61 protein-coding genes (1 of these 61 running past the window's edge) are annotated in these 53,853 nt (G+C 70.5%); 37 read left to right on the top strand and 24 right to left on the bottom strand.

Annotated features, from left to right (window positions below; all coding sequences use genetic code 11):
* Together ASD66_RS16785 and ASD66_RS16780 are read right to left on the bottom strand one after the other, a co-directional pair.
* Window positions 1-456 carry the start of a WD40/YVTN/BNR-like repeat-containing protein gene (locus tag ASD66_RS16785; RefSeq protein WP_056891746.1) on the bottom strand. 627 nt of this gene lie to the left of the window's left edge, so 456 of the gene's 1,083 nt are visible here — the first part of the coding sequence; it begins with the start codon at window positions 454-456; its stop codon lies off the left edge, out of view.
* Window positions 457-604: 148 nt separating this feature from the next.
* Window positions 605-2,353: a pyruvate dehydrogenase gene (locus ASD66_RS16780; protein WP_056891660.1), complete on the bottom strand. Its 1,749-nt coding sequence runs from the start codon at window positions 2,351-2,353 to the stop codon at window positions 605-607.
* Window positions 2,354-2,466: 113 nt separating this feature from the next.
* Between ASD66_RS16780 and ASD66_RS16775 the strand changes: the two genes are divergently transcribed.
* From ASD66_RS16775 to ASD66_RS16745, 7 genes are all read left to right on the top strand, one after another.
* Complete coding sequence (locus ASD66_RS16775) at window positions 2,467-3,918, top strand: flavin-containing monooxygenase (RefSeq protein ID WP_056891659.1); 1,452 nt, start codon at window positions 2,467-2,469, stop codon at window positions 3,916-3,918.
* A gap of 82 nt (window positions 3,919-4,000) precedes the next feature.
* Window positions 4,001-4,594, top strand: a complete 594-nt coding sequence (locus tag ASD66_RS16770; RefSeq protein ID WP_056891658.1) for a carboxymuconolactone decarboxylase family protein — start codon at window positions 4,001-4,003, stop codon at window positions 4,592-4,594.
* Window positions 4,591-5,466: an RNA polymerase sigma-70 factor gene (locus ASD66_RS16765; RefSeq protein ID WP_056683811.1), complete on the top strand. Its 876-nt coding sequence runs from the start codon at window positions 4,591-4,593 to the stop codon at window positions 5,464-5,466. The genes ASD66_RS16770 and ASD66_RS16765 overlap by 4 nt, the downstream gene beginning before the upstream one ends.
* 100 nt (window positions 5,467-5,566) lie before the next feature.
* The gene (locus ASD66_RS16760) at window positions 5,567-7,222 is read left to right on the top strand and encodes an FAD-dependent oxidoreductase (RefSeq protein ID WP_056891657.1); all 1,656 of its coding nucleotides are present in this window, start codon (window positions 5,567-5,569) and stop codon (window positions 7,220-7,222) included.
* Window positions 7,219-8,616, top strand: a complete 1,398-nt coding sequence (locus tag ASD66_RS16755; protein ID WP_056683805.1) for a sensor histidine kinase — start codon at window positions 7,219-7,221, stop codon at window positions 8,614-8,616. The genes ASD66_RS16760 and ASD66_RS16755 overlap by 4 nt, the downstream gene beginning before the upstream one ends.
* A 74-nt stretch (window positions 8,617-8,690) precedes the next feature.
* Window positions 8,691-10,343, top strand: a complete 1,653-nt coding sequence (locus tag ASD66_RS16750; RefSeq protein ID WP_056891656.1) for a long-chain fatty acid--CoA ligase — start codon at window positions 8,691-8,693, stop codon at window positions 10,341-10,343.
* 48 nt (window positions 10,344-10,391) lie between these two features.
* Window positions 10,392-11,246 (top strand): alpha/beta fold hydrolase, encoded by an 855-nt coding sequence (locus ASD66_RS16745; protein WP_056891655.1) that lies wholly within the window; start codon window positions 10,392-10,394, stop codon window positions 11,244-11,246.
* 65 nt (window positions 11,247-11,311) lie between these two features.
* Here ASD66_RS16745 and ASD66_RS16740 read toward each other — a convergent pair whose 3' ends face one another.
* Together ASD66_RS16740 and ASD66_RS16735 are read right to left on the bottom strand one after the other, a co-directional pair.
* The gene (locus tag ASD66_RS16740; RefSeq protein ID WP_056891654.1) at window positions 11,312-11,962 is read right to left on the bottom strand and encodes a glyoxalase; all 651 of its coding nucleotides are present in this window, start codon (window positions 11,960-11,962) and stop codon (window positions 11,312-11,314) included.
* Window positions 11,963-12,025: 63 nt separating this feature from the next.
* Complete coding sequence (locus ASD66_RS16735; protein WP_056891653.1) at window positions 12,026-12,733, bottom strand: GntR family transcriptional regulator; 708 nt, start codon at window positions 12,731-12,733, stop codon at window positions 12,026-12,028.
* A gap of 135 nt (window positions 12,734-12,868) precedes the next feature.
* Here ASD66_RS16735 and ASD66_RS16730 point away from each other — a divergent pair, with 135 nt between their 5' ends.
* From ASD66_RS16730 to ASD66_RS16710, 5 genes are read left to right on the top strand one after another with little or no spacing between them, the layout of a single operon-like run.
* Window positions 12,869-14,098: an NRAMP family divalent metal transporter gene (locus ASD66_RS16730; protein WP_056891652.1), complete on the top strand. Its 1,230-nt coding sequence runs from the start codon at window positions 12,869-12,871 to the stop codon at window positions 14,096-14,098.
* Between the two features lie 5 nt (window positions 14,099-14,103).
* The gene (locus ASD66_RS16725; RefSeq protein ID WP_056891745.1) at window positions 14,104-14,883 is read left to right on the top strand and encodes a LamB/YcsF family protein; all 780 of its coding nucleotides are present in this window, start codon (window positions 14,104-14,106) and stop codon (window positions 14,881-14,883) included.
* Window positions 14,880-15,488, top strand: coding sequence for a 5-oxoprolinase subunit PxpB (gene pxpB / locus ASD66_RS16720; RefSeq protein ID WP_056891651.1), 609 nt, complete (start codon window positions 14,880-14,882; stop codon window positions 15,486-15,488). The genes ASD66_RS16725 and pxpB overlap by 4 nt, the downstream gene beginning before the upstream one ends.
* A gap of 4 nt (window positions 15,489-15,492) precedes the next feature.
* Window positions 15,493-16,383 (top strand): biotin-dependent carboxyltransferase family protein, encoded by an 891-nt coding sequence (locus ASD66_RS16715; protein ID WP_057295518.1) that lies wholly within the window; start codon window positions 15,493-15,495, stop codon window positions 16,381-16,383.
* The gene (locus ASD66_RS16710; RefSeq protein ID WP_056891649.1) at window positions 16,373-17,185 is read left to right on the top strand and encodes a putative hydro-lyase; all 813 of its coding nucleotides are present in this window, start codon (window positions 16,373-16,375) and stop codon (window positions 17,183-17,185) included. Before ASD66_RS16715 ends, ASD66_RS16710 begins: the two co-directional genes overlap by 11 nt.
* Here the strand turns inward: ASD66_RS16710 and ASD66_RS16705 are convergent.
* Window positions 17,170-17,775 (bottom strand): TetR/AcrR family transcriptional regulator, encoded by a 606-nt coding sequence (locus tag ASD66_RS16705; protein ID WP_056683782.1) that lies wholly within the window; start codon window positions 17,773-17,775, stop codon window positions 17,170-17,172. The two genes, ASD66_RS16710 and ASD66_RS16705, sit on opposite strands and share 16 nt — an antisense overlap.
* Before the next feature lie 81 nt (window positions 17,776-17,856).
* Between ASD66_RS16705 and ASD66_RS24520 the strand changes: the two genes are divergently transcribed.
* From ASD66_RS24520 to ASD66_RS16690, 4 genes are all read left to right on the top strand, one after another.
* On the top strand, window positions 17,857-18,009 hold the full coding sequence (locus ASD66_RS24520) for a hypothetical protein (RefSeq protein WP_156388754.1): 153 nt from the start codon (window positions 17,857-17,859) through the stop codon (window positions 18,007-18,009).
* A 14-nt stretch (window positions 18,010-18,023) separates the two neighbouring features.
* Window positions 18,024-18,749 carry a ParB N-terminal domain-containing protein gene (locus tag ASD66_RS16700; protein WP_056891648.1) on the top strand — a complete coding sequence of 242 codons (726 nt, stop codon included), beginning with the start codon at window positions 18,024-18,026 and terminating at the stop codon, window positions 18,747-18,749.
* A gap of 61 nt (window positions 18,750-18,810) precedes the next feature.
* Entirely contained in the window at window positions 18,811-19,368 is a 558-nt protein-coding gene (locus tag ASD66_RS16695) for a SigE family RNA polymerase sigma factor (protein ID WP_056891647.1), read from the top strand.
* Window positions 19,355-20,257 carry an anti-sigma factor gene (locus ASD66_RS16690; RefSeq protein WP_056891646.1) on the top strand — a complete coding sequence of 301 codons (903 nt, stop codon included), beginning with the start codon at window positions 19,355-19,357 and terminating at the stop codon, window positions 20,255-20,257. The genes ASD66_RS16695 and ASD66_RS16690 overlap by 14 nt, the downstream gene beginning before the upstream one ends.
* Window positions 20,258-20,263: 6 nt before the next feature.
* Here the strand turns inward: ASD66_RS16690 and ASD66_RS16685 are convergent, their stop codons facing one another.
* The 6 genes from ASD66_RS16685 to ASD66_RS16660 form a co-directional block, all read right to left on the bottom strand.
* A complete protein-coding gene (locus ASD66_RS16685) occupies window positions 20,264-21,154 on the bottom strand; it encodes a universal stress protein (protein WP_056891645.1) in 891 nt (296 codons plus the stop codon).
* Window positions 21,151-22,650: an APC family permease gene (locus ASD66_RS16680; RefSeq protein WP_056891644.1), complete on the bottom strand. Its 1,500-nt coding sequence runs from the start codon at window positions 22,648-22,650 to the stop codon at window positions 21,151-21,153. The genes ASD66_RS16685 and ASD66_RS16680 overlap by 4 nt, the downstream gene beginning before the upstream one ends.
* Window positions 22,651-22,787: 137 nt before the next feature.
* A complete protein-coding gene (locus tag ASD66_RS16675) occupies window positions 22,788-23,399 on the bottom strand; it encodes a dihydrofolate reductase family protein (RefSeq protein WP_056683764.1) in 612 nt (203 codons plus the stop codon).
* Window positions 23,400-23,482: 83 nt separating this feature from the next.
* Window positions 23,483-24,106, bottom strand: coding sequence for a maleylpyruvate isomerase family mycothiol-dependent enzyme (locus ASD66_RS16670; protein ID WP_056891744.1), 624 nt, complete (start codon window positions 24,104-24,106; stop codon window positions 23,483-23,485).
* Between the two features lie 176 nt (window positions 24,107-24,282).
* Window positions 24,283-24,780, bottom strand: a complete 498-nt coding sequence (locus ASD66_RS16665) for an SRPBCC family protein (protein ID WP_200950092.1) — start codon at window positions 24,778-24,780, stop codon at window positions 24,283-24,285.
* Window positions 24,781-24,821: 41 nt separating this feature from the next.
* Window positions 24,822-25,199, bottom strand: a complete 378-nt coding sequence (locus tag ASD66_RS16660) for an ArsR/SmtB family transcription factor (RefSeq protein ID WP_056891643.1) — start codon at window positions 25,197-25,199, stop codon at window positions 24,822-24,824.
* Window positions 25,200-25,341: 142 nt separating this feature from the next.
* Here ASD66_RS16660 and ASD66_RS16655 point away from each other — a divergent pair, with 142 nt between their 5' ends.
* The 3 genes from ASD66_RS16655 to katG are packed head-to-tail and all read left to right on the top strand — an operon-like array spanning window position 25,342 to window position 30,422.
* Complete coding sequence (locus tag ASD66_RS16655; protein ID WP_056891642.1) at window positions 25,342-27,702, top strand: ATP-binding cassette domain-containing protein; 2,361 nt, start codon at window positions 25,342-25,344, stop codon at window positions 27,700-27,702.
* Window positions 27,703-27,757: 55 nt separating this feature from the next.
* Window positions 27,758-28,174 (top strand): Fur family transcriptional regulator, encoded by a 417-nt coding sequence (locus ASD66_RS16650; RefSeq protein ID WP_082599567.1) that lies wholly within the window; start codon window positions 27,758-27,760, stop codon window positions 28,172-28,174.
* Between the two features lie 49 nt (window positions 28,175-28,223).
* Entirely contained in the window at window positions 28,224-30,422 is a 2,199-nt protein-coding gene (katG, locus tag ASD66_RS16645; protein WP_056891641.1) for a catalase/peroxidase HPI, read from the top strand.
* 104 nt (window positions 30,423-30,526) lie between these two features.
* Here katG and ASD66_RS16640 read toward each other — a convergent pair whose 3' ends face one another.
* Both ASD66_RS16640 and ASD66_RS16635 read right to left on the bottom strand, forming a co-directional pair.
* Window positions 30,527-31,765, bottom strand: a complete 1,239-nt coding sequence (locus tag ASD66_RS16640; protein WP_056891640.1) for an SRPBCC domain-containing protein — start codon at window positions 31,763-31,765, stop codon at window positions 30,527-30,529.
* Window positions 31,762-32,061 carry an ArsR/SmtB family transcription factor gene (locus tag ASD66_RS16635; RefSeq protein WP_056683746.1) on the bottom strand — a complete coding sequence of 100 codons (300 nt, stop codon included), beginning with the start codon at window positions 32,059-32,061 and terminating at the stop codon, window positions 31,762-31,764. Before ASD66_RS16635 ends, ASD66_RS16640 begins: the two co-directional genes overlap by 4 nt.
* A 116-nt stretch (window positions 32,062-32,177) precedes the next feature.
* Between ASD66_RS16635 and ASD66_RS16630 the strand changes: the two genes are divergently transcribed.
* The 6 genes from ASD66_RS16630 (at window position 32,178) to ASD66_RS16605 (ending at window position 36,009) form a co-directional block, all read left to right on the top strand.
* A complete protein-coding gene (locus tag ASD66_RS16630; protein WP_056891639.1) occupies window positions 32,178-32,759 on the top strand; it encodes a dihydrofolate reductase family protein in 582 nt (193 codons plus the stop codon).
* 44 nt (window positions 32,760-32,803) lie between these two features.
* Window positions 32,804-33,466 (top strand): hypothetical protein, encoded by a 663-nt coding sequence (locus ASD66_RS16625; protein ID WP_056891638.1) that lies wholly within the window; start codon window positions 32,804-32,806, stop codon window positions 33,464-33,466.
* A gap of 256 nt (window positions 33,467-33,722) precedes the next feature.
* On the top strand, window positions 33,723-34,466 hold the full coding sequence (locus ASD66_RS16620; RefSeq protein ID WP_056891742.1) for a DinB family protein: 744 nt from the start codon (window positions 33,723-33,725) through the stop codon (window positions 34,464-34,466).
* Window positions 34,459-34,911 (top strand): GNAT family N-acetyltransferase, encoded by a 453-nt coding sequence (locus ASD66_RS16615; protein WP_268788531.1) that lies wholly within the window; start codon window positions 34,459-34,461, stop codon window positions 34,909-34,911. Before ASD66_RS16620 ends, ASD66_RS16615 begins: the two co-directional genes overlap by 8 nt.
* 14 nt (window positions 34,912-34,925) lie before the next feature.
* Window positions 34,926-35,414: a GNAT family N-acetyltransferase gene (locus tag ASD66_RS16610; RefSeq protein ID WP_235530141.1), complete on the top strand. Its 489-nt coding sequence runs from the start codon at window positions 34,926-34,928 to the stop codon at window positions 35,412-35,414.
* Window positions 35,415-35,466: 52 nt separating this feature from the next.
* Entirely contained in the window at window positions 35,467-36,009 is a 543-nt protein-coding gene (locus ASD66_RS16605) for a DinB family protein (protein ID WP_200950091.1), read from the top strand.
* A 10-nt stretch (window positions 36,010-36,019) separates the two neighbouring features.
* Here ASD66_RS16605 and ASD66_RS16600 read toward each other — a convergent pair whose 3' ends face one another.
* Together ASD66_RS16600 and ASD66_RS25025 are read right to left on the bottom strand one after the other, a co-directional pair.
* Entirely contained in the window at window positions 36,020-36,433 is a 414-nt protein-coding gene (locus ASD66_RS16600; RefSeq protein WP_056891635.1) for a hypothetical protein, read from the bottom strand.
* A gap of 74 nt (window positions 36,434-36,507) precedes the next feature.
* Entirely contained in the window at window positions 36,508-36,669 is a 162-nt protein-coding gene (locus ASD66_RS25025) for a hypothetical protein (protein WP_200950090.1), read from the bottom strand.
* A gap of 31 nt (window positions 36,670-36,700) precedes the next feature.
* Between ASD66_RS25025 and ASD66_RS16595 the strand changes: the two genes are divergently transcribed.
* From ASD66_RS16595 to ASD66_RS16585, 3 genes are read left to right on the top strand one after another with little or no spacing between them, the layout of a single operon-like run.
* Window positions 36,701-37,366 carry a hypothetical protein gene (locus ASD66_RS16595; RefSeq protein ID WP_056891634.1) on the top strand — a complete coding sequence of 222 codons (666 nt, stop codon included), beginning with the start codon at window positions 36,701-36,703 and terminating at the stop codon, window positions 37,364-37,366.
* Between the two features lie 43 nt (window positions 37,367-37,409).
* A complete protein-coding gene (locus tag ASD66_RS16590) occupies window positions 37,410-37,967 on the top strand; it encodes a DinB family protein (RefSeq protein ID WP_056683727.1) in 558 nt (185 codons plus the stop codon).
* A complete protein-coding gene (locus ASD66_RS16585) occupies window positions 37,964-38,683 on the top strand; it encodes an alpha/beta fold hydrolase (protein WP_056891633.1) in 720 nt (239 codons plus the stop codon). Before ASD66_RS16590 ends, ASD66_RS16585 begins: the two co-directional genes overlap by 4 nt.
* Here the strand turns inward: ASD66_RS16585 and ASD66_RS16580 are convergent.
* A complete protein-coding gene (locus ASD66_RS16580) occupies window positions 38,661-39,278 on the bottom strand; it encodes a class I SAM-dependent methyltransferase (RefSeq protein ID WP_056891632.1) in 618 nt (205 codons plus the stop codon). The genes ASD66_RS16585 and ASD66_RS16580 overlap by 23 nt on opposite strands.
* A 97-nt stretch (window positions 39,279-39,375) precedes the next feature.
* Here ASD66_RS16580 and ASD66_RS16575 point away from each other — a divergent pair, with 97 nt between their 5' ends.
* Complete coding sequence (locus ASD66_RS16575; protein ID WP_056891631.1) at window positions 39,376-40,200, top strand: dienelactone hydrolase family protein; 825 nt, start codon at window positions 39,376-39,378, stop codon at window positions 40,198-40,200.
* A gap of 18 nt (window positions 40,201-40,218) precedes the next feature.
* On the opposite strand, the gene ASD66_RS16570 is transcribed toward ASD66_RS16575, so the two are convergent.
* From ASD66_RS16570 to ASD66_RS16560, 3 genes are all read right to left on the bottom strand, one after another.
* Entirely contained in the window at window positions 40,219-40,500 is a 282-nt protein-coding gene (locus ASD66_RS16570) for a hypothetical protein (protein ID WP_056683716.1), read from the bottom strand.
* A 64-nt stretch (window positions 40,501-40,564) separates the two neighbouring features.
* Window positions 40,565-40,978 (bottom strand): VOC family protein, encoded by a 414-nt coding sequence (locus ASD66_RS16565; protein WP_056683713.1) that lies wholly within the window; start codon window positions 40,976-40,978, stop codon window positions 40,565-40,567.
* A 10-nt stretch (window positions 40,979-40,988) separates the two neighbouring features.
* Window positions 40,989-41,564: a TetR/AcrR family transcriptional regulator gene (locus ASD66_RS16560; protein ID WP_082563885.1), complete on the bottom strand. Its 576-nt coding sequence runs from the start codon at window positions 41,562-41,564 to the stop codon at window positions 40,989-40,991.
* Between the two features lie 64 nt (window positions 41,565-41,628).
* On the opposite strand from ASD66_RS16560, the gene ASD66_RS16555 reads away from it, so the two are divergent.
* Window positions 41,629-42,309 (top strand): lysophospholipid acyltransferase family protein, encoded by a 681-nt coding sequence (locus ASD66_RS16555; protein ID WP_056683710.1) that lies wholly within the window; start codon window positions 41,629-41,631, stop codon window positions 42,307-42,309.
* Here ASD66_RS16555 and ASD66_RS16550 read toward each other — a convergent pair.
* Window positions 42,306-43,256: a helix-turn-helix transcriptional regulator gene (locus ASD66_RS16550; RefSeq protein ID WP_056683707.1), complete on the bottom strand. Its 951-nt coding sequence runs from the start codon at window positions 43,254-43,256 to the stop codon at window positions 42,306-42,308. The two genes, ASD66_RS16555 and ASD66_RS16550, sit on opposite strands and share 4 nt — an antisense overlap.
* A 54-nt stretch (window positions 43,257-43,310) precedes the next feature.
* Between ASD66_RS16550 and ASD66_RS16545 the strand changes: the two genes are divergently transcribed.
* Both ASD66_RS16545 and ASD66_RS16540 read left to right on the top strand, forming a co-directional pair.
* Window positions 43,311-43,880: a GNAT family N-acetyltransferase gene (locus ASD66_RS16545; RefSeq protein ID WP_056683704.1), complete on the top strand. Its 570-nt coding sequence runs from the start codon at window positions 43,311-43,313 to the stop codon at window positions 43,878-43,880.
* On the top strand, window positions 43,877-44,998 hold the full coding sequence (locus tag ASD66_RS16540; RefSeq protein WP_056683701.1) for a DNA glycosylase AlkZ-like family protein: 1,122 nt from the start codon (window positions 43,877-43,879) through the stop codon (window positions 44,996-44,998). The genes ASD66_RS16545 and ASD66_RS16540 overlap by 4 nt, the downstream gene beginning before the upstream one ends.
* Window positions 44,999-45,075: 77 nt before the next feature.
* On the opposite strand, the gene ASD66_RS16535 is transcribed toward ASD66_RS16540, so the two are convergent.
* Window positions 45,076-45,567 carry a GNAT family N-acetyltransferase gene (locus tag ASD66_RS16535; RefSeq protein WP_056683698.1) on the bottom strand — a complete coding sequence of 164 codons (492 nt, stop codon included), beginning with the start codon at window positions 45,565-45,567 and terminating at the stop codon, window positions 45,076-45,078.
* 19 nt (window positions 45,568-45,586) lie between these two features.
* Here ASD66_RS16535 and ASD66_RS16530 point away from each other — a divergent pair, with 19 nt between their 5' ends.
* The 4 genes from ASD66_RS16530 (at window position 45,587) to ASD66_RS16515 (ending at window position 49,540) form a co-directional block, all read left to right on the top strand.
* Window positions 45,587-46,369, top strand: a complete 783-nt coding sequence (locus ASD66_RS16530; protein WP_082563884.1) for a glycoside hydrolase family 25 protein — start codon at window positions 45,587-45,589, stop codon at window positions 46,367-46,369.
* A gap of 40 nt (window positions 46,370-46,409) precedes the next feature.
* Complete coding sequence (locus ASD66_RS16525) at window positions 46,410-47,756, top strand: MFS transporter (protein WP_200950089.1); 1,347 nt, start codon at window positions 46,410-46,412, stop codon at window positions 47,754-47,756.
* A gap of 199 nt (window positions 47,757-47,955) precedes the next feature.
* Entirely contained in the window at window positions 47,956-49,005 is a 1,050-nt protein-coding gene (locus ASD66_RS16520) for an NAD(P)-dependent alcohol dehydrogenase (RefSeq protein ID WP_056891630.1), read from the top strand.
* Window positions 49,006-49,129: 124 nt separating this feature from the next.
* Complete coding sequence (locus tag ASD66_RS16515; protein WP_056891629.1) at window positions 49,130-49,540, top strand: VOC family protein; 411 nt, start codon at window positions 49,130-49,132, stop codon at window positions 49,538-49,540.
* 1 nt (window position 49,541) lies between these two features.
* Here ASD66_RS16515 and ASD66_RS16510 read toward each other — a convergent pair whose 3' ends face one another.
* Together ASD66_RS16510 and ASD66_RS16505 are read right to left on the bottom strand one after the other, a co-directional pair.
* Window positions 49,542-49,958: a hypothetical protein gene (locus ASD66_RS16510; RefSeq protein ID WP_156388752.1), complete on the bottom strand. Its 417-nt coding sequence runs from the start codon at window positions 49,956-49,958 to the stop codon at window positions 49,542-49,544.
* Window positions 49,955-50,527: a GNAT family N-acetyltransferase gene (locus ASD66_RS16505; protein WP_056683684.1), complete on the bottom strand. Its 573-nt coding sequence runs from the start codon at window positions 50,525-50,527 to the stop codon at window positions 49,955-49,957. Before ASD66_RS16505 ends, ASD66_RS16510 begins: the two co-directional genes overlap by 4 nt.
* A gap of 74 nt (window positions 50,528-50,601) precedes the next feature.
* Here ASD66_RS16505 and ASD66_RS16500 point away from each other — a divergent pair, with 74 nt between their 5' ends.
* Entirely contained in the window at window positions 50,602-52,449 is a 1,848-nt protein-coding gene (locus tag ASD66_RS16500; protein ID WP_056891628.1) for a penicillin-binding transpeptidase domain-containing protein, read from the top strand.
* Window positions 52,450-52,886: 437 nt separating this feature from the next.
* Here ASD66_RS16500 and ASD66_RS16495 read toward each other — a convergent pair.
* On the bottom strand, window positions 52,887-53,853 hold a 967-nt coding region (locus tag ASD66_RS16495; RefSeq protein WP_162254286.1), incomplete at its 5' end, for an HNH endonuclease signature motif containing protein.

The following is a 53,853-nucleotide window of genomic DNA, read 5'->3' as shown; positions in this document are numbered from 1 at the left end:
GCCGCCGGGATAGAAGTCCATGCAGTTGTAGAACGCGGTCTCCTCGGTGTTGCGGAAGGTCTCGGTCCAGGTCGTCCCACCGTCGGTGGTGCGGTAGATCCGGGACGCCTCGCCGGGCCCGATCGCCAGCACGGAAGCGGTCCTGGCGCTGCTCGCCTCGACGTCGCGGAAGCCCAGTCCCTCGGTGCCGGGCGGGCTGACGTCCTGCCAGGACTCGCCGGCGTCGGTCGTGCGGAAGACCTTGCCCGGCCCGCCGTCGGTCAGGCTGCCGCCACTGACCCACGCCGTCCGGTCGTCGACCGCGTCGAGGCCACGGAAGCTCTGGTCGGCGTCGACGACTGACTCGCTCCACGTGGGCTCCGAGTGCCCGCGATCGTGCGGGGCGGCGGCCACGGCCGGCGTACCGAACGGAAGCGAGCTGACGACCAGGGCGAGGGTTCCGAGGAGGATGCGCATGCTTGGCACCTTGCCGCGCGTGACCACGTCTGTCCAGAGCCTGTACGGCGGCACTGGCGCGGTGCTGTTGACGGTTCGCCCGTGTCAGAACGCGTGTGGAGCGACCATAACCCCGCGTTACACCGGGCTGGGCGGACGCTGACCAGGATCAGCGGCGGGGCAGGTTGCGCATGTTGCTGCGCGCCATGCTGACCGCCTCGCCGGCACCCTTGTTGAGCACGATCTTCGACATCGCGGTGGCGAAGCCGAAGACCTGCTCGCTGGTGATCTTGGGCGGCAGGGAGAGGGCTTGCGGGTCCGTGATGATCTCCACGAGCGCCGGCCCGTCGTGCGCGAACGCGGCCCGGTAGGCCTCCTCGAGGTCGGTCGGCTGCACGACCCGCTGGGCGTGGAAGCCCATCGCTTGCGCGACCGCCGCGTAGTTGGTGTCGGGGACGTCGACCCCGAAGTCGGGCAGCCCGTCGACCAGCATCTCCAGCTTCACCATGCCGAGCGTCGAGTTGTTGAACAGCACGACCTTGATCGGGATCTTCAACGCCGCCGCGGTGACCAGCTCGCCCAGCAGCATGGACAGTCCGCCGTCCCCGGACACGGAGATGACCTGCCGGTCGGGATGGCTCATCTGGGCGCCGATCGCGTGGGGCAGCGCGTTCGCCATGGATCCGTGGAGGTAGGAGCCGATCAGCCGGCGAGTGCCCAGGGGCCGGATGTAGCGGGCGGTCCACACGTTGCACATGCCGGTGTCGGCGGTGAAGATCGCGTCCTCGTCGGCCACGTCGTCGAGCACGGACGCGGCGTACTCCGGGTGGATCGGCACGAGCTTGTCGACCTTGCGGGTGTACGCGCCGACGGCCTTGTTCATCAGCTTGTCGTGCTTCTTGAGCATCCGGGTGAGGAACCGGTCGCTCTTCTTCGCCTCGACCAGCGGCAGCAGCGCGGCGAGGGTGGGCAGGACGTCGCCGTGGACGGGTACGGCGACCTCGGTACGGCGCCCGATGTGCTCGGCGGCCCGGTCGACCTGGGCGGTGGGGGTGTCCGGGAGGAACTGGTCGTAGGGGAAGTCGGTGCCCAGCAGGAGCAGCAGGTCGGCGTCCTCGATGCCTTCGGCCGCGGCGCCGTAGCCGAGCAGCCCGGTCATCCCGATGTCGAAGGGGTTGTCGAACTGGATGAAGTCCTTGCCGCGCAGCGAGTGGCCGATCGGTGCGTTGATCCTCGCGGCCAGCTCGATCACCTCGTCGTGGGCGCCCTGCACGCCGGCGCCGGCGAAGATCGCCACCTTGTCGGCCTTGTTGATCGCGTCCGCGAGCCGCCGCACGCTCTCCGGCGCGGGGTGCAGCGCTCCCGGCTCGACGGGACGGCAGGACGGCGTCGGGGCCGACGCCTCCAGATCGGCGACGTCTCCGGGGAGCGTCACCACCGCGACGCCGCGCCTGGCGACTGCGTGCTGGATCGCGTCGCGGACGACGCGGGGCGCCTGGTCGGTGGTGCTGACCAGCTCGGAGTAGACCGAGCACTCGGTGAAGATCCGGTCCGGGTGGGTCTCCTGGAAGTAGCCGCTGCCGATCTGGCGGCTCGGGATGTGGGAGGCCAGGGCGAGGACGGGTGCCCCCGATCGGTTGGCGTCGTAGAGGCCGTTGATCAGGTGCAGGTTGCCCGGGCCGCACGATCCGGCGCACACGGCGAGCTTCCCGGTGAGCTGTGCTTCGGCCGACGCCGCGAAGGCCGCGGCCTCCTCGTGCCGCACGTGCACCCAGTCGATGCCGCCCTTGGCCGAGCCACCGGTGCGGCGCACGGCATCGACGATCGGGTTGAGGCTGTCACCGACGATCCCGTAGATGCGCTGGACTCCTGCGGACTGCAGTTGTTCCACGAACTGGCTGGCGAGCTCCTGGGCCACGACGCTTCCTCTCGTTGGGGTCAACTGGTCTTCGAGTATGCGCTGGGCACCCACAACTGGCGACAGGTCAACTGGAACTGGCGACGGGTCGGCGGGCGTGCCACGATCAGCCAATGCCTGCGAACCCGTCCATCGCCATCATCGGGACCGGCTTCGGCGGTCTCGCCGCGGCCATCGAGCTGAAGAAGCGTGGCTTCCACGACCTCGTGCTCCTCGAGAAGGCCGACGACGTCGGCGGCGTCTGGCGCGAGAACACCTATCCCGGCGCGGCCTGTGACGTGCCCTCGCCGTTCTACTCCTACTCGTTCGAGCCGAACCCGCGCTGGCCGCACCGCTTCTCGCGGCAGCCGGCGATCCTCGACTACATCCACCACGTCGTCGACAAGTACGACCTGCGCCGGCACCTCCGGCTCGGCACCGAGGTGCTCGGGTCGTCGTACGACGCCACGACCGGACGGTGGACCGTCGAGATCGACGGCGGCGAGCCGATCGAGGTCGACGTGCTCGTCTCCGCGGTCGGCCAGCTGTCGCGGCCGGCGTACGCCGACATCCCCGGCCGCGAGACCTTCGCCGGCGAGAGCTTCCACTCGGCGGAGTGGAACCACGACGTCGACCTGACCGGCAAGCGTGTGTCGGTGATCGGCACGGGCGCCAGCGCGATCCAGTTCGTGCCGCACATCCGAGAGGACGCCGCGCACGTGACGCTGTTCCAACGCAGTGCGCCGTACATCATCCCGCGGATGGACCGGGAGTTCAGCGCGACCCACCACAAGGTCTTCGAGAAGGTGCCCGCGACCGAGCTGGCCGAACGCGGCACGTGGTACGGCGTCGTCGAGGGACTCAGCGTCGCGTGGGTCTACTCCAAGCCGCTGTCCCGCGTGCTGAAGCGAGTCTCGAAGTTCCACATGCGCCGTCAGACCAAGTCGCGGCCAGGGCTCTTCGAGAAGGTGTGGCCCGACTACCCGATCGGCTGCAAGCGGATCCTCTTCTCCAACGACTACCTGCCGGCGCTGGCCCAGCCGAACGTCGACGTGGTGACCGAGGCGATCACCGCGATCACCCCCACCGGTGTCACGACCGCGGACGGACGCGAGCACGAGACCGACGTCCTGGTCTGGGGGACCGGGTTCAAGGCCACCGAGTTCCTCGCGCCGATGAGGATCGAGGGTCCGGACGGCGTCAGCCTGGCCGACGCCTGGGCGACGGGCGCGCACGCCTACTACGGCATGACGGTGCCCGGTTTCCCCAACCTGTGCGTGATGTACGGCCCGAACACCAACACCGGAGGTGGTTCGATCATCTACTTCCTGGAGGCCCAGGCAGACCACCTCGGTGACTACGTCGAGCACCTCGCCACGACGGGAGCTCCCCTCCAGGTGCGCGCCGACGTCGAGGCGGCGTACGACGACCGCGTGCAGCAGGAGCTGCGCGGAAGCGTCTGGAGCCAGTGCGCCTCGTGGTACCGCCAGGCCGACGGACGGATCACGACCAACTGGCCGTGGCTCGGCGTGCAGTACCGCCGGCAGGCCAGGTTCGACCCGGCCGACTACGAGTCCGTGCACTGATCTGCGGGACCGGTCAGCACGAACTGTCACAGATCGACGATGGCCGGCGTCTTCATGTCGTAACCGACGACAGGAGACCACGATGAACGGCACGACCCGCATCCCCCGCAAGCCCCTCGACGGCATCTACGGCGGGATCCTCAAGTTCGCGATGAAGAAGAAGATGGGCAGCGTGCCCGAGGGTGCCGAGGTGATGTGGCACCACCCCGCGATCTTCAAGGACAGCATGAAGTTCGGCGCCAAGGTGGAGAAGTGGGACAAGCTCGACCGCACCCTGGCCACCCTCGCCGCGATGGCCGCGGCGGCCGAGATCGGGTGCAGCTTCTGCCTCGACTTCCACTACTTCCTGGCCCACGACAAGGGACTGGACGAGTCGAAGGCGCGCGAGGTGCCGCGCTGGCGCGAGTCCGACGCGTTCACGCCGGTGGAGCGCCGGGTGATGGAGTACGCCGTCGCGATGTGCCAGCTCCCGGTGGCCGTCACCGACGAGCTGGCGGCCGCCCTCCTCGAGGATCTCGGTGCCGCCGGGCTGCTCGAGCTGACCTCGCGGGTCGGCATGATGAACATGACCGCACGCGGCAACGTCGCCCTCGGCATCAGGTCCGCCGAGTTCGCCGAGGCCTGCGGGCTGGCGCCCCTCGCCGCACCGTCGCGACCCGTAGTGTCGGCGTCGTGACCACAGACCCGTTCGTCACCCACCGGGGCCTGCTCTTCACGGTCGCCTACGAGATGCTCGGGACGGCGGCCGACGCCGAGGACGTCGTCCAGGAGACGTGGCTGAAGTGGACGCGGGTCGACCAGGCCGAGGTGCGTGACCCGCGTGCGTTCCTGGTCCGCATCGTCACCCGTGCGGCGCTCGACCAGCTGCGTACGGCGTCCCGCCGCCGTGAGGAGTACGTCGGGCAGTGGCTGCCCGAGCCGTTGTTGACCAGCCCCGACATCGCCGAGGACGTCGAGCTGGCCGACAGCCTGTCGATGGCGATGCTGCTGGTGCTCGAGACGCTCACCCCCACCCAGCGCGCGGTGTTCGTGCTGCACGACGTGTTCGACTTCGGCTACGACGAGCTGGCCGAGGCGGTCGGCAAGTCCGAGGCCGCCGTACGCCAGATCGCCAGTCGGGCAAGGGCACACGTCGCCGAGCGCAAGCCGCGCGGCGCGGTCTCGCGGGCCGACACCCAGGGAGCGCTGGAGGCGTTCCAACGGGCGGTGGCCACCGGCGAGATCGAAGACCTGCTCGACATCCTCGCTCCTGACGTGGTCGTGCTCGGCGACGGCGGCGGCATCAAGCAGGCCGTGCCGAACGCGGTGTGCGGGGCCGACAAGGTGGGCCGCCTGCTCAGGGCCGGGCTCGCCGTCCTTGCCGCGAGCGCCACGAGGACCGAGACGGTGACGGTCAACGGATGGCCGGCCCTGGTCGTGTGGATCGACGACGAGCTCGACAGCGTCGTCTCCCTGCGCGTCGAGGAGGGCCTGGTCAGCGGCATCTACGCGTTGCGCAACCCGGAGAAGCTGTCCCGGATCCTCCAGGAGGTCGAGCTCAGCCGCTGACAATGACCCGCATCCCCAGAATCGGGTAGGTCGGGAGCGAAACCCACGCGATCGCCGTCGGCGCCGATACCTTCGATGGTGGTCCTGGAGGGGTGCTGCGATGGCGAAACCCGCAATCCTTGCGGTTGACGACGACCCGGGGGTCTCCCGCGCCATCGCGCGGGACATGCGCACGCGCTACGGCGGCGACTACACGATCATCCGGGCCACGTCCGGCTCCGAGGCGCTGACCACCATGACCGAGCTGGCCCTGCGGGCCCGGCCGGTAGCACTGGTCGCCTCCGACCAGCGGATGCCCGGCATGACCGGTATCGAGCTCCTCGAGCAGGTGCGGCTCCTCACGCCCGACACCAAGCTGCTCCTGCTCACGGCGTACGCCGACACGGACGTGGCGATCAAGGCGATCAACGACATCGGGCTGGACTACTACCTGCTCAAGCCGTGGGACCCGCCAGCGGAGCACCTCTACCCGGTGGTCGACGACCTGCTCGACGACTGGAGCAGCGACCACCCCGACGACGCCGCGACCGTGCGGGTCGTGGGTCACCGGTGGTCCGACCGCAGCCACGAGCTCAAGACCTTCCTGGCCCGCAACCATGTTCCCTACCGGTGGCTGGACATCGAGCGCGAGGACGAGGCCCGCAAGCTCCTCGCCCTCGCTGGTGGTGGAGCCGCCGACCTGCCCCTCGTGCTGGTTCCCGACCACGACACCCTGCGCACGCCGACCACCCTGGACCTGGCCGAAGCGCTCGGCCTGCGCACGAGGGCCGAGCAACCGCTCTACGACCTCTGCATCGTCGGCGGCGGGCCAGCCGGCCTGGCGGCGGCGGTCTACGCGGCCTCGGAGGGCCTGAGCACCGTCGTGGTCGAGCGGGACGCCCCGGGTGGGCAGGCCGGCCAGAGCGCGGCGATCGAGAACTACCTCGGCTTCCCGAAGGGCCTGACCGGTGCCGACCTCACCCACCGGGCGGTGGCCCAGGCGTCGCGGTTCGGTGCGGAGATGGTGCTGGCGCGTGACGTGGTGGGCTTCGAGACACGCGGCCCGGTCCGGGCGGTGCGGTTCGACTCCGGCGAGATCGAGGCGCGGTCGCTGCTGGTCGCCACGGGCGTCTCCTACCGCCGGCTCGAGGCGGAGGGCCTCGACGGGCTCGGCCTGCACGGTGCCCGCTACGGGGCGACCGCGAGCGAGGCTGTCGAGTGCGCCGGCGAGGAGGTGTACGTCGTGGGCGCGGCCAACTCCGCCGGCCAGGCGGTGCTCAACCTGGCCCGCTACGCCAAGCGGGTCGTGCTCGTGGTGCGCGGTGATGCTCTGGAGCACACGATGTCGCAGTATCTCGTCGCCCGGATCCGTGGCGCGGAGAACGTCGAGGTGCAGCTGGGCACCGAGGTGGTGGCGGCCCGTGGCGACGGCCACCTCGAGGCGATCACCCTGGCCGACCGGGCCCGTGGCACGACGACGGAGGTGCCCACGTCGTGGCTCTTCGTCTTCATCGGTGCGGTGCCGCACACCGCGTGGCTCGGCGACTCCGTGGCACGTGACGACAAGGGATTCGTGCTGACCGGGCAGGAGCTGCTCGCCTCTGCCCACGCCGGGCAGTGGCCGTTGCCGCGGTCGCCGTACGCCCTGGAGACGAGCGTGCCCGGAGTGTTCGCCGCCGGTGACGTGCGCCTGGACTCGATGAAGCGGGTCGCCTCCGCCGTGGGTGAGGGCGCCATGTCGGTCTACCTGGTCCACCGCTACCTGGCGACGACATGAGCTTCGACGCCGTGCGGGCCATCGCACTTTTCGACGGGCTGGATGACGACCAGCTCCGTCAGCTGCTGGATGCCGGCGACGAGGTCGCCTTCGGGGTCGGGGAGGAGCTGTTCCGCGAGGCCCGCCCGGCCGCCGACTGGTGGGTGCTCCTCGAAGGCTCCCTCACGCTGACCCGCCATGTCGGCCACGAGGAGACCCTGATGGGCAGGATGGCGACCCCCGGCCAATGGGCCGGCGGGTTCCAGGCCTGGGACCCGCACGGCATCTACACCGCCACGGGTCGCGGGGACACCGCGGGACGGTTGCTCCGGGTGCCGGCGGACCGGCTTCGTGGGCTCGCCGACGCCTGGTTCCCGTTCGGGGTCCACATGATCAGCGGACTGATGAACACCGTGCGCAGCATCGAGTCGCGGACCCGCCAGCGTGAGGCGCTGGTCGCCCTCGGCACGCTCGCGGCCGGGTTGGCGCACGAGATCAACAACCCGGCTTCCGCCGCCACCCGGGCGGTCGACGCCCTCGCGGAGACCTGCGAGGAGCTGTTGTCCTCGCTGACCCGGCTCGCGGAGGGACCGATCACCGCCGGCCAGTTCGTGGAGCTCGACACGTTGCGCCGCGAGATCGAACCGCCGCCGGCCGTCGCCGATCCCCTGGCCGTGGCCGATCGCGAGGACGCGCTCTCCGACTGGCTCGCCGCGCACGGCGTCGAACGGGAGTGGGAGGTCGCCTCCCACCTCGCCGCCGCCGGCGTCGACGTGGCGTGGTGCGACCGGGTGGCTGTCGTGCTCGAGGGTGGCCCGCTGGCCGCGGGACTCGGGTGGGTGGCCAGCTCGCTCTCCACCTCGGCACTCCTCTCGGAGGTGAAGGAGTCGACGCGGCGCATCTCGGAGCTGGTGGCCGCGGTGCGCACCTACTCCCAGCTCGACCGGGCCTCGGTCCAGCGGATGGACCTGACCGAGGGACTGGAGAGCACCCTGGTGATGCTGGGCCACAAGCTGGGTGGCATCACCGTCGTGCGCGACTACGGCTCCGACGTACCCCAGATCGAGGCGACCGCGGCGGAGCTGAACCAGGTGTGGACCAACCTGATCGACAACGCGGTGGACGCGATGGAGGGCGTCGGCACGTTGCGGGTGTCGACGCGCGCACAGGGTGAGGGAGTGGTCGTCGAGATCGTCGACTCCGGCCCGGGGATGCCCGACGACGTGCAGGCGCACGCGTTCGAGCCGTTCTTCACCACCAAGGACGTCGGGCAGGGGACCGGCCTGGGCCTGGACCTCTCGCGCCGGATCGTCGTCGAACGCCACGGCGGCGAGATCACGATCGAGTCGGAACCGGGCCGGACGGTGTTCCGCGTGCGCCTGCCGAAGCGACCCTCGTCGAGCCCTGCGGGCTGACCAGCTCCCCGAAGGCTGCACATTTCCTCCCGGAGGGTGGTGCGCTCGAGCGGGAAGTGTGGCCATGATGGCCCATGTTGAGCACGATGCAGGACGAGCCCCTGTCCCTGGCCACCATCCTCCGCCACGCGATGACGTCGAAGGCGGACGCCGAGGTCGCCACCTGGACCGGGTCCGAGGTGCGCCGGATGACCTTCGGGGAAGTCGGCCGCCAGGCCGGTCGGCTGGCGAACGCGCTGCGCGGACTCGGGGTCGAGCAGACCGACCGGGTCGGCACGTTCATGTGGAACAACAACGAGCACTTCGTTGCCTACAACGCGATTCCGGCGATGGGCTCGGTGCTGCACGCCCTCAACATCCGCCTGTTCCCCGAGCAGCTCACCTTCGTGGCCAACCATGCCGAGGACAAGGTGGTCATCGTCGACGGCTCGCTGCTGCCGCTCTTCGGACCCCTGTTGCCGGGCCTGAGGTCGGTGCAGCACGTGATCGTGGCCAACGGCGACGCGAGTGCCCTCGAGGCTCCCGCCGGCGTCACGGTCCATGCGTACGACGACCTGCTGGCGGCGCACTCCGAGGAGTTCGACTTCCCGGTCGTCGACGAACGCCTGGCCGCGGCCATGTGCTACACCTCGGGCACCACGGGCGAACCCAAGGGCGTGGCCTACTCCCACCGCTCGAGCGTGCTCCACTCGATGCACGTCTGCACCACCGACGGGATGGCCCTCTCGCAGCGCGACAACGTGCTGGCGATCGTGCCGATGTTCCACGCCAACGCCTGGGGCATCCCGTACGCCGCCCTGATGTGCGGCGCCTCGCTGCTGATGCCCGACCGGTTCCTCCAGCCCGAGCCGCTGCTCGAGATGATGGCGGTCGAGAAGCCGACCTTCGCCGCCGCCGTGCCGACCATCTGGACCGGCGTGCTCGGCCAGCTCGCCGTCCACCCGCAGGACATCACCCACCTGCGCGAGGTGATCGTCGGTGGCTCCGCGGTGCCGCCGGCGATGATGAAGGAGTTCGACGAGAAGCACGGGGTCCCGATCCTCCACGCGTGGGGGATGACCGAGACCTCGCCGCTGGGCTCGGTGGCCCACCCGCCCGCGAAGGCGACCGCCGAGGAGGCCTGGCCCTATCGGATCAGTCAGGGCCAGTTTGCCGCGTCGGTGCAGGCGCGGTTGATCGACGACGCCGGCAACATCGTGCCGCACGACGGCGAGAGCCTCGGCGAGCTCGAGGTGAAGGGGCCGTGGATCGCCGGCTCCTACTACTCACCCGACGGCCGGACCGTCGACCCGGAGAAGTTCCACGACGGCTGGTTGCGCACTGGTGACGTCGGCAGGATCACCCCCGACGGCTACCTCACCCTCGTCGACCGCTCGAAGGACGTGATCAAGTCGGGCGGCGAGTGGATCTCGTCGGTCGACCTCGAGAACGCGGTGATGTCACACGAGGACGTGCTCGAGGCCGCGGTCATCGGGGTGCCCGACACCGCCTGGGACGAGCGCCCGTTGGTCGCCGTGGTGCTGAAGGAGGGTGCTGGCGCCGACGCCGAGGCCCTGCGCGCCTCGCTCGCCGACCGATTCGCCAAGTGGCAGCTGCCCGAGCACTGGGCCTTCATCGCCGAGGTGCCCAAGACCAGTGTGGGCAAGTTCGACAAGAAGGTGATCCGCGCGCAGCACGCAGCCGGTGAGCTCGACGTCGTGGAGCTCGAGGGCCCCAAGCCGCGCTGAGGTCCCAGTGACCCGTCCCGTCCCACCCCTGCAGAGAACGGATCAGCCATGACCTTCGAGCGCTCCACCTTCACGTCGCCCGTCGACGGGATCGCGTTGGCGACCTACGCCTGGAACGACGCGGCGCAACCCCGCGGCGTGGTCCAGCTCGCGCACGGTGTCGCCGAGCACCTGGCCCGCTACGACCGGCTCGCCACCGCGCTCAACTCCGCCGGCTACCTGGTGCGCGGCCTCGACCACCGGGGCCATGGCAAGTCGGTCACCGACGTGCCGGGCGACTTCGGTGCGGCCGGCTTCGACGGCCTGATCGCCGACCTGGCGGCGTACGGCGCCCGGCTGCGCGAGGACCACCCGGACCTGCCTCTCTTCCTGGTCGCCCACTCGATGGGGTCGTTCGCCGCCCAGGCCGCGATCCTCGAGCACGGTGCGCAGTACGCCGGCGTGGTTCTGTCGGGCTCGACCGCCCTCGACGTGCTCGCGGCCGGGCTGGCCCAGTCGGAGGGACCGGTCGGCCTGGAGGCGTTCAACGCCGCCTTCGAGAACCGGACCGGCTACGAGTGGCTCTCCCGCGACGAGGCCGAGGTCGACGCCTACGTGGCCGACCCGCTGTCCGGCTTCGACCTGCCCGAGGAGACGATTCCCGCCCTGTTCGGTCCGGCCGCGCGGCTCGCCGACCCGTCAGCCGTGCGCGGCGACCTGCCGATCCTGATCGCCTCCGGCAGCGCGGACCCGTTGGCCGGCGGAGGCGACCTGGTCCAGCTGCTCGGGCAGCGCTACCGCGACGTCGGGCTGGGCGATGTGACCGTCCGCGTGTACGACGACGCGCGCCACGAGATCTTCAACGAGACCAACCGCGACGAGGTCACCGCCGACGTGATCGCGTGGCTCGACCAGCACGCCTGAGCTGCCCACGGTCGTGAGCGCGTGGGCGTCGGCGAGGGCACGCCGCCACGCGGGGTGGCACACGGTCAGCCGTTGACGGGCCGGCGCGGTACGTCGACGGACACCGACTCCCACGTGAAGCCGTCGGGATCGGTGAACGCACCCGCAGCAGTGCCGATCACGACGCGGTGCGAGCCCTCGCCCTCGAGGGGCACACCTGCCACCTTGGCCAGCGCCTTGCGGCCGTTGAGGGCCAGCGTCACGCGACCGGCACCGGCCTCGAACTCGACGTACTTGCGGCCGAAGCTCTTCGCCACCTCCAGGCCCTGCTCCTCGTAGAATCTCTTGCTCGCCAGCACGTCGTCGGCGCCGATCAGCAGCACGACGGAGTCGATCCTGCGGGTCGCAGGGCCGTGGTTCTTCTTCGACGAGGAGGCGATCTGCCAGATCGTCCCGTCGGGGGCGCGGAGCACGCCGCCGTACCCCCAGAACGACTTGGCGACCGGCTTGAGCACCTCGGCGCCGGCCTCGATCGCGGTCTCGGCCAGGGCGTCCACGTCGGCGGGCTGGGAGGTGATGAGGGACAGCGTGAAGCCGCGGAACCCGGAGGTCGCGGCGTCGGTGGCGCGCAGCTGCAGCAGGCTGCCGGGTCCGGAGAGTCCGAACGCGGCGTCGTAGAAGTTGGTGGCGGTGGCGAGGTCGTCGACCTCGAGGGTGAAGGTGTCGATGGAAGTCATGCCCGCAACGCTAGGCGCGCCCCGCGGGCGGTGCTTCTCGATTCCTGACCGATGCGTCGCCGGTCACTCGAAGACGGCGACCAGCTGGGACTCGGCCGCGTCGAGGTAGGCGGCCAGGGCCTGCGCCGCGGCCTCGAACTCGCCGTCGGCGAGGTGGCCCAGGATGCGGCGGTTGTCGGTGAGGTAGGGCTCGTGGAAGGTCTGCGGTGCCGCCATCACGTGGAAGACCAGGCGCAGCTCGGCGAGCACGTGGCGCATCGCCTCGTCGACCCGCGGGCTCTGCGCGAACAGTGCGATCGCCTGGTGGAAGGCCATGTTGGCGGTGCCGACGTCGACCCAGTTCCCTTGTGTGGCTGAGGATTCTCCGTCTTCGACCGCTCGGCGCACGGCCTCGACGGCGGTACGGCGTACGGCCTCCTCGGTGCGGGTCGCGTGACGCAGCGCGCCGCACTCGAGGATCCGCCGGAACGCGTAGAGGTCGCGCACGTCGTCGGCGTCGAGCTTGCGGACGAAGACGCCGCGGTTGAACTCGTGGACCAGCAGGCGCTCGTGGGCGAGCAGCCGGAACGACTCACGCAGGGTGTTGCGCGAGACACCGAGCGCGGCGCCGATGTCCTCCTCGGAGAGACGGGTTCCGGGGGGCAGTCGACCCTCGGTGATCCGGGCCCGCAGCACGTCGGCGACCCGGCGCGCGGTGCTGGCCCGCCCCAGTGAGGCGCGCTCGGCACCGAGCTCCTCGACCCACCCGATTCCCCGCTCGTTCGTCGTCACGCGGACAGTCTAGACAGATGGGGGTATTGACGAATTGTTCAACAATCCATCATTCTGGTGTGACCCCCATCTCCACGAGCACAGCCCGAGGGCAGCGAACAGGTCAGACCGGACCCCGACAGCAAGGCGAGTTCCATGGACAACGGCACGACGACCACCCCACCGAACCCGGTGGCCGCACGGGCGGGACGCGGTGCCCTCCTCGGCGCCATGTTCCTGATGGCCACCAGCGCGATCGGCCCCGGCTTCATCACGCAGACCACGGTCTTCACCGAGCAGCTCGGCGCGGCGTTCGCGTTCGCGATCCTGCTGTCCATCGTCGTCGACATCGCGGTCCAGCTGAACGTGTGGCGCGTCATCGGCATCGCCGGGATGCACGCCCAGGACCTCGCCAACAAGGTCATCCCCGGCGCCGGCTGGTTCCTGGCCGTCCTCGTGTTCCTCGGCGGCCTGATCTTCAACATCGGCAACATCGGCGGCACCGCTCTGGGCATGAACGCGATGTTCGGCCTCGACGTGAAGATCGGCGGCACCATCTCCGCGATCATCGCGATCGGCATCTTCCTCAGCCGCCGCGCCGGCGTCGCCATGGACCGCATCGTCGTGGTGCTCGGCGTGCTGATGATCGGCATGGTGCTCTACGCCGCGATCGCCTCCGACCCGCCCGCGGGTGAGGCACTCAAGCAGACCGTCCTCCCCGACAACGTCGACTTCCTGATCATCACCACCCTCATCGGCGGCACCGTCGGCGGCTACATCACGTACGCCGGCGCGCACCGGCTGGTCGACTCCGGGATCACCGGGACCGACAGCATCCGGATGATCAGCCGCGGGTCGGTCACCGGCATCCTGGTCACCGGCGTCATGCGGGCTCTGCTCTTCCTGGCCATCCTCGGCGTGGTCTCCGGTGGCGTGGCACTGTCCGACGCCAACCCGACGGCGTCCGCGTTCGAGCACGTGATGGGCGACGTCGGCGTCCGTGTCTTCGGCGTGATCCTGTGGGCAGCCAGCATCACCTCGGTGGTCGGCGCCTCCTACACCTCCGTGTCGTTCTTCTCCGGTGCCTTCAAGGGCTCGAGCAAGAACCGGAACTACGCCGTCGTCGCGTTCATCGCGGCCTGCGCGGTCGCGTTCCTGGCCCTCGGCAAGGCGCCGGTCACGCTGCTCGTCCTCGCCGGTGCCCTCAACGGCCTGATCCTGCCGGTCGGCCTTGCCGTCATCCTGTGGGTGGCCTTCCGGCGTTCCGGCGACCTGCTGGGTGGCTACCACTACCCGAAGTGGTTGCTGGCGGCCGGCGTGCTCGTCTGGATGCTGACGATCTACCTCGGCTGGGAGTCGCTGGGCGGGATCAAGGACCTGTGGTGACCGAGATGACTGACCTGACGATCGACCTCAACGCCGACCTCGGTGAGAGCTTCGGCCAGTGGACCCTCGGCGACGACGACGCGCTGCTCGACCTGGTCACCAGCGCCAATGTGGCCTGCGGCTTCCACGCCGGAGACCCGACCGTGCTGCGGCGTACCTGCCGGGCGGCCGCCGACCGCGGCGTCGTGATCGGCGCCCAGGTCGGCTACCGCGACCTGGCTGGCTTCGGCCGCCGCTTCATCGACGTGGCGCCCGACGAGCTGACCAACGACGTGCTCTACCAGATCGGCGCGTTGGAGGCCTTCGCCCATGTTGCCGGCACGAGCGTGCGCTACGTCAAGCCGCACGGCGCGCTCTACAACGCGATCGTGCACCACGAGGAGCAGGCGGCCGCGGTCGTCGACGCCGTACGCCGCTACGACCCGTCCCTGCCGGTGCTCGGCCTGCCCGGGTCGGCGTGGCTGCGCCTGGCCGACGAGGCCGGACTCACCACGGTGCCCGAGGCGTTCGCCGACCGCGCCTACACCCCCGAGGGCACGCTGGTCTCGCGCCGCGAGCCCGGGGCGGTGCTGCACGACCCGACCGAGGTGGCGCAGCGCTGCGAGCGCATGGTCACCCGCCACGAGGTCGAGGCCGTCGACGGCTCCGTCGTCGAGGTGCGACCCGGATCCCTGTGCGTGCACGGAGACAGCCCCGGTGCGGTGGCGATGGCGACCGACGTACGCCGCCGCCTCGACGAGGCCGGTGTGCGCATCGCGCCGTTCGTCGACGGGCAGGGCTCGTGAAGCTGCTGCCCTGTGCCGACCAGGGCATCCTCGTCGAGCTGGCCGACCTCGACGAGGTGCTCGCGTTGTACGCCGAGCTGGTGGACGCACCACCCGAGGGCGTGGTCGACCTGGTGCCCGCGGCCCGCACCCTCCTGCTGCGCATCGACCCGCAGCGCACCGACCTGCGCCGGGTCGCCCGCGCCGTGCTGGCCGCCGACCCGCGCAGCGGCACCCGGCCCGACGCCGGCCACGTCGAGGTGCCGGTCACCTACGACGGCGAGGACCTGGCCGAGGTGGCCCGCCTGACCGGCCTCGGCGAGCGCGGCGTGATCGAGGCCCACACCAGCCAGGAGTGGACCGTCGCGTTCTGCGGCTTCGCTCCCGGCTTCGGCTACCTCGTCGGCACCGACGACAGGCTCGAGGTGCCGCGCCGCAGCACGCCCCGCACGAAGGTGCCGGCCGGCGCCGTGGCCCTGGCCGGCGAGTTCACCGGCGTCTACCCGCGCGAGTCGCCGGGCGGCTGGCAGCTGATCGGGCACACACCGGTCCAGGCGTGGGACCTCGACCGTGACCCGCCGGCGCTGCTCTCGCCCGGCATCCGCGTGCGCTTCGTGGAGAGGTGACGACATGTGCACCCTCGAAGTCATCACGCCGGGTCCGTTGGCCACCCTTCAGGATCTCGGCCGCCCCGGCCTGGCCGCCCTCGGCGTCGGGCAGTCCGGAGCCGCCGACACGCACGCCTTCGGGTTGGCGAACCGGCTTCTCGGCAACCCCGCGGAGGCCGCGGCCATCGAGGTCACGTTCGGCGGGCTCGAAGTGGCGGCCCGCGGCGGCGGCACCTACGTCGCGTTGACCGGGGCACCGTGCCCGATGACGCTCGACGGTCGCCAGGTGGCCGCGAACTCCGTGATCTGGATGCCCGACGGCGCCACGCTGCGCCTCGGCGTACCGACCAGCGGGCTGCGCAGCTACCTCGCGGTGCGCGGCGGCTTCGACGTGCCACCGGTGCTGGGCTCACGCTCGACCGACGCGCTCGCCGGGGTCGGTCCGGACCCGCTGGCCGAGGGTGTCACGTTGCCCGTCGGCACCCCGACCGGCGAGCTGCCGGACGTCGACCTCGCGCCGGTCTGCCCGCCGTCCGACGACGAGGTCGTGCTCCGCGTCGTGCCCGGCCCGCGGGCCGACTGGTTCACCGACGAGGCCCTCGCCGCCCTGGTCGGCGGCTCCTACGAGGTCACCGCCGAGAGCAACCGGATCGGCATGCGCCTGTCCGGGGAACCGCTCGAGCGTGCTGTCGACGGCGAGCTCTCCAGCGAGGGCATGGTGCGCGGCGCCCTCCAGGTGCCGCCGTCGGGCCAGCCCACCCTCTTCCTCGCCGACCACCCGGTCACCGGCGGCTACCCGGTGATCGCCGTGGTGGTCGCCGCCGACCTGCCGCTCGCTGCGCAGGCCCGCCCCGGGCAGCGCGTCAGGTTCACCCGCACGACCGTCCCTGGAGGAGACTTCGATGACCTCTGATCTGCCCGCCCCGGTCCTTCCCGAACAGCCGGCGTCCCTCTCCCCGGAGGCGGCGCGCGCCCTGTTCCGCGGCGGGCTCCGGGTGCCGACCTCCGGCTGGAGCACCGGCTGGACCCAGGCCAACCTGATCGCGTTGCCGCGCGACCTGGCCTACGACTTCCTGCTCTTCGCGCAGCGCAACCCGAAGCCCTGCCCGGTGCTCGACGTGACCGAGGTGGGTGCGTCCAGCAGCCCGCTCTTCGCCGGCGACCTGCGCACCGACCTGCCGGCGTACGTCGTCTACGAGCACGGCGAGCCGGTTGCCGAGGTCGAGGACGCCACCGAGTTCTGGCGCGACGACCTGGTCGCGTTCCTGATCGGCTGCTCGTTCACGTTCGAGGCGGCCCTCGGTGAGGCCGGCGTACCGGTGCGGCACATCGAGCAGGGCCGCAACGTGCCGATGTACCGAACCTCGGTCGACTGCCGCCCGGCCGGCAGCCTGTCGGGGCCGATGGTGGTCTCGATGCGGCCGGTCCCGGCCGCTCAGGTGGCGACCGCGGTGCGGGTGACGTCGCGCTATCCCTCCGTGCACGGGGCGCCGGTCCACGTGGGCGATCCGGCCGCTCTCGGCATCACCGACCTCGACGCGCCCGACTTCGGCGACCCGGTGGAGATCCGCGCCGGGGAGGTGCCGGTCTTCTGGGCCTGCGGCGTCACCCCGCAGGCGGCCGTCATGGCGTCGCGACCGCCCTTCGCGATCGGGCACGCGCCCGGCCACATGGCGATCACCGACGCCCGCGACAGTGCCTACCTCGTGCCCTGACCCACGAGCGCCAGCTCGACCAGGCTCCGGGCCGCGGCGTGCGCGGCTTCCGCGGCGCCGGCGGCACCGGCGATGGAGTAGGCGACGATCGCACCCTCGTGCAGGCTCAGCAGCTGGACGGCGAGTGGTTCGGGTTCCGCGATCCCTGCGTGGGTGAGGGTCGTCCGGAAGTGGTCGAGCAGCCAGGTCTTCTCCTCCACGATCACGTCGCGGCCGGGGTGGTCGGCGTCGTGCAGCTCTCCGAAGGCGTTGATGAAGCTGCACCCGCGAGCGCACTCGTCCAGCCAGAGCGGGAGCACGTCGAACGGCACCAGGACGCGGGAGACGGGGTCAGCGCCGCCCTCGTCGAGGCGGGTGGCGATCATCGAGCGCCAGCGACGGTCCCGTGACTGTAGGTAGGCCGCCACCAGGGCGTCCTTGGAGCCGAACCGGTCGTAGAGAGTCCGCTTCGTGACCCCGGACTCGGCGGCGATGGTGTCCACGCCGACGGCGTGGATGCCCTGCTCGTAGAAGAGGGTCGAGGCGGTGTCGAGGATTCTCCGGGCACCCGGCGTCAGTGAGTCGAGGTCGACCGTGGGGGTGGCGGGCATTCTCCGAATCTCCTTGCATTCACAGGTCTGTGTACTTAGGGTGGAAAGCAACTTCACAGATCAGTGTACCAAGGAGGAGTGATGGGACCGAGGATGCGACTGCTCAACAGGTGGGTGCGCGAGTTCGCGGCCGGCGTGGACGCCGGTCATGCCATCCGGCACGGTCGTCGGGTGCCCGCCGACTCCGCGGCCAGGCACCACCGGCCCGGACGGGGAGCGCGATGGGACAGCTGAGGTGGCGCAGGCGGATGACGACCCTGATCCCGCTGTACGACGCCCTGGACGCCTTGGGCGATGCCGGGACGATGGGGCGACACGAGGGCATCGTCCCGCTCGCCGCGGTGGTCGGCAGTGCGGCACGCGCCCAGGACTTCGACGAGGACTTCGGTCTCACCAACCCGGCGTTGCGCGGCCGGCGGGACGGGCTGGCCGCGATGCTTCGTGCCGGTGAGCCCCTGGGGCCGGTCGACCTGGTCCAGCTGGGCGAGCTCTACTTCGTGCGCGACGGGCACCACCGCGTCTCGGCGGCCAAGACCCTGGGCTGGGACAGCCTGCCGGCGAGGGTCACCCGAGTCTGCACGGTCGCCTACGCGATGTGCTGCCTGCGCAGGTCACACCTGCCCAGCAAGGCGGCCGAACGCAGGTTCCTGGAGCGCGTGCCGCTGCCCGACGACGTACGCCGTGACCTGTGGCTCGACGCCCCCGCCGACTGGGCCCGGCTGGCGGACTCGGCCGAGGCGTGGGCGCATCGCACACGCGGCAGCAGGTGCGGGGCGGTCACGGTCTCCGACCTCGCGGCAGCGTGGTGGCGCGACGAGGTGGTCCCGGTCCTCGACCGGCTGCGCCCTCGAGTCACGCCTGACTTGCGCGACGTGCAGGTCTACGTCACCGCGCTCGCGGCGCGGGATCGACTCGGGACGCTGGACTGGCCCGAAGACCTCGACGAGCTTCTCGCCACGAATCGGTGGTCCTGAAGCAACCCTTTGCCGGGGTCGCGTCTCGAACCATGATGAAGACCGACCCACGAGGAGACCGATGTTCGGGAGCACGAGGAGTGCCGCCCGCGAGGGCTACACCGCCTTTGCGCAGGAGTCGCAACAGCGACTCTTCCGGCAGGCCTACCTGCTCGCCGGTGACCGAGCCGGCGCCGAGGACCTGGTGCAGAGCACGCTCACCGCGTTGTACGTCGCCTGGCCGCGCATCAAGGACCCCGCGCCGTACGCCTATCGCACCCTGTTGCGTGAGTTCCTGCGCACCAAGAAGCGCGGTGACCGCGAGCGGGAGCTGCACCGACTCGGTGACGGCGCGGTTCCCGACAGGGACCCGTCGCGCTCGCTGACCGTGCTCGACGCGCTGGCCGCGCTGCCGGACCGGATGCGGGCGGTGGTGGTGCTGCGCTACTGGGAGGACCTCAGTGTGGAGCGCACCGCCGAGCTGCTGGGCACCAGCACCGGGAACGTGAAGTCGACCGCGAGCCGCGGGCTCGCCCGGCTGCGGGACCTCCTGGGTGAGGGCTTCGAGGAGCACGCCGGGGCAGCCGCGCCGGACGTGCCGACCCGTGTGAGAGAGAGGACCTCCGATGACGTCACCTGAAAACCTGCGCGAGCGGATCGCGCACGAGCTCGACACCCTCGCCCCGACCGACGTCGTGGCCCGGGCCCGGTCGGCGGGCGAACGGCGGCTGCGCCGACGTCGGGTGAGCACCGGCGTGGCCGTGCTGAGTGTGGCGGCCCTCGCGGTCGGTGGCCATGTGGTCGGCACGAACGACCCGGCACCTGGTTCCGATGACCGGGACCAGAGCGTGGCCGTCGATCCGGCCACCGCCCCCGACCTGCGTGACACCGCGACGGCGGTCATCGCCGATGCCCGCGCCGACGGCAAGGTCACCGAGAAGGAGTGGAACGACGTCCTCGATGCCACCTTCGACGCCCTGCTGCCGAAGCGCTTCGACGGCGTCGACCAGGTGCACCGGCGTGACGGGATCACCGTTCTCCGCACGCGCGGCGACAATCCTCGCTTCGACTCGGGCATCGGGATCCAGGGCTACGAAGGCGCGCGCTCCCAGCAACCCGGGTACGGCGGCTGCGACGGCCTCCGTGAAGTCGCCGCCGAGGCCAACTTCACGTGGGAGATCGTCGACTGTGCGGACGGCACGACCGGTGGGGGCAAGCTGGTCTACCTGGCCGACCGCGAATTCTCCGCGCTCGGCAACTACTCGTCGAACGACGAGTCCGACCCGGATGCTCCCGTGGGTCATGGGGCAGCGGTGATCGTGCTCGGCGACAACTTCTTCCTCGAGTGGGGGATGTTCGGTCACCCCGACGAGAACGCACAGATCGCGTTCACCGCCGACGAGATGGCAGCGGTCGTCAAGGACCCGCTGTTCCTCGACGCCGCCGAGGCGGGGACGATCTACTTCGCCCAGCGGCCGCGCGACCCCCGATCGGCGACGGTGGACGTCGACCCGGTCTGGCCCCGCTGACCCGGCCTACTGGTCGGCCCGGCCGCGCAGGCGGGGAAGCACGATCACGGGCACCGGTGAGTGGCGCAGGATGCGCGCGGCGGTGGAGCCCAGGAACACGCTCGCCATCGGCCCGTGCTGGCTGGAGCCGATGACGAGCAGGTCACCCTGCTGCCACTCCGGCACGCGGACCGTGTCGGACCAGCTCTCGGCCTCGGCAATGCGGGTTCCGGCCACTGTCACGTCGCGCGCCCGCAGTCGGTCGGCGATCTCACGGTGCGCCTGGGCGACCTCCTCCCTCCATGCGCGGACCACACCGCTCGACACGAACGCGGCGTTGGCCGAGCGCTGACGCACCAGGAACGTCACGATCTCCACCTCGACGCCCAGGTGTCCGGCGAAGGCGGCGACCTGGTCCGCGAGGGCCACGTCGCCGCGGGTCGGCTCGACCGCGAGCACCACCCGGCGTACGTCGCCGTCGTCCTGGTAGCCGCGGGGCGCCAGCGCGACCGGCACCGCCGAGCTGTGCACGAGGCGGTCGGTCGTGCTGCCCAGCGAGATCCGGCCGACTCCACTGACTGTCGCCGACCCGGCGACCAGGAGCTCGGCGTGGCGGCGGGCGCCCTCGTCACGCAGCACCTGCGGCACCGAGCGACCGGTGCGCACGACGGTCTCGGCGGTGACCTCCGCGGGCAGCACCTCGCGGGCCGCGGCGATCGCCTCCTTCGCCGAGCTCTGCAGGTGCGCGCGCCACTCCGCGTCGACGTGGTGGGCGTCGCGCAGACCGGGTGTGTCGAAGGCGTCGTGCACCACGCAGCACAGCACGAGCGGCAGGCCGGTGGAACGGGCGAGCTGCCCGGCCAGGCGGAGGCCCGCCGTGCTGCGGACATCGGGACCGAAGCCGACGACGATGCTCACGCGGTCGCCTCCTCGGCCTCGGCCTTGGCTCGTTTGCCGACCCGGGAGTGCCGGAAGCCGTAGAACGCGTAGACCACGAAGCCGAGGAGCAGCCAGACCAGGAAGCGCAACCAGGTCTCGACCGCGAGGCTGGCCATCAGCCCGACGCAGCACACCACGGACGCGATCGGCACGAGCGGCACCAGCGGCGTGCGGAAGGGGCGCCTCATCTCCGGCTGGGTGCGGCGCAGTACGGCGACCGCGACCGAGACCACGACGAACGCGAACAGGGTGCCGATGCTGACCATCTCGGCCAGGACCGAGATCGGGATCAGGCCGCCGAGAAGGGCCACCGCGCCCACCGTCAGCGACGTCATCAGCACCGGGGTGCCCCACGTCGGGTGCACCCGGCTGAACACGGGTGGCAGCAGGCCGTCGCGGGCGATCGCGAACCCGATCCGGCCCATCGCGACGAGGTCCACCAGGATCACCGAGCTGAGGCCGGCGACGGCCGCGATGCCGACGAGAATCCCGGCCCAGGCCAGGCCGACCTGGTCGAACACGTCGGCGACGGCGTCACCCTCGGACAGGTTCTTGTAGCTGACCATGCCGGTCAGCACCAGGCACACGCCGACGTACAGCAGGGTGCAGATGCCGAGGGTGCCGAGCAGGCCCATCGGCATGTCGCGCTCGGGCTTCTTGGTCTCCTCGCCGAGGTTGGCCACCGCCTCGAAGCCGCTGTAGGCGAAGAAGACCACGGCCGCGGCGACGAACACGCCGGCGACGCCGTACGTCGAGGGCTCGATGCCGGTGATGAACTGCCACAGCGGGGCGGTCAGGGAGCCGGAGTCGCTGTCGCCGGGCCGGGACTTCGGGATGAACGGGGTCAGGTTGTCGGTCTTGACGTAGAAGAAGCCCGCCGCGATCACGAAGAGGCAGACGATGACCTTGATCGCGACCAGCCCGTTGGTCACCCACTTGGACTCGCGGATGCCGCGGATCGCGACGTACCCGAGCACGAGGGTGATCGCGATCGCGCCGACGTTGATGACCGAGCCCTCCTCGCCGAACCACTTCTGCGGGAGGTCGAAGACCCCGGCGACGTAGCCGGACCAACCGCGGGCCACCACCGCCGCACCGAGGGCGAACTCGAGGATGAGGTCCCACGCGATGATCCAGGCGAAGATCTCGCCGATCGTCGTGTAGGCGTAGGTGTAGGAGCTGCCCGCGGTCGGCACCGCCGCGGCCAGCTCGGCGTAGCAGAGGGCGGCCAGCAGGCTGACGAAGCCGGCGATCAGGAAGCTGATCACCACCGCCGGGCCGGCGTTCTCCTTGGCCTGCAGGCCGGTGAGGGTGAAGATGCCGGTCCCGATCACGATGCCGATGCCGAACCCGATCAGGTCACGGGCCGTGAGGTCCTGCTTGAGGTGGCCTGCGTGCTCGTCCTCGGGGTCTGCCTCGTTCTGGTGGATGACGTCGTCGACGTGCTTGGTGCGAGTGAGGTCCGAGAGTCTCATCACTCGACGGTAGGACATACCAAGCAACTTGCGCCACGTTCGGGCGGCCTCGCCGCGTCGCCCCGGAGCTCGGCCGGAAGTTCGACCGGGAGCTCAGCCGGGAGCTCAGCCGGGGGCGTCTCCAGGGTCCTCCAGGGTCAGAGGCCCGGGCGTCGGTAGGTCAGGTGCGTGACGTGCCGGGTGTGTCGCACCGACGCGATCTCGAGGGCGATCGGTGGCACGCCGGCGAAGACTCGCGAGCCCTCGGCGACGGGGTCGCCGGCGGTGAACGGCACCACGTGCAGTCGCAGCTCGTCGATCAGGCCGAGGGCCAGGCACTGGTTGACCGTCTGGGCGCCGCCGGTGACCGACACGTTGCGGTCGCCCGCCTGTGCCTTGGCCTGCGCCATCGCCGACTCGACGCCGTCGGTGACGAAGTGGAACGTGGTGCCGCCCTCCATGGGGATCGACTCCCGCGCGTGATGGCTGACCACGAAGACCGGCCCGTGGTAGGGCGGGTCCTCGCCCCACCAGCCCTTCCACTCGGGGTCGTGCTCACCCCTGCCGGCGGTGAACATGTTGCGTCCCATGACGAAGGCGCCGGCGTCGACGATCGCGGCGACCTCGGCCGCGTTCTCGTCGCCGTGCTCGAACATCCAGGCGTGCAGCTTGTCGACGGGGAAGTCGCCGAACGGCTGCTCGAGTCGCTGGTTGGGTCCGGACGAGTAGCCGTCGAGGGTGATGCCGAGGTCTGCGTGGACGAGGCCCATGTGTTGCTCCTTGGGTGGGTGGTGGGTAGATCAACGGGGGTGGTGGGGTCGAGCGTTGGGTGGTTGGGTCGAGCGCTGGGTGTTCAGAGTGCCCTGGCGAGTGTGCCGAGGCCGGGGCCGGTGAGATCGTCGAGCGCGCCGGCCCTGCGCGAGGTGGCCATCAGCAACGAGAGGGCGGGACCGGTGACCTCGGGACCGTCGCCGATCGACACGTCGGCGTCGGTTGCCAGGAGGCGTACGCCGGACACCGCTTCCCTGGCTCCACCGAACGCGCCCTTCGTGCCGACCTGGTGCACCAGCGCGCGGGCCACTGCGGCGACCGGGTAGGCGCGGGTGATGCCCAGAGGGCGGCGGATGTCCTCGCCGTGCACGATCTCCTCGACGATCCGGCTGTCGAGCGGCGCGGGCGGGGTCGACGTACGACCGATCACCTCGCGGAGGGCCGACAGGGTCTGCTGCGGAGTGGCGCCCCTGTGCCGTCGTACGCCGTCGGCGTTCTGCCGGTCGAAGTCGAAGCGGGCGCGGGCCATGGTGGCCAGGAACCCCAACCGGGTGGTGCGCGCGACGTCGACGAGGTGGGCGGCGACGTCGTGCACGCTCCAGCCCGTGCACAGCGACGACTGCTCCCACTGGGCATCAGTGAGGCCCTCGAGGTCCGCGACCAGCGCGGCCCGCTCCGTGTGCACGATCGGCCAGACGTCTCCCACGATCACTCCTCCTCCGGAACCTTTGGCGATCAGACCACGGGTGCCGGCAGAAATCATCGGCCGAGCTGCGCAGAACCTCGTGAATGCACGATTCCTGTCGCGTTTCGGAGAGAACCGGACAGGAATCGTGCGCTCAGGAACAGAGCGGGAGCTCGGGTCGATCAGCCCTTGGTGAGTCAGCCCTTGGCGAGCAGGTCGTCGATCTGGTTGATCGCCGAGCTGGCTCCTTCGACGACACCCATGTCGAGCACCTGCTGCAGCGCCTCGGCCGACGCGTAGGTCGCGACGTAGGTGGCCTTGGTGCCGGCCTCGGTCGGCGCGAGGGCGTAGACGTTCGTCGAGACCGGCATGCCCTCGATCACGTTGAAGTCCTCGTCGGCGAAACCGTCGACGAAGCTGAAGCTGTGGGGCTCGTCGACCTCGGTGATCTCCCAGAATCCGGCGTGCTTCTCGCCCTCCGGCGAGGTCAGGAAGTACGTCGTACGGGCGCCGGGGCGCAGCTCGTGGTCGACGAAGGTGGCCGGGTAGGACGGCGGGCCGAAGACCTGCTCGAGCTGGCGCGGGTCGGCGTACACGTTCCACACCCGCTCCACCGGGGCGGCGAACTCGGCGTGGATGGTGAGGGTCAGGTTGTCCAGGTCGTGGCTGACGTCGGTGACGGGCATGGTTCTCATTCCTTCGATTCTTTGGGTGGCGGGGGTGGGGTGGCGGGGGATTACTGGGGTGGGGTGGCGGGTGGAGAACTGGGTGGGGTGGTGGGTGTCTTGAGCAGTTCGTCGATCCGGGCGATGCGGCCGCGCCAGACGCCTTCCAGCTCGGTGAGCATGGAGCCCACCGAACGGATCGCCTCGACCTCGCCGCTCGCCAGCTGCTCGCGACCATTGCGTCGCTTGCTGATCAGGCCGGCTCGTTCGAGGACGGCGACGTGCTTCTGCACGGCCGCGAAGCTCATGTCGTACGACGACGCGAGGGCGGTGACCGAGTGTTCTCCGGCCAGCACCCGCCGCAGGATGTCGCGGCGGGTCCGGTCGGCCAACGCATGGAACATGGCGTCTGCCCTGTCCTCGTCGGCGTCCCGGTCCCGTGTCGTCATGGAAGAAACATACAACCAGGTGGTTGTACGTGGTCAAGGGGTTGTCCGAAGTTCCCGGTGATCACGAATCGAGAAGCGCGGTTCCCGGTGTCCTGCTTGGATTGGGGCTGGTTGGACTGCACCGCCCGAGAGATGGAGAACGATGACCCAGCACGTCGCCGACACCCACGACCTGATCCGGGTCCACGGGGCTCGGGAGAACAACCTCAAGGACGTCAGCATCGAGCTGCCCAAGCGCAGGTTGACCGTCTTCACCGGGGTCTCGGGCTCGGGGAAGAGCTCCCTTGTCTTCGCCACGATCGCGGCCGAGTCGCAGCGCATGATCAACGAGACCTACAGCACCTTCGTGCAGGGGTTCATGCCCAACCTGGCCCGCCCCGAGGTCGACAACATCGAGGGCGTGACCACCGCGATCCTGGTCGACCAGGAGCGCATGGGTGCCAACGCCCGCTCGACGGTCGGTACGGCGACCGACGCCAACGCCATGCTGCGCGTGCTGTTCAGCCGCATCGGTGACCCGTTCATCGGGCCGCCGACCGCCTTCGCGTTCAACGTGCCGACCCGCAGGGCCGGCGGCGTGATGAGCACCGAGAAGGCCGGCGGCAAGGTCGAGAAGAAGGTCGTCAAGAACGCCGTCTACCTCGGCGGCATGTGTGCCGAGTGCGAGGGCCGCGGCACCGTCTCCGACCTCGACCTCGCCGAGATCTACGACGGGTCGAAGTCGCTGGTCGACGGCGCGATCCTGGTGCCGGGCTACACCGCCGACGGCTGGATGGTCGCCGCGTTCAAGGTCGCGGTGCCGGCCGACGTGCCGATCTCGAAGTTCACCGACGAGCAGCTCCAGGACTTCCTGTACGCCGAGCCGCGCAAGGTCAAGGTCGACAAGATCAACGTCACCTACGAGGGCCTGATCCCCAAGATCCGCAAGTCGATGTTCAGCAAGGACGTCGACTCGCTGCAGCCCCACATCAAGGCGTTCGTCGAGAGGGCCGCGGTCTTCGCACCGTGCTCCGCCTGCGACGGCACCCGGCTCAACGAGGCCGCCCGCTCGTCGAAGGTGAACGGCAAGGGCATTGCCGAGGTCTGCTCCATGCAGATCACCGACGCTGCCGAATGGGCCCGCGGCATCAATGACAAGTCCGTTGCCCCGCTCCTGGCCAACCTGCTCCACCTCTTCGACTCGTTCGTCGAGATCGGCCTCGGCTACCTCTCGCTCGACCGTCCCGCTGGCACCCTGTCGGGCGGAGAGGCCCAGCGCACCAAGATGATCCGGCACCTCGGCTCGGCGCTCACCGACGTCACCTACGTCTTCGACGAGCCCAGCATCGGCCTCCACCCGCACGACATCGCGAGGATGAACAAGCTGCTCCTCGAGCTGCGCGACAAGGGCAACACCGTGCTCGTGGTCGAGCACAAGCCGGAGACCATCGAGATCGCCGACCACGTCGTCGACCTCGGGCCCGGCGCCGGCACGGGCGGCGGCACGATCTGCTTCGAGGGCGACCTCGACGGGCTGCGCACGTCGGACACGCTCACCGGCCGGCACCTCAGCTATCGCGCGGCCCTGAAGGACGAGGTGCGCCAGCCGACCGGTGCGCTCGAGATCCGGGGCGCCTCGACCCACAACCTCCGCGACGTCGACGTCGACGTACCCACCGGAGTGCTGACCGTCGTCACGGGTGTCGCCGGCTCCGGAAAGAGCTCGCTGATCCACGGGTCGATCGCCGGGCGTGACGGCGTGGTGGTGATCGACCAGGGTGCGATCAAGGGGTCGCGGCGCAGCAACCCCGCGACGTACACCGGGCTGCTCGAGCCGATCCGCAAGGCGTTCGCCAAGGCCAACGGCGTGAAGCCGGCGCTGTTCAGCGCCAACTCCGAGGGTGCCTGCGAGAGCTGCAACGGCAACGGCATGATCTACACCGAGCTCAGCTTCATGGAGACCGTCGCGACCCTGTGCGAGGAGTGCCAGGGCAAGCGCTTCCAGGCGTCCGTGCTCGAGCTGACCTTCGGCGGCCTCAACATCGCCGAGGTGCTCGACCTCCCGGTCACCGAGGCCCACGCGTTCTTCGCCGACGGTGATGCGAAGACTCCGGCCGCGGCCGCGATCCTGGGCCGACTGGAGGACGTCGGGCTCGGCTACCTCAAGCTCGGCCAGCCGCTGAACACCCTCTCCGGGGGCGAGCGCCAGCGGATCAAGCTGGCCATGCGCATGGGCGAGAAGGGCGGCGTCTACATCCTCGACGAGCCCACGACCGGCCTGCACCTGGCCGACGTCGAGAACCTGCTGCGGCTGCTCGACAGGCTCGTCGACTCCGGCAAGTCGGTGATCGTGATCGAGCACCATCAGGCCGTGATGGCGCACGCGGACTGGATCATCGACCTGGGTCCGGGGGCGGGTCACGACGGCGGCTCCGTGGTCTTCGAAGGTACGCCGGCCGAGCTCGTCGCCGATGCGAGGACCCTGACCGGCGAGCACCTGGCGGCGTACGTCGACAAGTCGTGAAATCGATGCCCGTCCTTACTTGACTCATTCAAGAAAACGCGGAAGTGTTGGCCCTGTGACGCACACCCACGACCAGGCGCTGCGGAGCTCCGGGCTCCGTGTCACCAAGCCGCGCCTGGCCGTGCTCGACGCCATCGGCTCGCGCCCGCACGCAGACACCAACGGGGTGCTCGCCGCGGTGCGCGTCGAGCTGCCTGCGGTCAGCCACCAGGCGGTCTACGACTGCCTGAACGCGCTGACCGATGCCGGCATGCTGCGCCGCATCCAGCCCGCCGGCTCGGTGGCGCGCTACGAGCTGCGCGTCGGCGACAACCACCACCACGTGGTGTGCCGAACCTGCGGTGCGGTGGCAGACGTCGACTGCAGCGTCGGCGACGCCCCCTGCCTCACTGCTTCCGAGCACCACGGCTTCGAGATCGACGAGGCCGAGGTCGTCTACTGGGGCACCTGCCCCGACTGCTCCACCGCCTGAGCTTTCCAGAACATCCAGCAACCGACCCAGAAACGACGAAGGGATGCCCATGACGAACGACGCCGGCACCGAGATGAAAGAGATGAACGAGAGCGGCGCCAGTGGCGGCTGCCCGGTGCTGCACGACGGCGGGGCGCACCCGACGCAGGGCAGTGCCAACCAGGGCTGGTGGCCCGAGCGCCTCAACCTCAAGATCCTCGCCAAGAACCCGGCGGTGGCCAACCCGCTCGGCGGCGACTTCGACTACGCAGCGGCGTTCGAGGGCCTCGACCTGGCCGCGGTCAAGGGCGACGTCGAGTCAGTGCTGACCACCTCGCAGGACTGGTGGCCCGCCGACTTCGGCCACTACGGTCCGCTGATGATCCGCATGGCCTGGCACAGCGCCGGCACCTACCGGGTCCAGGACGGCCGCGGTGGCGCGGGCACCGGCCAGCAGCGCTTCGCCCCGATCAACTCGTGGCCCGACAACGGCAACCTCGACAAGGCCCGCCGCCTGTTGTGGCCCGTGAAGAAGAAGTACGGCAACGCCCTGTCGTGGGCCGACCTGATGGTCCTGGCCGGCAACGTCTCGCTGGAGTCGATGGGCTTCGAGACCTTCGGCTTCGCCGGCGGTCGCGTCGACGCCTGGGAGCCCGACGACGACGTCTACTGGGGCCCCGAGACCGAGTGGCTCGGCGACGAGCGCCACTCCGGTGAGCGCGACCTCGAGAACCCGCTCGCCGCCGTGCAGATGGGCCTCATCTACGTCAACCCCGAGGGTCCCAACGGCCACCCCGACCCGCTCGCCTCGGCGATCGACATCCGCGAGACCTTCGCGCGGATGGCGATGAACGACGAGGAGACCGTCGCCCTGATCGCCGGTGGCCACACCTTCGGCAAGACCCACGGTGCCGCTGACCCGGAGCCCAACGTCGGCCCCGAGCCCGAGGGTGCGCCGATCGAGCAGAACGGCCTCGGCTGGAAGAACAGCTACGGCACCGGCTCCGGTCCCGACGCGATCACCAGCGGCCTCGAGGTCACCTGGACCTACCACCCGACCCGCTGGGACAACGAGTTCTTCCACATCCTCTACGCCTACGACTGGGAGCTCACCAAGTCCCCGGCCGGCGCGCACCAGTGGAAGCCCAAGGGCGGCGCGGGCTCCGACCTGGTGCCCGAGGCGTTCGGTGACGGAAAGCGTGAGCCGCGCATGCTCACCTCCGACATCGCCCTGCGCACCGACCCGGCGTACGACGCGATCAGCCGCAGGTTCAAGGACGACCAGGCGGCGTTCGCCGACGCGTTCGCCCGCGCCTGGTACAAGCTGACCCACCGCGACATGGGCCCCGTCTCGCGCTACCTCGGCCCCGAGGTGCCCAGCGAGGAGCTGCTCTGGCAGGACCCGATCCCCGAGGCTGCAGCGCCGTCGGCCGACGCGGTCGCCGCCGCGAAGCAGCAGATCGCCGACGCCGGCCTCAGCGTCTCGCAGCTGGTCAAGACGGCATGGGCGGCAGCCTCGTCGTACCGCCAGTCCGACAAGCGCGGTGGTGCCAACGGCGGTCGCCTGCGGCTCGAGCCGCAGCGCAGCTGGGCCGCCAACGACCCGGCCGAGCTGGCGCCGGTGCTCGAGAAGCTCGAGGCCATCGCCGGTGAGACGGGCGTGTCCTTCGCCGACACCGTCGTGCTCGCGGGCAACGTCGGCGTCGAGCAGGCGGCCGCGGCTGCGGGCGCCAAGGTCGAGGTGCCGTTCACCGGTGGCCGCGGCGACGCGACGCAGGAGCAGACCGACGTCGAGTCGTTCGCCTACCTCGAGCCGCGCGCCGACGGGTTCCGCAACTACGCCGCGGCCGACCTCAAGCTGCCGGCCGAGAACCACCTCGTCGACAAGGCCAACCTGCTCAACCTGGGTGTTCCCGAGCTGACCGTGCTGGTCGGTGGACTACGCGTCCTGGGCGCCAACAGCGGCGGCTCCACGGCCGGTGTGCTCACCGACCGCGTCGGCGTGCTGACCAACGACTTCTTCGTCAACCTGCTCGACCTGGGCACCACGTGGCGCCCGGGTGACGGTCAGGGCACGTACGTCGGCACCGGTGCGGAGGGCCAGTCCTGGACCGGCACCCGCGCCGACCTGGTGTTCAGCTCCAACTCCGAGCTGCGCGCCGTCGCCGAGGTCTACGCCAGTGACGACGTGAACGAGAAGTTCGTGCACGACTTCGTCGCTGCCTGGGCGAAGGTCATGGACGCCGACCGGTTCGACGTCAAGAACTGATCCCTCACCACTCGCAGTAACGCGGGGTTACGGTCGCTCCACACGTGTCGTGACACGTGTGGAGCGACCACACCACCGCACAAGTGCCAGGGTGGGTCGTCGACTCAGGCCTGGAATGGACGGGCTCCGAGATCTGCGGCTCGGAATGCGGCGAGAGACGACCGACTCAGCTCGTCGTCGGCGTCATCTGGCTGCTGCATGAGTGCGAGGAGCGCCTCGTCGTCGCGGTCGTCGTACAGGTCTTCGCACTGACGGCACAACGTCCAGAAGGTCGGGAGCGTGTAGCCCTGTCCGAAGGCCCGGAACCCGACCTTGTCGGCCGCGAGCGGATGCAGCCAGGCGACGTCCTGGCCCTGGCAGATCGCGCACGACTGGCCGACCGCCGACTCCGGCAACCACTCGTCGTCCGGCTCGTCGGACCACGAGCCGAAGAACCGCAGCTTGGTCAGTTGCTCGACGTGGGCGGGCAGGTGGCGTGCGGCCTGGGTGACGATGGCGATCTGGCCCCACGGCATCGGCCGGTCGAGCACGACGTCTCCGTCGTGGGTGAGGTGACACGGCACCGGTGCGGCGAGCTGCTCTTCGTTCAAGCGGCCGGAGAGGTCCAGGGCGTTGCGCGACTGCGCGCGGGCAAACGCCACCAGCTCCTCGAAGGTGCCGCACCGCGCGACCAGGGCGTCGAGCACGGCGTGGTCCTGGCAGGTCTGGTTCTCGAACGCCGGCTCACCGCGGTTGATCAGGTCGCGGGCGACCGCCGCCATCGCGATGTCGTTGAGCGCCACGTGGGCGATGGTCTGTGCGGCGTCCCACCCTCCGTCGCTCGGCGCGAAGAAGCCGCCGGCCTCCGCCTCGGCGAAGAACGCGTCGTAGGCCGTGGCGAGGTCGGCGAGGCCTTCCCGCGCGCCGGGCGACGGCTCGGCCAGATGGGCGAAGTGGTCGAGCACGAAGCCCCACGCGCTCGGCCCGGCGTACGACGACCGGCGCTGGGCGGCGTCGACCCCGAACCGCTCCCAGCTGCGGTGCTCGATCTCGACGCGGGTGCCGGTTTCCGTGGCGATGAACCGCACCTCGACCTCACTGGCCTCGTCGGTGCCGCGGCCCGGGTGCCACTGCAGGACGAGTCGGTGCGGTGGCTCCCAGGTGGTCGCCTCGGCCCAGACGCACTCGTCGCCGCGCAGCGATCGCTCGACGAGGCGACCGTCCTCGAAGCCGACGGTGCCCTGCGTGCCGAACAGCCCATGCGTGGCGAGCGGCCACCAGGCCCCGATGTGGTCGGTGAACATCGCGAAAGTGCGTTCGGGCCCGTGGGCCACGTCGGCGGCACGGAGCACGGGAGTGGTCATGACTTCTCCTCGGTGTAGCGGACGAACGAGTCGAGTGCGTCGTCCCAGAACTGGTCGACCCAGGCGCGCACCCCGGCGAGTCCGTCGAGGTCGACGCGGTAGAGGTTGCGGGTCCCTTCGGTGCGCGAGCTCACCAGCCCGGCGCCGCGCAGCACCTTGAGGTGTTGGGACACCGCGGGCTGCGAGACGGGGAGCTCGTCGGTCAGCTCGCGCACCGATCGCTCGCCGCCGCGCAGCAGGGTCAGGATCTCCCTGCGTGTGGGATCGCCGATGCAGTCCAGCGCTTCATAAGCCATAACCAATGATAAGCACATAGTGATGCAGTGGCAATGGGGTCTGCCGCGATGATTCCGGGCTCGCGGCCGGGTCAGCACGACCAGGACGCCCGAACCCACGAAAGCCCAGGTGACCCATGAGCACGATCAGGCTCTACATGACCGTGTCGGTGGACGGTTTCGTCGCCGGCCCCGACGACAGTGCGGAATCGCCGCTGGGCGCCGGTGGCTTCCGGCTGTTCAACTGGCTCGACCATCGCGAGGCCCCGGGCCCGAGCGGGCAGGTGTACGCCGAGGCCCTGGCCACCCGCGCCCTCATCGCCGGGCGACGCACCTATGAGCTGGCCAACCGGTGGCAGGGCGACCACCACGACGGGGTCCCGGTCCTCGTGCTCACCCACGACGTGCCGGACGAGCCACCGCCGGGCAGCGTCCGCTACGTGACCGACGTCGACGAGTGCGCAGCGCTGGCTCGCGAGGCGGCCGGCGACGGAGACGTGATGGTGCACGGCGCGGGGGCGGCCCAGGCCCTGCTGCGCGCCGGACACGTCGACGAGCTCGAGCTGCACGTCGTACCAGTGCTCCTCGGCCAGGGCCGCCGGCTCTTCGACCACCTCCCCGCCGAGCACATCGAGCTCGAGCTGATGCGCACGCTGACCACGCCCGACCTCGACCCCGAGCACCGGGTCATGCACGTGCGCTACCGGGTCCTCCGCTGACGCCTGCCTGAGCCGCCGTACGACGCGTGCGGCAGGCTGGTGCCATGACTGCGAACGATGCCGGCGAGGTCGGCGAGCGGCTGGCTGCCTGGCTCGAGGGCCTCGGCCTGGCCGATCAGCTGGCAGAGGCGGGGCTGCCCACTTTCACCCGCGACGCCGACGGTACGGCGACCTGGACCGACCCGGCCACGGGTGAGCCGATGACCTCCGAGCAGCTCGAGGGGCTCGACGCCCTGCTCCACAACGACGGCACCGACCCGGCCCACGCCGTACCCGTCGCGCTGGTGATGCTGGCCCGCAAGGCCCGCGTCCGGGCGGAGCTGGTCGCCAGCCCCACCCACACCTACGAGACGTTGGCGACCCTGCGCGGGACGACGGTGAACGCCACCCGCTTCGCCGTGCACAAGGCCGCCGCCGACCACGCGCTCCTCGTCATCGCCGACGAGGGCCAGACGCTGGTCCCGGCCTTCCAGCTCGACACGGACGGCGCACTGCGTGCCGAGCTGGCTCCCGTCATCGGGCCACTCCTCGCTGCGGGAATGGATCCGTGGAACGCGTGGGCCTGGCTGACCCAACCGGCGGGACTGCTCGGCGGGGCGGTGCCGGAGCAGGCCGCGGTCGACCCTGAAGAGGCTGACCTGGTGGCGCACGCCGCCTGCCGCCTTGCCGAGCGCGCCGCGACCGAGCCCGATGGACAGGGTGGCTGAGTCGGGGCGTCAGCCGAGCTGTGCTCCGGCGTCCATCCGCCGCCCTGCACGCCCGTCACCTCGTCGGTGACCGGGACGGGCAGTCCGGTGACCACTCGGTCTGCTGAGTCGATTGGCCCCTTCTACCCATCGCAGAGCGAGCCAATCGGCCCAGCAGGCGCAGTGGAGGTCCTGCTTCTTCCAGCCCGGAGGGAGTACGACCACGAGGAGCGGTACCGGACGCGATTCGTCCTGCTTGGGTTCTAGCGTGGGCGACATGACCAGCTTCGAGAACCAGGACCTCAGTGGTGCCACCTTCCACAACGTCGACCTGAGCCGGTCGAGGCTGCGCGACGTCGATCTCACCGGCACCGTCATGCGCGGCGTCGAGCTGGTGGACGTGGACATCGACGGGGAGATCTCGGATCTGCGCATCAACGGCGTCGACGTCGTCCCGCTGGTCGAGGCCGAGCTCGACCGCCGTCATCCCAACCGGGTCAAGATGCGGCCGACCGATGCCGCCGGGTTCCGCGACGGCTGGGACGTCGTCCAACGGATGTGGGCGGGCACCGTCGACCGCGCGCGCGGCCTGGATCCCGACCTGCTGCACGAGTCGGTCGACGGCGAGTGGTCGTTCATCCAGACCCTGCGCCACCTCGTCTATGCCACCGACTGCTGGGTCAACCGGGTGCTGCTCGGCGACCCGAGGCCGTTCCACCCGCTCGACCTGCCGTGGGATGGCGCGACGCCGCATCCCGAGGTGCCGTGGGACCTCAACGTCCGGCCCTCGCTCGACGAGGTGCTCGCGGTGCGGGCCGAACGCCAGGCGACGGTGCGCCGGGTGCTCGACGAGCTGACCGACGAACAGCTGGCCGCCGAGACCACGCCCGTGGACGGGCCGGGCTGGCCGCCCGCGCGTGCGTTCCCGTTCGCCGAACCGCTGCGGATCGTGCTCAACGAGGAGTGGCAGCACCGGTTGTACGCCGAGCGCGACCTCGACGTCCTCCAGTCGCGTGGTTGAGCGGGAGCCGTCGTCGTCCGAGCGGCCGTCGTCCGAACGGCTCCGGTTCCGCGAGATGACCATCGACGACCTCGACGCGATGAGCGACCTGCTCGGCGACCCCGAGGTGATGGCCCACTACCCACGCCCGAAGACCCGGGCCGAGGCGCAGGCGTGGGTCGAATGGAATCTGGCCAACTATGCGCGCGACGGCTTCGGGCTCTGGATCATCGAAGACCTCGAGATCGGCTACCACGTCGTGCCCGCGATGCAGGGTCGCGGACTGGCCAGCGAGGGTGCCCGGGCCTGCCGCGAACTGGCGCGCCGACGTGGCATCGAGCGGTTGATCGCGATCGTGCATCCCGACAACCGGGCCTCGCAACGGGTCGCCGAGAAGTGCGGGTTGGTGCTGGAGCAGGAGTTCGGCGACCAGCGGTTCCGGGTGTACGCCGCCGCGCTACCGTGATGCAGGATGGGCGTGTGACCCTCGCCCTCCTCGATCTTCCGAACGGGCCGGTCGAACTGGCCCGGGCTACTGCCGCCGACCTCGACGCGCTCGTCGCCCTGATCGCCGACGACGCCATCGCCCGGAGTCGCGGCGACTCCGCCGACGCGGGCCTTGGCGCGGCGTACGCCGACGCGTTCGCGGCCATCGACCGGGACCGGGCGCAGCTTCTCGTCGTCGGCCGCGCCGGCGAGCAGGTCGTCGCCACCATGCAGCTCTCGTTCATTCCCGGCCTGTCCCGACAAGGCGCCACCCGCCTGCAGATCGAGGCCGTGCGGGTGGCCGAATCCCAACGGGGGAGCGGACTCGGGTCGGCGATGATCCGCTGGGCTCTCGACGAAGGTCGACGTCGTGGAGCAGCGCTCGCGCAGCTCACCTCGGACAGCGCGCGGCCCGAGGCGCACACCTTCTACGAGCGCCTCGGCTTCGCGGCGACCCACGTGGGGTTCAAGCAGCAACTGTGAGCGGGCGAAATGTCCTTGCACGCAGAACCCGCATGGGGGCAGGCTCCTGACCATGAGCGACATGTGGACCGACCCCGCCGAGGACCCCCGCACCTACGGCAACCCGGTCGGCGAGAAGGCGACCCTGCAGGAATACCTCGCCAACTACCGCCTCACCCTCGAGCTCAAGTGCCAGGGCCTCACCCCGGAGCAGCTCGCGGCCCGCTCCGTGCCGCCCAGCACGATGAGCCTGCTCGGCCTGGTGCGGCACATGGCGAGTGTCGAGAACAACTGGTTCCACCGCGTGCTCGAGGGACACCGCGACGACCCGCGCCTCTACCGGAGTGAGGACGACCGTGACCTGGACTTCAACGGTGCCGTGGCCGACCAGGCCGTCGTTGATGACGCGTTCGCCACCTGGAAGGCCGAGATCGCAAAGGCCGAGGCCTGGGTGGAGGCCGTCGCCGAGGCCGACCTCGGGCGCGAGGTGCCACTGGGCAAGGACGACAAGGTCAGCATCCGCGACGTGCTCGTGCACATGGTCGAGGAGTACGCGCGCCATGCCGGCCACGCTGATCTGTTGCGCGAGTGCATCGACGGTCGCACCGGGCAGTAGCAGGGTTGCGTCAGGCGGCGCGTGCGGCCGGTGGCATGCGGCGTACGACGCCGGGCGCGGCGACGAACATGGCCACCAGGCGCTCGCCGAACGCGCGGGAGCAGGCCGCGCGCCAGTCTTCGTCGTCGACCGTGAGGTCTTCGCCACCCCGTCGGCCGCGTGCGACCACGACGTGGCCGTCGTCGTCCTTCACCATCTGGGCCAGATGCTCGAAGAACTCCTCGCCGCCGGTCGGCCCGGTGTGCAACGGCACGTCACCGACCACGATCGGCTGCAGCAGTCGATGGTCGGCGTCGAGCAGGAGCAGCACCAGGCAGCCGCACACGCGGTCGTGCTCGGAGACGAACAGGTCGACGACGTCGGGGAGCAGGTCCGGAGTGAGGGGGTGGTCGCCCCAGGACGCTGGCAGGTCTGTGAAGGTCATGCCGACAAGGCTGCAACAGATCGACGGGTCGCCGCTCGCGTCATCCACAGGCACGTGCCGACCCGGCCCAGGGCTCAGGCGTCGCGCGCCTCGGCGTACCGCTCATGGAGCCGCGAGCGCACCTGCTCGGGCGTGTAGGCGCGGCGCACGCGCTCGTGCCGCGCGATCGCGGCACCGGTCGCCGCGACGCCGGCGACACCTGCGAGTCCGAGCCACTTCCACCAACGCTTCGCCATGTCCTGAACCCTAACCGGGCAGACTGGCCCCGTGCTCGACATCGACGAGGCAGTCAAGCTGACCCGCACCGGCGACCTGTGGCTCTTCCGCGGTCGTACGGCGGCCGACCGCGCGATCCGCACGTTGACCAACGCGCCGGTCAACCACGTCGGCATGGCGGTGGTGATCGACGACCTGCCACCGCTGATGTGGCACGCCGAGCTGAGCAAGCACCTCCTCGACCACTGGAGCGGCGGCCACCACCGCGGCGTACAGCTGCACGACCTCGGTGACGCGGTCCGCCGCTGGCGCGACGTCTACGGCCAGGCCTCGTGGTTGCGCCAGCTCAGCCCCGAGGTCGGCCGCGCCGAGGAGGACTCGGTGCTGCGCACGATCGCCCGGCTCGACGGCGTCTCGTTCCCGAGCACGGCGATGCTCGCGAAGCGGTGGCTGCGTGGCCGTGACGGCTACCAACCACGCAGGAAGCGCGGCCAGCGCGTGCGCCCCGAGGCGGCCTTCTGTGCCGAGACCGTGGCCCTGACTCTCCAGGAGATGGGCGTGCTCGAGGACGACCGCAAGGCGATCTGGTACGACCCTGGAACGTTCTGGAGCGGCGCCTACCTGCCGCTGCGCGAGGGTTGGTCGTACGGCGGGGAGCTGCAGGTGGGCGACGAGCCGAAGGGCCCGGCGCCGAGCAGCCGCACCCGCTGGCGCTGATTGCGGAACCCGACCGTCCGGAACCAGCCCTAGGTTGGCCGACATGACAGACGACCGACCCTGGGAACCGCCCCTCGCGGGCACCGAAGCCGAGGCCGTGATCGGTGCGCTCGACCGGTTGCGTGCCACGTTCCGCTGGAAGGCGGACGGCCTCGACGCCGCCGGGCTCGACCACCGGATCCCGTCGTCCTCGATGTCGCTCGGCGGGCTGCTCAAGCACCTCGCCGCGGTCGAGGACTACTACTTCACCGTCAAGATGACCGGCGACGCCATCGGGGAGCCGTGGGAGAGCTCCGACTGGGACGGCATGAACGACTGGGAGTTCGACTCGGCCGCCGCCGACAGCCCGCAGGAGCTCTACGCGTTGTGGGAGGGAGCCGTCGAACGCTCCCGCGAACGCGTTGCGAAGGTGCTGGCCCGGGGCGGGCTCGACCAACCCGTCGCGGCAGCCGACTCCGACGGGCAACACGCCAACCTGCGCCGCATGCTGTGCGACCTGATCGAGGAGTACGGCCGCCACACCGGCCATGCCGACCTGCTGCGCGAGGCGGTCGACGGCGTGGTCGGCGAAGACCCGCCCAACGGATGGAGAGCGTCATGAAGATCGTCCTGGTTCCCGGGCTCTGGCTCAACGCCCACACGTGGGACGCCGTGACCCCGCACCTCGAGGCCGCCGGCCACTCCGTGCAGGCACTGACGCTGCCCGGCATGGAGAGCAAGGACGCCGACCGCTCGGGCATCACGTTGGCCGACCACGTGGCCGCCGTGGTCGCCGCCCTCGACGCCGCCGACGAGCCGGTGCTGCTGGTCTGCCACTCGGCCGGCTGCGGCATCGGTCACTGCGCGATCGACGCCCGACCCGACCGGGTGGCGCGAGTGGTGCACGTTGGCGGGTTCCCCAGTGCCGAGGGCGAGGCGCTGCTGGGCAGCCTGCCCGCGGTGGACGGCGAGGTGCTGATGCCCGACTGGGCCGAGGTGGGCGAGGACGCCAACATCGTCGACTTCGACGGAGCGGCCCTGGCGCGCTTCTACGCCGACGCGATCCCCGCACCGGCCCGGGTCCTGAAGGACCCGGTGCACCTCGTCGACGAGCGCCGCCTCGCGGTGCCGGTCACCGCGGTCTGCCCCGAGTACACCGCCGCCGACCTGCGCGCCTGGGTCGACTCGGGCGACCTGCCCGAGCTGTCGGGCGCCGCCGAGGTGGACTACGTCGACCTGCCCGGCGGGCACTGGCCGCAGCTCACCCAGCCCGAAGCGCTCGCGCGGGTGATCCTCGACGCCGCCGCCGAACGGGTCAGCCCGGTCGCCGGGCCCTGAGCACGAGGTCGGTGTGATGGTGCGCGCCGGGCCCTTCCGGCGCCGTACGCGCGCGCCGGCCCTGCTGCTCGACGACCCAGCCGGCGTCGGTGACGGCGTCCACGAGGTGCTCGTGGCCGACGTACGCCTCGGGGTCGAAGCCGTGCTCCAGCGCCCGCTCCCGGTCCACGTCGGCGTGGTGTACGACGAGCAGGGTGCCGCCGGGAGTCACCAGTGAGAGCAACCGGTCGACGTTGGCGCCGTCCGCACGCTCGAGCGCCGGGTAGAACGAGATGACCAGGTCGTAGGACGCGGTGGGAGCATCGGCCAGCCCGGTGTGCAGCCAGGCCACCTGCGCCCCGTCCGACTCCGCTGCGGCGCGGGCGCGGTCGAGGGCCGTGCCCGAGACGTCGAGCGCGGTCACCTGCCAGCCCCGGGAGGCCAGCCAGATGGCGTCGGCGCCCTCGCCGCAGCCGACGTCGAGCGCCGTACCGGCGGGGAGGTCGGAGGCCTCACGCACCAGCGCCTCGTTCGGATTGCCGCTCCACACCGGGGCGGCGCCTGCGTAGTGCACGTCCCAGTCGGGCGTCTCGTGATCGTGGTGGTGACCGCTCATGGTGCAACGGTCCCACGTGGCCCGAGCCGGTTAGAGTGCGGGCGCAGACATGGCAGGCAGCGGCAGCCGACACTTCAGCCGACCGAATGGGGCGCAGATGAGCGACGACGCTTTGGCCGACTTCGACAAGGAGACCTTCGGCCACGGAGGCACCGAGCACCGGGTCTATCGCTCGGGCAGCGGACCGGCGGTGATCGTGATCGCCGAGATCCCCGGCATCACCCCGAAGGTGGTCGAGTTCGCCCGCACGGTGCGCGAGGAGGGCTTCACCGTCGTCCTGCCGCACCTGTTCGGAGTGCCGGGCCGCGACCCGAACCCGCCGGCGCACGGCTGGGCCGGCACCGTGGCGACCGGCGCCCGTGCCTTCGGCCGGGTCTGCGTCAGCCGCGAGTTCAGCCTCTTCGCGACGGGCCGGACCTCGCCGGTGGTGACCTGGCTGCGTGCGCTGGCCGCCCACGAGCACGAGCGCTGTGGAGGCCCGGGTGTCGGCGCGGTCGGGATGTGCCTGACCGGCGGCTTCGCGCTGGCGATGGCGACCGACGAACGCATGCTCGCTCCCGTGCTGTCGCAACCGTCCCTTCCGCTGACCGTGATCCCGGGCCGCAAGCGTGGCACCGACATCTCGGCCGACGACCTGGCCGTGGTCAGGCAGCGTTGCGTGGCTGGCGACCTCACGGTGATGGGCCTGCGCTTCCGCGGCGACAAGCTGGTCTCCGACGAGCGCTTCGACTGGTTGCGCGCGCAGCTGGGTGACGCGTTCGTCGCGGTCGAGCTCGACGACGAGGACGCCAACCCCGAGGGGCTGCTGCCGCCGCACTCGGTGTTGACCGAGCACCTCATCGACGAGCCGGGCACCCGCACGCGCGCCGCACTCGACGACGTCCTCAAGCTGTTCCGGACCAGGCTGCTGCCCGGAGCCTGACGCGCCGACCCGGTTGCGTCAGGAGTAGCGGTGGCTCTTGGCCGAGTGGCCCTGCTCGCGGGTGCAGGTGCGACCGCTCATGTTGCGGTGCCCGCAGAGGGCCTCTTCCTGGGGGGCTTCGGTCGCCACGGGTTCGTCGGCCGGGCTCTCGACCTTCTTGACCGCGGCGCGTTCGGGCGCGGCGTTCGGCGCCACAGCGGGGCGCGCGGCCGCCTTGCCGGCCGCGGACTGCTTGGCGCGGGCGGCGGCCGCTTCATAGCGGGCTTCGCGCATCTTGCGCAGGTCATCCATCTTGCTCATCGTTGGCTCACGAGGTCGACTCTAGTGCCCGCCACCGACGACCCGGTCCGGCCGGTCGGTCGGCTCAGCCGACGAAGACGCAGAACGGGTGCCCCGCGGGGTCGGCCAGCACGTACAACGGCTCGCCCTCCTCGTCCGTGCGATCGAGCAGGACCCGTGCGCCGAGTGCCACCGCCCGCTCCACGTGGTGCTCGAGCTCCTCGCGAGTCGGCACGGTGAAGTCGACGTGCAGCTGCATCGGCACGTCGTGCGCGGGCCACGTGGTCGGCTCCAGCCGCTCGACCTCCTGGAACGCCAGCTTGCGGGCGCCGTCGTCATCGACCAGCACCAGCCAGTCCTCTTCATCCGGAGAGCCATCGGTCGGTGGCTCGTCCCCGGGGCGGTAGCTCAGGCCGAGCAGCTCGCGGTAGAACTCGGCCAGTCCGCGCACGTCCGTGGTGTCGAGCACCGTGTGCAGGAGCTGCGGAAACTCAGCCATGCCGTCGAGACTATCGGGCCCCAGCGGCAGGGACGAGCGCGTCGACCAGACGGGCCAGGGCGGGGGCCGGATCGTCGGCGCCCGAAGTGGCCCCCGGAGCGGCGGCCTCGACAGCCCGTCGGGAGAAGAGCACTGCCACCCCGTGCACGCCGGCCCACAGGGACAGGGCGTCGACCGGTTCGACCTCTCGACCACTCACGCGCGACATGGCGGCGCGCAACGAGTCGAACCAGCCGGCGGTGACGCCTCGCAGCTCGCCTCCGGCTCCTTCGAGCAGGTCGTGCCTGGTGATCAGCTCGAACATGTCCGGCCTCTGCATCGCGAAGTCGACGTACGCCTGCGCCGCGTTGCGCACCCCGGTGGCGCCGCGGGCCCGCTTCAACGCGGGGGCGAGCAGTGCGTCGAGGTCGTCGACACCGCGTCTTGCCACGGCACCCAGCAGAGCGGCGTACGTCGGGAAGTGGCGACGTGGCGCGCCGTGCGAGACGCCGGCCTCGCGGGCGATGGTGCGCAGTGTCAGCTCCGCGAGGCCGTCGCGCTCGAGCAGGCGTACGCCGGCATCGACGAGATCGTCCTTGGTGGCCATGTAGACAGTGTCAACAAGAATGCGGCACACTGTCCAGTAGACACTGTCTACTTCTGGAGGGCCCGTGATCTTCTGGTTGCTCAAGTGGGTGCTGCTCGGTCCGGTGGTGCGGCTCTTCGCCCGGCCGGTGGTGATCGGCCGGCAGCACCTGCCCGCCGACGGCCCCGTCATCCTGGCGCCCAGCCACCACGCCGAGATCGATTCGCTGGTGCTCTCGCTGGTCAGCCCGCGACGCCCGACCTTCGTCGCCAAGCGGGAGTACTTCGACGCCGCGACCCTGCGTGGTCGAGCCGACCGCTGGCTGTGCACCGTCACCGGCCAGATCGCGCTCGACCGCAACGGCGGGGACGCGGCACTGCGTGCACTGGACGCCGCTCGCGAACTGCTGTCGAACGGCGGCGTCTGGGCGATCTACCCCGAGGGCAGGCGTTCCCCGGACGGCCGACTTCACCGGGGCCACACGGGGGTGATGCGGGTGGCGCTCAGCGTGCCGGAGGTGGTCGTGATCCCGGTCGGCCTCCACGGAACCGCCGCCGTGGACGCACCCGGACGCCGCGGCTGGCGGAGAGGGCGGGTGCGAGTCACCTTCGGCGCGCCGCTCGATCTCGACCGCTGGCGTCTCACTCCTGACGACCCCACCACGTGGCGTGCCGCGACCGACCACCTGATGGGCGAGATCCGCGCGCTCACGGGGCAGGAGTACGTCGACGGCTACGCGGAGCGACGCCTGCCCGAGGCCGGCTAGCCCTGCGTCGCGGCCAGCATCCGCTCGGCGACCTTGCGGGCGGCGGCCCGCACCTCGTCGCCGCCCACGATGCGGTAGGGCACGGAGAGACCGGCCAACGCCTCGGCGTACATCCACGGGTTGCTGGTGGTGCCGGTGAGCCGGGTGGTCGCCTCGTCGATCGCCTCGAGACTGCCGAGCGCCCGGGGGAACCAGATCGACGCCAGCGGCGCGTCGATCACCACGTCGACCTCGAACTCCCACCCGACCGAGAGGTGCTTCTCGAGCTCGGCCACCGGGTCGAGGTCGGGGCGCGGCGTGAACGTCGCCTCGAGCTGCTCGACCGCACGGACCCGGTCGACGCGCAGCGTGCGGATGCTGTCGCGGTCGACCAGGCGGCAGAGGAGGTACCACCGCCCGTGGCGTACGACGACCGCCCACGGCTCGGCCTCGCAGGTCCACTCCGTGCCGGCCTCGCTGCGATAGTCGAGCCGCACGACGTGGTGGTGGGAGACCGCCTCGACCAGCGCGGTCGTCGTACCGGGGTCGGGGCGGGCGGCGGAGCGGTCGGGCACCGGAGCCGCGGCGCGGCGTACGGACTCGGCCTGGGCGGCGACCGGCTCGGGCAGCGCCCGCACGATCTTGCCCAGTGCACTGCCGACCGGGTCGGTCGGGTCGCCCGCGCGGTGGTGCCCGTCGAGCACGGCCATCACGACTCCGAGCGCCTCGGTGGCGGTGAACGTGAGGGGCGGCAGGCGCAGACCGCGGCCCACGCGGTAGCCGCCGTAGGGCCCGCGCTCGGACTCCACCGGGATGCCGGCCTCGCGGAGGATGTCGACGTAGCGGCGCACGGCCCGGTCGGAGACGCCGAGGCGTTCGGCCAGTCGGCGTGCGGTGATTCCCGGCTGGCTCTGGAGCAGCTCGAGGGTCAGGAGGGCGCGCGCGGTGGGACTGACATCGGTCTGCATGAGCCGCTCCGGTTCAGGAAGGAGAACGTCCGCTACCGACTCTAGTGTCGCCGTGTGACGATCACGATCCGCCCGGCGCACGACTTCGACGACACCGCGACCATGCTCGGGCCGAAGAACCCGACGTCGTCCGTCTGCTTCTGCCTGAGCCACCGCATCCCGGCCAGGGTCAACCGGTCGCTGGTCGGCCCTGAGCGTGGAGAGTTCGTCCGCGAGCTGTGCGCGAAGAAGGTGGCCCCCGGCGTGCTGGCCTACGACGGCGACGAGGTCGTCGGATGGGCGGCGGTGGCGCCGAAGGCGGACCTGCCGTTCGCGACGTCCCGCAAGATCCCGCAGCTCGACGACCTGCCGGTCTGGTCGATCTGGTGCATCCGCGTCCGGCCGGGGCACCGCGGACGCGGCGTGGCCCGCCACCTCATTCCCGGTGCGGTCGACTACGCGGTGGCTCAGGGGGCGCCGGCCCTCGAGGGCTACCCGGTCGACAACGGGGACGAGAAGGTCGACCTGACCATGGCCTACGTCGGCACCCGCAGGCTGTTCGAGGCCGCGGGCTTCACTGTGGCCTCGTCGACCGACTCGGTCTCGGGCGGCTTCCCTCGGGTGCTGATGCGGCTGGTGCCATGAGCGCCGAAGCGGCGCCCGTCGAGCTCAGTGCCCGCGACGCCCGCCGGATCGCCGTGCGCGCGCAGCTGCTCGACGCACCACAGCGGGTCGACCTCCTCGAGGTGGTGCGCCACCTGACCGTCGTGCAGAACGACCCGGCCAGGCCGGTCGCCCCGAGCGCGGAGATCGTGGCGTGGAGCCGTCTCGGATCGGCGTACGAGCTGGGCGACCTGGAGCGGCTGACCACCACCGGAGTGGTCATCGAGCTGCACAACATGCTGCGTCCGGCCGAGGACATCGGGCTCTTCCGGGCCGAGATGGCGGCCTGGCCCGGGCGCGGGCCGCTCAAGCCGTGGCAGGAGGACGTGCGCGACTGGGTCGAGGCCAACGACGAGTGCCGGCGCGACATCCTCGAGAGCCTGCGCGGCGACGGACCCCTGCCCGCGAGCCAGCTGCCCGACACCACCGTCGTGCCGTGGCAGTCGAGCGGGTGGAACAACGACCGCAACGTGCGGCGACTGCTCGACATGATGGTGGCCCGCGGCGAGATCGCCGCCGCCGGCACCGAGGGCCGCGAACGCGTGTGGGACCTGGCCGAGCGCATCTACCCCGACGGCCCGGTCGTGCCCTTCGACGAGGCAGCCCGCACCCTCGGCGAGCGGCGCCTGCGGGCCCTGGGCGTCAGCCGTGCGAAGGGGCAACAGATCCCCAACGAGACCAACGACGTGGGGCAGGTCGGCGTACCAGCGGTCATCGAGGGAGTCCGCGGGAAGTGGCGCCTCGACCCGGCGTACCTCGACCTGGTCGGCGCCGACGGTGGCTTCACCGGCCGCACGGTGCTGCTCTCGCCGATCGACCGGCTGGTGATCGACCGGAAGCGGATGACCGAGATCTTCGACTTCGACTACCAGCTCGAGATGTTCAAGCCGGCCGCCAAGCGGCGCTGGGGCTACTGGGCGATGCCGATCCTGTACGACGACCGCCTGGTCGGGAAGCTGGACGCCACCGCAGACCGTGAGGCCGGCGTGCTGCGCGTGGACGCCGTGCACGAGGACGGCTCCTGGACGCCGGGCATGCGCGCCGACGTCCAGGAGCAGATCGACGCGTTGGCCGCGTTCCTCGGACTGGCGCGGGTGTGACCCTGCACGTCTGCACGAAATGGTTGCGGATGTCGCTGGTGACAACCGCATCGTGCAGACGCGGACGCCGACGAGGCTCAGCGCAACGGTTTGACGAACCGGTGGCACGGCGTGGGGATCGGACCGTCCGGGCCCTTGGCGGCGTGGTCGAACACGCCCTCGTCGCGCCAACCTTGGCGCCTGTAGAACGCCTGCGCGCGGTCGTTGCCGGGCACCACGGCCAGCCAGGCCCGGTCGTGCCCGGCCGCCGCGATCCGGTTCTCTGCGTGCGTCAACAGGGCCGCGGCGACGCCACCACCGCGCTCGCCGGGGTGGACGAAGATGTGGTCGACGGCGGCGTCGGCGACCATGACGAACCCGACCACCCGGCCGTCGATCTCGGCGACGGTCGTGTCGGCCACTCGATCGGCGGTGGAGCTCAGGAAGTACTCCGACGGTCGGGCGGCGACCAGCGCGTCGGGCACCCGGCCGGCATGTGCCTCGGCCCAGCCCGGCTCCCAGATCGCGGCGACGACCGGCACGTCGGCGTGGGTGGCGGGGCGCAGCAGTGGCGTGTCTTCGGCGGCCATGGGTGCCAATCTATGACCCATGACGAAGGACGTGAGGCGACTGGTGGCGCCGCTCGCACTCTGCGCGGCGTTGGCCGGGTGCGGTGGCGGCGGCGCGTCGGGAGATGCGCCGGATGCGCCGGACCCCTCGCCGCCTAGCGCGACCGCTTCGCCGACAACGGAGACTTCGACGGAATCGCCGAGCTCGTCGACTCAGTCGGAGGACGGGTCGAAGGAAGGGTCAGAGAAACGGGCCACCAACCTGCGCGGCATCGACGTCTCCCACCACCAGGGCGCCATCGACTGGCCGCGCGTGGCCGCCGACGGCATCGACTTCGCCTACCTCAAGGCCACCGAGGGCAGCGGGTTCACCGACGACCGCTTCGCGACCAACGCCCGCGAGGCCAGGGCGGCCGGGCTGAAGGTCGGCGCCTACCACTACTACACGTTGTGCGCTCCGCCCGAGGCCCAGGCCGACCACTTCGTGGCCACGCTGCAACCGGCCCGCACGAACCTCCCGCCCGTCGTCGACCTGGAGCTGATCGGCAACTGTGACCCGCCGCCGGAGAAGGCAGGGCTCCGGGCCGACGTGGTGACCTTCATCGAGCGCGTGGAGGCCACCACCGGCACGAAGATCGTCGTCTACTTCCACCCCGACTTCGAGGCGCACTACGCGATGGTCGCCGACCTGGACCGCCGCCTGTGGGTACGACGAGTGGGCACGAAGGCACCACCCGGTGACTGGGTCATCTGGCAGCGCGACGACCACGGATCCGTCGACGGCGTGAACACGCCGGTAGACGTGGACGTGATGCGCCGATAACAAGTGGATCACCGGCCCCGCCACCACCGATGATGGACCGGTGACCTCCCCGGACCAGATGACCCTGCGGTCCTTCTGGGCAGCACTGCCCACGCCCGCGCGCTGGCTGCTCGCCTCGACGGTCTTCCAGGTGCTGGGGCGAGGCCTCACCCTGCCGTTCACGATCATCTACCTCCACGAGGTGCGCGACCTCACCCTCGACGTGGCCGGCACGATGATGGGCCTGGCCTTCGCGGTGGCGCTGGTGCTCACCCCGCTGGCGGGCAGCCTCACCGACCGGCTCGGTGCACGGATCATGGTGATGATCGGCAGCGCCGCGCAGAGCGTGGGCGTCGCGATCCTCGCCTTCGCCGACGACATCCCGACCGTGGCGCTGGCCATGGTGTTCATCGGCATCTGCAACGCGGGCGGCTGGTCGGCGTTCAACGTGCTGATCTCCTCGCTCGTCGACGGCCCGGTCAGGGTGCAGTACTTCGGCATCAACTTCGCCCTGATCAACCTCGGCATCGGGCTCGGAGGCGTGGTGGGTGGAGTGTTCGTCGACGTACACCGCCCGGAGACGTTCACCACGATCTTCCTGGTCGACGCGGTCTGCATGCTGATCCCGATCGGCCTGATGCTGGGGCCGCTGCGCCACGTGCACGGCCGCAGCGAGACGCCGGAGGACGAGGTCGACACCAAGGTCTCCTACCTCACCCTGCTGCGTCGGCCCGGCGTGCTCCACCTGGTGCTGATCGGGTTGGTCTTCTCGTTCGTCGGCTACGGCCAGATGGAGGCGGGGTTCCCGGCGTTCGCCCGTCAGGTCAGTGAGGTCTCCACCCAGGTGATCGGCTGGGCGTTCGCGGTCAACACCGTCGTGATCGTGGCGTTCCAGTTCTTCGTGCTGCGCCGCATCGAGGGGCACCGGCGCACGCGGGTCGTCGTACTCATGGCCGCGATCTGGGCCGTGTCCTGGCTGGTGCTCGGTGCCACCGCCCCGTTCGCCGGCACCCTCACCGCGGCCACGATGGTGCTGGTCTTCCACGCACTGTTCGCCAGTGGAGAGACCCTGCTCCAGCCGACCCTGCCGGCGATCACCAACGACCTCGCTCCTGCGCACCTGCGCGGCCGCTACAACGCCCTCACGTCGGGTGCGTTCCAGCTGGGCGCGGTGGTCGGACCGCTGGTCGCCGGGTTCCTGCTGCGCCACCACCTGGGCAGCGCGTTCATCGGCGTACTCCTGGCCGGGTGTGCGGTGCTGGCCGCGGTCGCCGTACGCCTCGAGCGACAGATCTCGCCCGAGGTGAACGGCGTCGGCGGTGGCGGGGGAGACGACGTGCCACTGGTGCCTCCCACGGTCGTGGATCCGGCCCTGACCGACCCCGCCGTGACCGACCCCGGGCGCTGATCGGGCGGAGAGTCGCGTCATGGGACGGCCGCGGGGCCGTCTCCTCGACATGTGCAGAATTTCTCGGGACGGCAATCTCCTCGAAACGCTCCACCGTGAGCGCCTGGTCCTGGCCGGTGTCGCGGTCAACGTAGCCACGGTGGTGATGGTCGTGATCCACCACTCCTGAGGCGTTGAATGCGTGGTTAGTGTGGGGAGCATGCCTACCACCACCACTGCACTCCAGGCCGCCAGCGCCGGCGCCCCGTTCGAGGTCGCCGAGGTCCCCGTCCGCGACCTGCGCGACGACGACATCCTCATCGACATCGCGTACGCCGGCATCTGCCACTCCGACATCCACCAGGTGCGCGAGGAGTGGGGCAAGGCGATCTTCCCGATGACTCCCGGACACGAGATCGCCGGCGTCGTGTCGGCGGTCGGCTCGGGTGTCACCAAGCACAAGATCGGCGACCGGGTCGGCGTCGGCTGCATGGTCGACTCGTGCGGCGAGTGCGAGTACTGCAAGGACGGCGAGGAGCAGTACTGCCTCAAGGGTGCGGTGATGACCTACAACGGCACCGGCTACGACGGCGAGGAGACCAAGGGCGGCTACGCCAAGCAGGTCGCTGTCTCCGAGCGGTTCGTCTGCTCGATCCCCGACGGCATCGGCCTCGACGAGGCTGCGCCCCTGCTGTGCGCCGGCATCACGACCTGGGCACCGCTCAAGCGCTGGGGCGTCGGCCCGGGCAGCAAGGTCGCCGTCATCGGACTCGGCGGGCTCGGCCACATGGGCGTGAAGTTCGCGGCCGCCCTCGGCGCCGAGGTCACGGTGCTCTCCCGCAGCGACGCCAAGGCCGATGACAGCGCGGCCCTGGGCGCGACCGCACACGTCGCGACCGCCGACCCACTCAAGCTCAAGAAGCTGCGCGGCAGCTTCGACGTCGTGCTCAACACGGTCAGCGCCGACCTCGACCTCAAGCACTACATCGCGCTGCTCAAGCCGCTCGGCGCCCTGGTCAACGTGGGCATGCCGCCGTCGGCGTGGTCGATCCCTCCGGGCTCGGTCATCGGCGGATCCCGCGTCGTCGCGGGGTCCAACATCGGCGGCATCCAGGCCACCCAGGACATGCTCGACTTCTGCGCCGAGAAGGGAATCGGGGCCAGCGTCGAGACCGTTGCCGCCACCGAGGTCGACGCGGCGTACGAGCGGGTCGTCGCCGGTGACGTGCGCTACCGGTTCGTCATCGACACCGCCACGATCGGGGCCTGAGCGCCGAGCGCACGATCTCTGTCGCGGTCTTCGCGGTCTGCGACAGAAATCGTGCGCTCGAGCGATTCCACGTGTCGGTCCCGGGGTCTAACGTCGGGAGCAACTCGACTTCCCTGGAGGAGACATGGCTTCCCTGCTCACCCCGTATCTCAGCTTCGACGGCAACGCCCGCGAGGCATTGGAGTTCTACCGCGACGTGTTCGGCGGTGAGCTCGACATCAACACGTTCGGCTCGCTCGGCCACCCCGACGCACCCGAGGCCGACCTGGTCATGCACGGCCAGCTCGAGACGGCGGCCGGCTTCACGATGATGGGCGCCGATACCCCGCCCGGCATGACCTACGCGGCGCCGGCAGGCATCACCGTGATGCTCAGCGGCGACGACGAGTCACTCCGCACCCAGTGGGCCAGGCTCGCCGACGGCGGCACGGTCGGCACCGAGCTGGCCAAGCAGGTGTGGGGCGACGAGTACGGCGACCTGGTCGACAGGTTCGGCACTCCCTGGGGCTTCAACATCAGCGCCGGGAGCGAATGAGTCAGAGGTGGTCCGGCACGATGAACGCGTCGGGGTCCTGGCGGATCGGCATCGCCAGCACGCCGATCTCGACCATCATCGCGGTGGCCTTCACCAGCGCTTTCTGCTTGCGCGAGGAGAGCCCGTCCCACGCACCGGGGCGGCGGTGGTCCATCAGCTGACGGGTGCCGGCAGTCGCTGCCTCGGCGTACTCCTCGGGGGTGAACTGCGGCGGCGAGCCGACCGTCGGGCGCTCCGGGAGCGCGATCAATGCGGTCAGGATCATCTCGCCGGCGGCCGCGCGGTGGTGGTACTTCTCGATCTTCGACAGCGCCTGCCAAGCCTCGTCGTGGTTGCGCTTCAGGGGCCGCGAGGCGGCGAAGACCTTCTGACCGACTGCGTCGACGGCCTCGGTCATCTCTCGTTCGGTGAACTTCATCGGGCCCTCCATTCCTCGTCGAGGATCGCGTAGAGCAGCCCGTCGCGCCACTCGCCGTCGCGATGCAACGAATCCTTCACGGTGTGTGACTCCCTTCGCATGCCGAGACGCTCCATCAGCCGCCAGGACGCCTCGTTCTCGGCGAAGCACTCGGCAGTGACCCGGCGCAGCCCGAGCTGGTCGAAGCAGACTCCCATGGCGGCGGCGACCGCCTCGGTGGCGTAGCCCTTGCCGCCGTGGTCGGGATGGAGGGACCACCCGAGCTCGGCCTGGGTGCCCGCGGCGAGCTCACGGACCTCGACCTGGCTCCACGGGTCGTTGACCCGCAGCATCAGGTCGCCGATGATCTCGCCGTCCAGCTCGATGACGAGGGTGAGGTCGATGGAGTCCGGCTCGACGAAGCGGCGCACGTAGTCGTCGTAGTCGGTGGCTGCACGGGTGATCCAGAGGCTCACCTCCGGCAGGTGCCGGAACTCCCAGGTCGCGTCGGCGTCCGCGAACGTGGCGGGGCGCAACGTCAGGCGATCGGTGCGCACGGGCCAGTCGATGCGGTCGAAGGTGCGGGCCATGGAGACATAATGCCGAACCTGCGCAAGCGAAATTCCCGGCGACGCCGTCAGGACCCGGCTGACATGATCTGCGCATGCGCACCGCTGCTCTCGGGATCTCGTTGCTGTTGTTGTTGCCGACCGCGTGTTCGTCCGACGGGGACGACGACGCCCAGGGAGTCGCCGACGACCTGGCCGCGGGGTTGACCCAGAAGAAACTTTCCAACGTGGCGTTCACCGGCGCCGACCCGACCGAGGAGTACGCCGAGGTGATCGGCGGACTGGGCGATGCCCCGCTCGAGGTGAAGGCTGCCGAGCCGGACCTCGATGGTGACACGGGCTCGGTCGCACTGACCTGGACGTGGGACGTCAAGGGCAACGAATGGTCCTACCGGTCAACGGCCGCGCTGGAGAAGAGCGGCGACGACTGGCAGGTGGCCTGGGACCGCGCCATCGTGGAGCCCTCGCTGACCGGCAAGGAGGTGCTCGAGGTCGACACGCTGCTGCCCTCCCGAGGCGCGATCCTCGGGCCGCAGGAAACCCCGATCGTCGTCGAGCGCGACGTCGTCAAGCTCGGGCTCGACAAGTCCACCCTGACGAAGGCCGAGGAGCTGGCCAGCGCCCGGGCCCTCGCCCAGGTCCTCGACCTCGACGTGAAGTCCTTCGTGGCACGGACCAAGGCCAGCGGGGACAAGGCGTTCGTCGAGGCGTTGGTGCTGCGCAAGTCGGCCGCGGCAGACCTGCCCCCGACGTACGGCGAGATCAAGGGCGCCGTGGCGATCGGCTCACAGCGCCCGCTGGCCCCGACCAAGGAGTTCGCCGCCCCGATCCTCGGCACCGTCGGCGAGGCCACCGCCGAGGCGATCGAGAAGTCCGACGGACGCCTCTCGGCCGGTGACCTGACCGGGCTCTCCGGACTGCAGGCGAGGTACGACGAACAGCTGTCGGGCAAGGCCGGCGTGCAGATCGAGGCGGTGGCCGGCAAGGGCAGCGAGCGGGAGCTGTTCACGACGAAGCCGGTCAACGGTGAGCCGCTGGTGCTGACCCTCGACTCGGGCCTGCAGATGAGCGCCGAGCAGGTGTTGGCACAGACCAGGCCGGCCAGCGCGATCGTCGCGATCGACCCGAAGAACGGCGACATCCTCGCCGCCGCGAGTGGCCCCGGCTCGAAGGGCATCAACACCGCGACGTTCGGACAGTACGCACCCGGCTCGACGTTCAAGGTGGTCACCGCGCTGGCACTGCTGCGTGCCGGCCTGACCCCGGACACGACCGTGCCGTGCACCTCGACGCTGGTCGTCGACGGCAAGACGTTCAAGAACTACGACGACTACCCGGCCGGACACATCGGCGACATCCCGTTCCGTGAGGCCTTCGCGCAGTCCTGCAACACCGCCTTCATCGCCGAGCGCGACCGGTTGAAGAAGGGCGACCTGGCGAAGGCCGCCGCGGCCCTCGGCCTCGGCGTCGACCACGACCTCGGCTTCCCGGCCTACTTCGGGCAGGTGCCGGATCCGACCAGCGAGACCGGCAAGGCGGCGGACCAGATCGGCCAGGGCACGGTGCTCGCCTCCCCGATGGCGATGGCGACGGTGGCTGCGTCGGTGCGCGCCGGACGCACGGTTCTTCCGCGGTTGATCACCGGCCACAAGGTCACCCAGATCGAGCCCGAGGTGCCGCTGACCGCCCGCGAGGCGGACCAGTTGCGCGAGCTGATGCGGGGCGTGGTCACCGACGGATCGGGTTCGTTCCTCGCCGGGCTGCCCGGCGAGGTGATGGCCAAGACCGGCACCGCGGAGTACGGCACCGGCGAGCCGCTGCCCACGCACACGTGGATGATCGCCTCGACGAAGGACCTCGCCGTGGCGGTGTTCGTGGAGACCGGCGAGTCCGGCTCGGCGACCGCCGGCCCCCTGCTGACCGCCTTCCTCCAGGCGCGATAGTCAGGCTTGCCTCGGTCGCTCAAGGGCCTGCGGTCTCGCATTCGCGCGGGCATCGGGGCTGTTGTTTCCGTGGTGGGTGCTTGTCGTCCAGACGACGATCGGGAGTCGTCAGCCACCTCGGAAGGCCGTGCTTGCGACGCCGTGCGCTTCTCGGTGGTTGAGAAGGCGCGCCAGCGCCGTCTCGAACCATGCATGGATCGGTGGTTGAGGAGGTCGCTCTGGCGACCGTCCCGAAACCAGGCCCGGTCAGGGCAATAGGGCCAGGCGGGCGGTGAGGACGGCGGGTGGGGCCGGGTGTGGGCGTGGCGGTAGCCCCGGCCACCGTGTTGTGGTGGCGGGGCTTGCGCTGGTGGTGCTGTGGGGCCGGTGCTGCTCGTGCTGATCCCGAGGTTCCTGCGGATGACGTTGCCCGCGGATGAGGCTGCGGGTGTCGGGGTTCAGTTGGTGGGGAGTTCGATCGTCCCGTGGGTGGTGACCAGCCAGGTCCGGCGGTATTGGTTGGTCCAGGTATAGGTGCCGTCCTTGTTGCGGACGTAGGACCATCTGCCGTGGGTTTTGGTGAGGTGATGTCGTCGACACAACGGGGCAAGTCTGTCGGGGCTGGTCTGCCCCGGTGGCCCGTGGTCGTCGTAGGACTCAATGTGGTCGAGGTCGCAACGCCTCGAGTCAACCGAACAGTGTGGGAAGACGCAGTGCTGGTCGCGGGTGAGGACTTGTTCGCGCATGGCTTCGGGTGGGTCGTGCTGATCGACGGCCCAGGTCTGGTTGAGGTCGATGACCGGGGTGAGGGTGGCGTCGGGGCCGAGGTCGCGGATCCAGTCGAGAATCTTCTCCGCGGTGACGGCGCCGAACAGGTTCGTGTCCGCCATCCCCGGTGCGGCGTCCGGACCGGGCGTATCGGTGGTGCCGTGGGTGGCGAGGTCAGCGAGGTTCACGTGGATGTAGAGCCGGGTCTTGAGGTAGGACTTGCGCGGCTTCACCTTCTTGCCCGCACCCTCATGACCGGCCGCCTGGCGACTGCCGGCACTGTCGCCGTCGCCTTGACTGGCTCCATGGCAGTCGCCGTCGCGGCCGTCGTTGTGAGGGTCGGGGATGAGGCCGAGGAGGTCGGCGCTGGCCTGCCGATCGGCGATCACACCGAGGGCCTTGGCCCTGCGTTGCCCCAACGTGTCGGTGTCACCCAGGCGGCCCATCGTGGTGGCCTCATCAGAGATGAGGTCGTGGAACTTCGCCAGGTCCAACGAGTCACCCATCGCATCGAGCCGTGACGTGCCGTTGCCTGCTCCGGCGCCGTGGTCGATGGTGACGTCCCACTGGTCCTTCCCGGGCACCGGCGAGGGCTCATTGTTGTCGAGTTTGTCGGGGTGGAACTTCGCGATCGCCGACCTGATGGTCTTCTCGATG

Source organism: Nocardioides sp. Root151 (assembly GCF_001427925.1).
Classification (GTDB): Bacteria; Actinomycetota; Actinomycetes; order Propionibacteriales; family Nocardioidaceae; genus Nocardioides.
This window is presented reverse-complemented; position numbering and strand designations above follow the sequence as displayed.

What these genes read in the sequence shown, in the direction of transcription:
- ASD66_RS16745 (WP_056891655.1), top strand. Translation starts at nt 10,392, where the DNA reads ATGACCTTCGAGCGCTCCACCTTCACGTCGCCCGTCGACGGGATCGCG.
- ASD66_RS16705 (WP_056683782.1), bottom strand. Translation starts at nt 17,775, where the DNA reads ATGCCCGCCACCCCCACGGTCGACCTCGACTCACTGACGCCGGGTGCC.
- ASD66_RS16655 (WP_056891642.1), top strand. Translation starts at nt 25,342, where the DNA reads ATGACCCAGCACGTCGCCGACACCCACGACCTGATCCGGGTCCACGGG.
- ASD66_RS16640 (WP_056891640.1), bottom strand. Translation starts at nt 31,765, where the DNA reads ATGACCACTCCCGTGCTCCGTGCCGCCGACGTGGCCCACGGGCCCGAA.
- ASD66_RS16710 (WP_056891649.1), top strand. Translation starts at nt 16,373, where the DNA reads ATGACCTCTGATCTGCCCGCCCCGGTCCTTCCCGAACAGCCGGCGTCC.
- ASD66_RS16660 (WP_056891643.1), bottom strand. Translation starts at nt 25,199, where the DNA reads ATGACGACACGGGACCGGGACGCCGACGAGGACAGGGCAGACGCCATG.
- ASD66_RS16635 (WP_056683746.1), bottom strand. Translation starts at nt 32,061, where the DNA reads ATGGCTTATGAAGCGCTGGACTGCATCGGCGATCCCACACGCAGGGAG.
- ASD66_RS16730 (WP_056891652.1), top strand. Translation starts at nt 12,869, where the DNA reads ATGGACAACGGCACGACGACCACCCCACCGAACCCGGTGGCCGCACGG.
- ASD66_RS16520 (WP_056891630.1), top strand. Translation starts at nt 47,956, where the DNA reads ATGCCTACCACCACCACTGCACTCCAGGCCGCCAGCGCCGGCGCCCCG.
- ASD66_RS16605 (WP_200950091.1), top strand. Translation starts at nt 35,467, where the DNA reads ATGAGCGACATGTGGACCGACCCCGCCGAGGACCCCCGCACCTACGGC.
- ASD66_RS16715 (WP_057295518.1), top strand. Translation starts at nt 15,493, where the DNA reads ATGTGCACCCTCGAAGTCATCACGCCGGGTCCGTTGGCCACCCTTCAG.
- ASD66_RS16740 (WP_056891654.1), bottom strand. Translation starts at nt 11,962, where the DNA reads ATGACTTCCATCGACACCTTCACCCTCGAGGTCGACGACCTCGCCACC.
- ASD66_RS16625 (WP_056891638.1), top strand. Translation starts at nt 32,804, where the DNA reads ATGACTGCGAACGATGCCGGCGAGGTCGGCGAGCGGCTGGCTGCCTGG.
- ASD66_RS16700 (WP_056891648.1), top strand. Translation starts at nt 18,024, where the DNA reads ATGACGACCCTGATCCCGCTGTACGACGCCCTGGACGCCTTGGGCGAT.
- ASD66_RS16755 (WP_056683805.1), top strand. Translation starts at nt 7,219, where the DNA reads ATGAGCTTCGACGCCGTGCGGGCCATCGCACTTTTCGACGGGCTGGAT.
- ASD66_RS16515 (WP_056891629.1), top strand. Translation starts at nt 49,130, where the DNA reads ATGGCTTCCCTGCTCACCCCGTATCTCAGCTTCGACGGCAACGCCCGC.
- ASD66_RS16540 (WP_056683701.1), top strand. Translation starts at nt 43,877, where the DNA reads ATGAGCGCCGAAGCGGCGCCCGTCGAGCTCAGTGCCCGCGACGCCCGC.
- ASD66_RS16560 (WP_082563885.1), bottom strand. Translation starts at nt 41,564, where the DNA reads ATGGCCACCAAGGACGATCTCGTCGATGCCGGCGTACGCCTGCTCGAG.
- ASD66_RS16695 (WP_056891647.1), top strand. Translation starts at nt 18,811, where the DNA reads ATGTTCGGGAGCACGAGGAGTGCCGCCCGCGAGGGCTACACCGCCTTT.
- katG (WP_056891641.1), top strand. Translation starts at nt 28,224, where the DNA reads ATGACGAACGACGCCGGCACCGAGATGAAAGAGATGAACGAGAGCGGC.
- ASD66_RS16775 (WP_056891659.1), top strand. Translation starts at nt 2,467, where the DNA reads ATGCCTGCGAACCCGTCCATCGCCATCATCGGGACCGGCTTCGGCGGT.
- ASD66_RS16770 (WP_056891658.1), top strand. Translation starts at nt 4,001, where the DNA reads ATGAACGGCACGACCCGCATCCCCCGCAAGCCCCTCGACGGCATCTAC.
- ASD66_RS24520 (WP_156388754.1), top strand. Translation starts at nt 17,857, where the DNA reads ATGGGACCGAGGATGCGACTGCTCAACAGGTGGGTGCGCGAGTTCGCG.
- ASD66_RS16510 (WP_156388752.1), bottom strand. Translation starts at nt 49,958, where the DNA reads ATGAAGTTCACCGAACGAGAGATGACCGAGGCCGTCGACGCAGTCGGT.
- ASD66_RS16760 (WP_056891657.1), top strand. Translation starts at nt 5,567, where the DNA reads ATGGCGAAACCCGCAATCCTTGCGGTTGACGACGACCCGGGGGTCTCC.
- ASD66_RS16630 (WP_056891639.1), top strand. Translation starts at nt 32,178, where the DNA reads ATGAGCACGATCAGGCTCTACATGACCGTGTCGGTGGACGGTTTCGTC.
- ASD66_RS16530 (WP_082563884.1), top strand. Translation starts at nt 45,587, where the DNA reads ATGACGAAGGACGTGAGGCGACTGGTGGCGCCGCTCGCACTCTGCGCG.
- ASD66_RS16600 (WP_056891635.1), bottom strand. Translation starts at nt 36,433, where the DNA reads ATGACCTTCACAGACCTGCCAGCGTCCTGGGGCGACCACCCCCTCACT.
- ASD66_RS16535 (WP_056683698.1), bottom strand. Translation starts at nt 45,567, where the DNA reads ATGGCCGCCGAAGACACGCCACTGCTGCGCCCCGCCACCCACGCCGAC.
- ASD66_RS16550 (WP_056683707.1), bottom strand. Translation starts at nt 43,256, where the DNA reads ATGCAGACCGATGTCAGTCCCACCGCGCGCGCCCTCCTGACCCTCGAG.
- ASD66_RS16580 (WP_056891632.1), bottom strand. Translation starts at nt 39,278, where the DNA reads ATGAGCGGTCACCACCACGATCACGAGACGCCCGACTGGGACGTGCAC.
- ASD66_RS16570 (WP_056683716.1), bottom strand. Translation starts at nt 40,500, where the DNA reads ATGAGCAAGATGGATGACCTGCGCAAGATGCGCGAAGCCCGCTATGAA.
- ASD66_RS16750 (WP_056891656.1), top strand. Translation starts at nt 8,691, where the DNA reads ATGTTGAGCACGATGCAGGACGAGCCCCTGTCCCTGGCCACCATCCTC.
- ASD66_RS16505 (WP_056683684.1), bottom strand. Translation starts at nt 50,527, where the DNA reads ATGGCCCGCACCTTCGACCGCATCGACTGGCCCGTGCGCACCGATCGC.
- ASD66_RS16585 (WP_056891633.1), top strand. Translation starts at nt 37,964, where the DNA reads ATGAAGATCGTCCTGGTTCCCGGGCTCTGGCTCAACGCCCACACGTGG.
- ASD66_RS16725 (WP_056891745.1), top strand. Translation starts at nt 14,104, where the DNA reads ATGACTGACCTGACGATCGACCTCAACGCCGACCTCGGTGAGAGCTTC.
- ASD66_RS16665 (WP_200950092.1), bottom strand. Translation starts at nt 24,780, where the DNA reads ATGAGAACCATGCCCGTCACCGACGTCAGCCACGACCTGGACAACCTG.
- ASD66_RS16680 (WP_056891644.1), bottom strand. Translation starts at nt 22,650, where the DNA reads ATGAGACTCTCGGACCTCACTCGCACCAAGCACGTCGACGACGTCATC.
- ASD66_RS16590 (WP_056683727.1), top strand. Translation starts at nt 37,410, where the DNA reads ATGACAGACGACCGACCCTGGGAACCGCCCCTCGCGGGCACCGAAGCC.
- ASD66_RS16690 (WP_056891646.1), top strand. Translation starts at nt 19,355, where the DNA reads ATGACGTCACCTGAAAACCTGCGCGAGCGGATCGCGCACGAGCTCGAC.
- ASD66_RS16575 (WP_056891631.1), top strand. Translation starts at nt 39,376, where the DNA reads ATGAGCGACGACGCTTTGGCCGACTTCGACAAGGAGACCTTCGGCCAC.
- ASD66_RS16675 (WP_056683764.1), bottom strand. Translation starts at nt 23,399, where the DNA reads ATGGGCCTCGTCCACGCAGACCTCGGCATCACCCTCGACGGCTACTCG.
- ASD66_RS25025 (WP_200950090.1), bottom strand. Translation starts at nt 36,669, where the DNA reads ATGGCGAAGCGTTGGTGGAAGTGGCTCGGACTCGCAGGTGTCGCCGGC.
- ASD66_RS16565 (WP_056683713.1), bottom strand. Translation starts at nt 40,978, where the DNA reads ATGGCTGAGTTTCCGCAGCTCCTGCACACGGTGCTCGACACCACGGAC.
- ASD66_RS16500 (WP_056891628.1), top strand. Translation starts at nt 50,602, where the DNA reads ATGCGCACCGCTGCTCTCGGGATCTCGTTGCTGTTGTTGTTGCCGACC.
- ASD66_RS16620 (WP_056891742.1), top strand. Translation starts at nt 33,723, where the DNA reads ATGACCAGCTTCGAGAACCAGGACCTCAGTGGTGCCACCTTCCACAAC.